General features: G+C 60.5%; 47 protein-coding genes and 5 pseudogenes (1 of these 52 running past the window's edge). 26 read left to right on the top strand and 26 right to left on the bottom strand.

Features of this window, described 5'->3' with window-relative positions; all coding sequences use genetic code 11:
- The 3 genes and pseudogenes from A3AY_RS0111170 to A3AY_RS41655 all read right to left on the bottom strand — a co-directional run.
- On the bottom strand, positions 1-42 hold the beginning of the coding sequence (locus tag A3AY_RS0111170) for an LLM class flavin-dependent oxidoreductase (RefSeq protein ID WP_018325763.1). 1374 nt of this gene lie to the left of the window's left edge; only the first 42 of its 1416 coding nucleotides appear in the window; the start codon lies at positions 40-42; its stop codon lies beyond the left edge, outside the window.
- An 84-nt stretch (positions 43-126) separates the two neighbouring features.
- Positions 127-624, bottom strand: coding sequence for a BrnA antitoxin family protein (locus A3AY_RS37040; RefSeq protein WP_154663278.1), 498 nt, complete (start codon positions 622-624; stop codon positions 127-129).
- Positions 625-679: 55 nt separating this feature from the next.
- Positions 680-820, bottom strand: a pseudogene (locus tag A3AY_RS41655) (BrnT family toxin); the annotation flags it as partial.
- Between the two features lie 318 nt (positions 821-1138).
- Here A3AY_RS41655 and A3AY_RS0111155 point away from each other — a divergent pair.
- Positions 1139-2161 carry a substrate-binding domain-containing protein gene (locus tag A3AY_RS0111155; protein WP_234913153.1) on the top strand — a complete coding sequence of 341 codons (1023 nt, stop codon included), beginning with the start codon at positions 1139-1141 and terminating at the stop codon, positions 2159-2161.
- Between the two features lie 215 nt (positions 2162-2376).
- Complete coding sequence (locus tag A3AY_RS0111150; protein WP_018325759.1) at positions 2377-3603, top strand: acyl-CoA dehydrogenase family protein; 1227 nt, start codon at positions 2377-2379, stop codon at positions 3601-3603.
- Between the two features lie 285 nt (positions 3604-3888).
- Here the strand turns inward: A3AY_RS0111150 and A3AY_RS0111145 are convergent, their stop codons facing one another.
- The 5 genes from A3AY_RS0111145 to A3AY_RS0111125 form a co-directional block, all read right to left on the bottom strand.
- On the bottom strand, positions 3889-5103 hold the full coding sequence (locus A3AY_RS0111145) for an SfnB family sulfur acquisition oxidoreductase (RefSeq protein ID WP_018325758.1): 1215 nt from the start codon (positions 5101-5103) through the stop codon (positions 3889-3891).
- Positions 5104-5134: 31 nt separating this feature from the next.
- The gene (locus A3AY_RS0111140; RefSeq protein WP_018325757.1) at positions 5135-6127 is read right to left on the bottom strand and encodes an ABC transporter permease; all 993 of its coding nucleotides are present in this window, start codon (positions 6125-6127) and stop codon (positions 5135-5137) included.
- Entirely contained in the window at positions 6127-7176 is a 1050-nt protein-coding gene (locus A3AY_RS0111135) for an ABC transporter permease (RefSeq protein ID WP_018325756.1), read from the bottom strand. The genes A3AY_RS0111140 and A3AY_RS0111135 overlap by 1 nt, the downstream gene beginning before the upstream one ends.
- Positions 7166-8707: a sugar ABC transporter ATP-binding protein gene (locus tag A3AY_RS0111130; protein ID WP_018325755.1), complete on the bottom strand. Its 1542-nt coding sequence runs from the start codon at positions 8705-8707 to the stop codon at positions 7166-7168. Before A3AY_RS0111130 ends, A3AY_RS0111135 begins: the two co-directional genes overlap by 11 nt.
- A 74-nt stretch (positions 8708-8781) precedes the next feature.
- Positions 8782-9786: a sugar ABC transporter substrate-binding protein gene (locus A3AY_RS0111125; RefSeq protein WP_018325754.1), complete on the bottom strand. Its 1005-nt coding sequence runs from the start codon at positions 9784-9786 to the stop codon at positions 8782-8784.
- A 312-nt stretch (positions 9787-10098) separates the two neighbouring features.
- On the opposite strand from A3AY_RS0111125, the pseudogene A3AY_RS35050 reads away from it, so the two are divergent.
- The 4 genes and pseudogenes from A3AY_RS35050 (at position 10099) to A3AY_RS0111110 (ending at position 12837) form a co-directional block, all read left to right on the top strand.
- Positions 10099-11081: pseudogene (locus A3AY_RS35050) on the top strand (IS110 family RNA-guided transposase).
- 296 nt (positions 11082-11377) lie between these two features.
- Positions 11378-12066 (top strand): annotated as a pseudogene (locus A3AY_RS41425) (SOS response-associated peptidase family protein).
- A gap of 1 nt (position 12067) precedes the next feature.
- Positions 12068-12394 carry a hypothetical protein gene (locus tag A3AY_RS39100; RefSeq protein ID WP_154663277.1) on the top strand — a complete coding sequence of 109 codons (327 nt, stop codon included), beginning with the start codon at positions 12068-12070 and terminating at the stop codon, positions 12392-12394.
- The gene (locus A3AY_RS0111110) at positions 12391-12837 is read left to right on the top strand and encodes a hypothetical protein (RefSeq protein ID WP_018325752.1); all 447 of its coding nucleotides are present in this window, start codon (positions 12391-12393) and stop codon (positions 12835-12837) included. Before A3AY_RS39100 ends, A3AY_RS0111110 begins: the two co-directional genes overlap by 4 nt.
- A gap of 310 nt (positions 12838-13147) precedes the next feature.
- On the opposite strand, the gene A3AY_RS0111105 is transcribed toward A3AY_RS0111110, so the two are convergent.
- Entirely contained in the window at positions 13148-13852 is a 705-nt protein-coding gene (locus A3AY_RS0111105; protein WP_018325751.1) for a transcriptional regulator NanR, read from the bottom strand.
- Positions 13853-14047: 195 nt separating this feature from the next.
- Here A3AY_RS0111105 and oiaX point away from each other — a divergent pair, with 195 nt between their 5' ends.
- The 12 genes from oiaX (at position 14048) to A3AY_RS39095 (ending at position 26425) form a co-directional block, all read left to right on the top strand.
- Positions 14048-15301 carry a 3-oxo-isoapionate-4-phosphate decarboxylase OiaX gene (oiaX, locus tag A3AY_RS0111100; RefSeq protein ID WP_018325750.1) on the top strand — a complete coding sequence of 418 codons (1254 nt, stop codon included), beginning with the start codon at positions 14048-14050 and terminating at the stop codon, positions 15299-15301.
- A 5-nt stretch (positions 15302-15306) separates the two neighbouring features.
- Positions 15307-16647, top strand: a complete 1341-nt coding sequence (locus tag A3AY_RS0111095; RefSeq protein ID WP_018325749.1) for a four-carbon acid sugar kinase family protein — start codon at positions 15307-15309, stop codon at positions 16645-16647.
- Between the two features lie 18 nt (positions 16648-16665).
- Positions 16666-17427, top strand: coding sequence for a triose-phosphate isomerase (locus tag A3AY_RS0111090; protein ID WP_018325748.1), 762 nt, complete (start codon positions 16666-16668; stop codon positions 17425-17427).
- 30 nt (positions 17428-17457) lie between these two features.
- A complete protein-coding gene (gene derI / locus A3AY_RS0111085) occupies positions 17458-17895 on the top strand; it encodes a D-erythrulose-4-phosphate isomerase (protein WP_018325747.1) in 438 nt (145 codons plus the stop codon).
- Positions 17896-18019: 124 nt separating this feature from the next.
- A complete protein-coding gene (locus tag A3AY_RS0111080; protein WP_018325746.1) occupies positions 18020-18847 on the top strand; it encodes a phosphogluconate dehydrogenase C-terminal domain-containing protein in 828 nt (275 codons plus the stop codon).
- Positions 18848-18925: 78 nt separating this feature from the next.
- Complete coding sequence (locus A3AY_RS0111075) at positions 18926-19867, top strand: D-ribose ABC transporter substrate-binding protein (protein ID WP_018325745.1); 942 nt, start codon at positions 18926-18928, stop codon at positions 19865-19867.
- Between the two features lie 73 nt (positions 19868-19940).
- Positions 19941-20585, top strand: a complete 645-nt coding sequence (locus A3AY_RS0111070; RefSeq protein ID WP_018325744.1) for a DUF2291 family protein — start codon at positions 19941-19943, stop codon at positions 20583-20585.
- A 1-nt stretch (position 20586) separates the two neighbouring features.
- Positions 20587-22143 (top strand): sugar ABC transporter ATP-binding protein, encoded by a 1557-nt coding sequence (locus A3AY_RS0111065; protein ID WP_018325743.1) that lies wholly within the window; start codon positions 20587-20589, stop codon positions 22141-22143.
- Positions 22143-23207, top strand: coding sequence for an ABC transporter permease (locus A3AY_RS0111060; protein WP_018325742.1), 1065 nt, complete (start codon positions 22143-22145; stop codon positions 23205-23207). Before A3AY_RS0111065 ends, A3AY_RS0111060 begins: the two co-directional genes overlap by 1 nt.
- 5 nt (positions 23208-23212) lie before the next feature.
- Positions 23213-24247, top strand: coding sequence for a Gfo/Idh/MocA family protein (locus A3AY_RS0111055; RefSeq protein WP_026203329.1), 1035 nt, complete (start codon positions 23213-23215; stop codon positions 24245-24247).
- A complete protein-coding gene (apnL, locus tag A3AY_RS0111050; protein ID WP_018325740.1) occupies positions 24244-26190 on the top strand; it encodes a D-apionate lactonase in 1947 nt (648 codons plus the stop codon). Before A3AY_RS0111055 ends, apnL begins: the two co-directional genes overlap by 4 nt.
- Before the next feature lie 7 nt (positions 26191-26197).
- Complete coding sequence (locus tag A3AY_RS39095) at positions 26198-26425, top strand: hypothetical protein (RefSeq protein ID WP_154663276.1); 228 nt, start codon at positions 26198-26200, stop codon at positions 26423-26425.
- Positions 26426-26478: 53 nt separating this feature from the next.
- Here the strand turns inward: A3AY_RS39095 and A3AY_RS0111045 are convergent, their stop codons facing one another.
- A complete protein-coding gene (locus tag A3AY_RS0111045) occupies positions 26479-27459 on the bottom strand; it encodes a sugar-binding transcriptional regulator (RefSeq protein ID WP_018325739.1) in 981 nt (326 codons plus the stop codon).
- 385 nt (positions 27460-27844) lie between these two features.
- On the opposite strand from A3AY_RS0111045, the gene tal reads away from it, so the two are divergent.
- Positions 27845-28810 (top strand): transaldolase, encoded by a 966-nt coding sequence (gene tal, locus A3AY_RS0111040; protein ID WP_018325738.1) that lies wholly within the window; start codon positions 27845-27847, stop codon positions 28808-28810.
- A gap of 480 nt (positions 28811-29290) precedes the next feature.
- Here tal and A3AY_RS40460 read toward each other — a convergent pair.
- The 15 genes and pseudogenes from A3AY_RS40460 to A3AY_RS0110965 form a co-directional block, all read right to left on the bottom strand.
- Positions 29291-30073 (bottom strand): annotated as a pseudogene (locus A3AY_RS40460) (nucleotidyltransferase family protein); the annotation flags it as partial.
- Between the two features lie 14 nt (positions 30074-30087).
- Positions 30088-30348 (bottom strand): hypothetical protein, encoded by a 261-nt coding sequence (locus A3AY_RS41420; RefSeq protein WP_026203327.1) that lies wholly within the window; start codon positions 30346-30348, stop codon positions 30088-30090.
- A complete protein-coding gene (locus A3AY_RS0111025; RefSeq protein WP_018325735.1) occupies positions 30345-31052 on the bottom strand; it encodes an XdhC family protein in 708 nt (235 codons plus the stop codon). The genes A3AY_RS41420 and A3AY_RS0111025 overlap by 4 nt, the downstream gene beginning before the upstream one ends.
- Positions 31052-31381: an XdhC family protein gene (locus A3AY_RS0111020; RefSeq protein ID WP_018325734.1), complete on the bottom strand. Its 330-nt coding sequence runs from the start codon at positions 31379-31381 to the stop codon at positions 31052-31054. The genes A3AY_RS0111025 and A3AY_RS0111020 overlap by 1 nt, the downstream gene beginning before the upstream one ends.
- Before the next feature lie 261 nt (positions 31382-31642).
- Positions 31643-33946, bottom strand: a complete 2304-nt coding sequence (locus A3AY_RS0111015) for a beta-glucosidase (protein ID WP_051108341.1) — start codon at positions 33944-33946, stop codon at positions 31643-31645.
- A 96-nt stretch (positions 33947-34042) separates the two neighbouring features.
- Positions 34043-34534 carry a MarR family winged helix-turn-helix transcriptional regulator gene (locus tag A3AY_RS0111010; RefSeq protein ID WP_018325732.1) on the bottom strand — a complete coding sequence of 164 codons (492 nt, stop codon included), beginning with the start codon at positions 34532-34534 and terminating at the stop codon, positions 34043-34045.
- Positions 34535-34603: 69 nt separating this feature from the next.
- Complete coding sequence (locus tag A3AY_RS0111005; RefSeq protein ID WP_018325731.1) at positions 34604-35200, bottom strand: cysteine hydrolase family protein; 597 nt, start codon at positions 35198-35200, stop codon at positions 34604-34606.
- Positions 35201-35204: 4 nt separating this feature from the next.
- The gene (locus tag A3AY_RS0111000; RefSeq protein WP_018325730.1) at positions 35205-36254 is read right to left on the bottom strand and encodes an ABC transporter ATP-binding protein; all 1050 of its coding nucleotides are present in this window, start codon (positions 36252-36254) and stop codon (positions 35205-35207) included.
- Positions 36241-37020, bottom strand: a complete 780-nt coding sequence (locus A3AY_RS0110995; RefSeq protein WP_018325729.1) for an ABC transporter permease — start codon at positions 37018-37020, stop codon at positions 36241-36243. The genes A3AY_RS0111000 and A3AY_RS0110995 overlap by 14 nt, the downstream gene beginning before the upstream one ends.
- Positions 37021-37030: 10 nt before the next feature.
- Positions 37031-37945 (bottom strand): ABC transporter permease, encoded by a 915-nt coding sequence (locus A3AY_RS0110990; RefSeq protein ID WP_018325728.1) that lies wholly within the window; start codon positions 37943-37945, stop codon positions 37031-37033.
- Complete coding sequence (locus tag A3AY_RS0110985; RefSeq protein ID WP_040668531.1) at positions 37935-39011, bottom strand: ABC transporter substrate-binding protein; 1077 nt, start codon at positions 39009-39011, stop codon at positions 37935-37937. Before A3AY_RS0110985 ends, A3AY_RS0110990 begins: the two co-directional genes overlap by 11 nt.
- A 435-nt stretch (positions 39012-39446) precedes the next feature.
- Positions 39447-41684 (bottom strand): MGH1-like glycoside hydrolase domain-containing protein, encoded by a 2238-nt coding sequence (locus A3AY_RS0110980; protein WP_026203326.1) that lies wholly within the window; start codon positions 41682-41684, stop codon positions 39447-39449.
- Positions 41678-44401, bottom strand: coding sequence for a hypothetical protein (locus tag A3AY_RS0110975; protein ID WP_018325725.1), 2724 nt, complete (start codon positions 44399-44401; stop codon positions 41678-41680). Before A3AY_RS0110975 ends, A3AY_RS0110980 begins: the two co-directional genes overlap by 7 nt.
- 1 nt (position 44402) lies before the next feature.
- Positions 44403-47939, bottom strand: a complete 3537-nt coding sequence (locus A3AY_RS0110970) for a molybdopterin cofactor-binding domain-containing protein (RefSeq protein WP_018325724.1) — start codon at positions 47937-47939, stop codon at positions 44403-44405.
- Positions 47936-48478, bottom strand: a complete 543-nt coding sequence (locus tag A3AY_RS0110965) for a (2Fe-2S)-binding protein (protein WP_018325723.1) — start codon at positions 48476-48478, stop codon at positions 47936-47938. The genes A3AY_RS0110970 and A3AY_RS0110965 overlap by 4 nt, the downstream gene beginning before the upstream one ends.
- Positions 48479-48801: 323 nt before the next feature.
- On the opposite strand from A3AY_RS0110965, the gene A3AY_RS0110960 reads away from it, so the two are divergent.
- From A3AY_RS0110960 to A3AY_RS0110935, 6 genes are all read left to right on the top strand, one after another.
- Entirely contained in the window at positions 48802-49938 is a 1137-nt protein-coding gene (locus tag A3AY_RS0110960; RefSeq protein WP_018325722.1) for an FAD-dependent monooxygenase, read from the top strand.
- Complete coding sequence (locus A3AY_RS0110955) at positions 49935-50741, top strand: alpha/beta fold hydrolase (protein ID WP_018325721.1); 807 nt, start codon at positions 49935-49937, stop codon at positions 50739-50741. Before A3AY_RS0110960 ends, A3AY_RS0110955 begins: the two co-directional genes overlap by 4 nt.
- A gap of 88 nt (positions 50742-50829) precedes the next feature.
- Positions 50830-51582: a maleate cis-trans isomerase family protein gene (locus tag A3AY_RS0110950; protein ID WP_018325720.1), complete on the top strand. Its 753-nt coding sequence runs from the start codon at positions 50830-50832 to the stop codon at positions 51580-51582.
- Positions 51583-51592: 10 nt separating this feature from the next.
- Complete coding sequence (locus tag A3AY_RS0110945; protein WP_018325719.1) at positions 51593-52234, top strand: N-carbamoylsarcosine amidohydrolase; 642 nt, start codon at positions 51593-51595, stop codon at positions 52232-52234.
- A 44-nt stretch (positions 52235-52278) separates the two neighbouring features.
- Positions 52279-53310, top strand: coding sequence for a 2,5-dihydroxypyridine 5,6-dioxygenase NicX family protein (locus tag A3AY_RS0110940; RefSeq protein WP_018325718.1), 1032 nt, complete (start codon positions 52279-52281; stop codon positions 53308-53310).
- 139 nt (positions 53311-53449) lie between these two features.
- On the top strand, positions 53450-53911 hold the full coding sequence (locus A3AY_RS0110935; RefSeq protein WP_018325717.1) for a MarR family winged helix-turn-helix transcriptional regulator: 462 nt from the start codon (positions 53450-53452) through the stop codon (positions 53909-53911).
- Between the two features lie 1199 nt (positions 53912-55110).
- Here A3AY_RS0110935 and A3AY_RS0110930 read toward each other — a convergent pair.
- Entirely contained in the window at positions 55111-57042 is a 1932-nt protein-coding gene (locus A3AY_RS0110930; protein ID WP_026203325.1) for a methyl-accepting chemotaxis protein, read from the bottom strand.
- A 306-nt stretch (positions 57043-57348) separates the two neighbouring features.
- Between A3AY_RS0110930 and A3AY_RS35045 the strand changes: the two are divergent.
- Positions 57349-57671, top strand: a pseudogene (locus A3AY_RS35045) (hypothetical protein); the annotation flags it as partial.

Raw genomic sequence — 57671 nt, 5'->3', positions numbered from 1 at the left:
ACAGTTCATGTCGAAGGCATTGAAACGGATTTGGCGGGCCATGGGTTTCTCCGGAATTCCTGATGAGGCGTGGAAAACGCCGCGTGGAATGGAGGATAACCGGTCGAAAATTGAGATACAGAAATTCTATGTTTTTAATAGAGTAAATTGAGGAAGGGTTTTGCGTGCGCAGTGAAACCCTAAGACTTCCGATAAACCATTTTCTTCTCCACGTCCCGGTCTAACCAGCGCGATTGACCCGCGAAGCTGATGGATTTCTCCCTCAAAACTGATGTCACTCCCAAAGTAATCCACCGCAGCTTCATAAAGAGAAGCCGCAGGCACAATCACCAATGGCTCATCAACAAGCGCGCCTGAAACTGTCGATCCGCATCGGATGAATGAACACTTTTCATGAAGATCCTCGTTGATACGGCTCTGCCAGCCCTTGCCGGTCGCCTTGTATTGATCGACCACTTCGGGATCGAGCCTGATGGTGACCGAAGTCTTGGTTACCTCAGCCTTCGGCCTGCCACGAACAGCCTTCGCCATTTCTCGGCAATCTCGGGGAACACCTCCCTGAAAGGACGCGCCGCCTTTCATCTCTTCCTTTGTCAGCGGAGGATTGCCGGAGACAATACCCAATCCTGCTGCGTATAGCCCCGCTCGGACTGAAACTTCCCAGAGGATTTAACACTCATCAGATCAGGTTCCTTTCAGCTTTGCCCGCCGGTCGCATCGAGATAACGGAAATTGCCTCTGTGCCGAGGGTCACGAAAATTACCACTATGGTTCCGTCCGCCAGGCGGCCGATTGCCTTCGACCGAATGCCCTTGGCGGGAAATCTCAATAAATATTTGTATGTACAATAATTACTCATTGCGAAGACCGCTGATCGAGCTTCAAAGCTTGGACACACAGGCTTAAGAAGGACGCGACTGGCGGGGCGCATCCCTCTCCACAACGCATCTTTCGCGCCATCCCGCGATCCGGCAGCAAAATATTCTCTCCACGCCCCCGCAAATTGGAAGTCCATAATTATCAATATAATCTATAGATTTTAATCTCTCTTCTGACCGCATCATCGGGAGCGCGGACCGATCAAAAGAGATCGGCTTTTCAGGGAGCATAGCACATGCGACAGGCGATCAAGACATTCATGGCCGCGACGGCGGCCACTTTCACTCTCTTTGGCGTCGCGCAGGCCGACGGCATTGCCGGGGCTCCTGCCCCGTTCGACAAGGGCGGCGTCAAGGTGGCGCTGATCTCCTATGTTTCGGCGGGCGATTTCTTCCAGGCCTATCAGGCGGGGGCAGAAGCCCAGGCCAAGGCGCTCGGTATCGACCTGCGCGTCTTCCCGGGCCGGCAGCATGCCGCCGAGCAGCGCGACCAGATCCAGCAGGCGATCAATCTTGGCGTGCACGGCATCGTCATCGATCACGGCCAGCCGGAGTCCCTGACGGATGTCGCCCAGCAGGCGCTGGACGCCGGCATCAAGGTCGTGGCCTTCGACGTCAACCTCAACAACCCGGCCATTCCGCAGGTGGAGCAGAGCGACCATGAGCTTTCCCGCCTCGCGCTGGAGCAGGTGGTCAAGGACAGCGGCACATCATTCAACGCCGGTTATGTCTATGTCGCCGGTTTCGCTCCGCTCGATCGCCGCAACGAGGTCTGGGAAAAGTTCAAGGCCGAGAACAAGGGCGTGGTCGAAAAAGCGCGTTTTGGCGCCGTCAACGATACGACCGCGACCAGCACGGCCGATCAGGCCAAGGCGGTGCTGACCGCAAACCCGGATATATCAGTCGTTTTCGCGCCCTATGACGAATTCGCCCGGGGCGTGAAGCTCGCGGCCGCCGATCTCGGCATTTCCGACAAGCTGAAGATCTATTCGGCCGACGTTTCCACCGCCGACATCCAGGAAATCACCGAGGAAGGCAGCCCTTGGGTGGCGACTGTCGCAACCAATCCGGCCGTCGTCGGTGCCGTTTCGATCCGTGCAACGGCGCTGAAGATCGCCGGGCAGGATGTGCCTTCGCAGATCCTCGTCAAGCCTTCGCTTCTCACCCAGACGGCGCTGCGCGAAGCCGGCGTCAAGTCGATCGAGGAACTGGCGGCGAAGGTGCCGGCCTTCAACGACAGCGACGCGGTGCGTGCCGACTGGATACCCGCCAAATTGTTCTGATCTCCGGGGCCTGTTCCGTCAGCTCTTTGATCAAGGCAAAGACTCCTTCCGTCATGCTCGGGCCTGTCCCCAGCCTCTTTTAGCGGATCAATCGGTGACGTGCTGATGGATCCTCGGCACAAGGCCGAGGTGACGCGGAGGATGAGGACGGATTTGTCGGCAACCACACGGGGCAACTCCCCTTTCCTTTTCTGCATTAACATCAGGAGACTTCGATGATCGCTCTGCATCTGCTCAAAGAGCCCGCCCAACAGGGAAAAAGGCAACGGGATCAGCGACAGGAGCTGCTTTCCAGGGCCGAGGCGATTTCCGCCGATCTTGCCCGCCGCGCGGCTGAACTCGATAGCGAAGGTAAGCCGCCGATTGCAGAGATCACCATTCTCAAAGCGGCAGGGCTGCTGAATGCCCTTCACCCCACGGATATTGGCGGCGGCGGGCTCGACTGGGTGGACGGGCTCAGGCTCGTGCGCATTCTGGCGCGGGGCGAAAGCTCGATCGGGCAGTTGCTCGGCTATCATTATGTAAACAGCCAGTATCCCTACTGGGCCGTGCAGGATCCGCAGAAGGCCCATGATCTAGGTGCCGAGACGGTGGAGAAATCGCTGTACTGGGGTGCTGCCGTTAACCCGCGCGATCCGGGTCTGACGCTGACGAAGAGCGGCGATCACTACCTGCTCAATGGCCGCAAGACCTTTTCCACCGGCGCGCATGTTTCCGATCGCATCAACGCCAACGCGGCCTTTGGCGACCAGATCGCCAATCTGGTTCTGCCGACCGATCGCGCCGGCTATGTGGCGAGCGACGACTGGGACAATATCGGCCAGCGGCTTTCCGACAGCGGCAGCGTCGAGTTCAAGGACTACAAGGTCTACAAGAGCGATTTCCTGTTTCCGCTGGTGGACAAGGATGCGGCACCCCCCGTGCCGGCCACCTTCAACACGCCGCTGATTCAGCTCGTTTTCGTCAATTTCTATCTCGGCACGGCGGAAGGTGCGCTTGCGGCGGCAAGCGATTACGTGCGCACGACGACGCGACCCTGGCTCACCTCCGGCGTCAAGGCTGCTCGCGAAGACCCGTATATTCTCGAGCGCATCGGCGAATTCCACGCGACGCTCAAGGCCTCCGCAGCACTTGCCGATGTTGCCGCCGAAGCAGTGCAGTCAGCACTTTCCCGCGGGCGCAATGTAAGCGAGCGGGAGCGCGGTGAAGCCGCGATCGAAGCCTATGCCGCCAAGGTCAACGCCACCCATGTCTCGCTCGACATCACCTCGCGCGTGTTCGAGCTGATGGGAGCCCGCGCTACCGCGTCCCACTACCGGTTCGATCGCTATTGGAGAAATGTGCGGACCCATACATTGCATGACCCGGTTTTCTACAAGGCCCGCGAAGTCGGGGACTTCGAGCTGAATGGACGGGTTCCGGAGCCGAGCCTTTATAGCTGAGGGGGGCTTCTCCCCGCCGCGGGGAGAAGGTGGCCGACAGGCCGGATGAGGGTCATGCGTCCCGGCATTCTGGGGGACGAGTCTTGCCCCTCACCTTAACCCTCTCCCCGCTCACGCGGAGAGGGGACGCTGGAGCACCGGGCCTCCACCTCTTCTCCGGTTCCGATCGAGAGAAAGGAACTCTCGAAACCAACAATCCGCGGCCCAACACCGCGGATTTTCTTTGCCCATAAAAAAGGGCCGCTCCCGGGAGATTGCGGCCAGTTGCACCATTCGGACGAGAAATCAGAGGGCGCCGCTCTTCGGCGGCTTGATGCCGTTCAGGTGGTAATTGCCGACCACGTGGTATTTCCAGCGCACGGGATCGTGCAGCGTGTGGGTGCGGGCGTTGCGCCAGTGGCGCTCCAGGTTGAAGCTGCGCTTGGTGGAGGCGGTGCCGGCCAGTTCGAAGAGGATATTGGTCGCGTCGATGGCGACTTCCGTGGTCAGCACCTTTGCGGCAGCGACCGAAAGCGTTGCCGCGACAGCGTTTTCCTCGCTGAGCGTGATCTGTGCCTGATCGACCTTGCGCCCGGCGCGCTCCAGCGTCGCTTCCGCAGCCTCGATGCGGATCGCCAGGTCGCCGATGCGGGAAATGGTGAGCGGATCGTCGGCGGCGCGCTCTACGCCGCTGTCGGTCCAGGGGCGCGCGCGATCCCGAACGAAGCCGATGGCTTCCTTCAGCGCCGCTCGCGCGATACCGAGATCGACACCGGCGTGGATGATCTGGCCGACCGAACCGATTGTCGTTGGCCGCTCGAAACCCTTGTGATGGCGCACGACGGCATCCTGGGTGACATAGACATCGGTAAGGATCGTTGTGCCGCTGCCAGTGGTGCGCTGGCCAAAACCATCCCAATCGTCCACGATCTCGATTCCCTCGGTCCCCTTGGGAACGAATGACATGGTAAGGAGGTCGTCCTCATCGAGCGCAAAGACGACAACCCAATGGGCGAAAAGCACCCCGGTCGAATAGAACTTGCGGCCATTGATGCGATAGCCGGCGCCATCCGTGACGATGCGGGTGTTGAAGTGGCCGACGGTTTTCGTGCCGACTTCCGACAGGGCATTGCCGAACTGGTCACCGGCCAGCGCCCGGCCGAAATAGAACCGCTTCTGATCCTCGCTGCCATCATATCGTAGCGCCTCGAGGATATAGAAATGGTTCTGGGGGATCTGCCCGATTGAGCTATCCGCTTCCGAGAGAATTGCCGTGACCTCGGCAAGAGCGGCATTCGATACATCAATGCCGCCATATTCGGCCGGAACGGTGATCCCGAGCAGGCCGGAGGCGGAGAGTTTCTCCAGTTCCTCGTACGGTAGCGCCCGCTCAAGGTCACGGCGGCTGGCTCCACTTGAGTATTCGTCGGCCAAGTCCCTTGCGATCGCCAGCGCTTCTTCCTCACTGGCGATACGATGGGCGGAGAGGCGGTGTTCCGAAATTTTGGTGACACTGCTCATGAGAAGTCCTTTCTATGGGGAAGACGCAGGCTCAGGCCCGCGACGCGGCCTTGCGATTGGCGAAACCGATGGCAAGGACGGAGAAGATCAGGAGACCCGTGGCGACCTGCTGCCAGTAGAAATTGAGCCCAGAGAGCAGCAGCCCGTTGGCGACGATGCTGAGAAGCAGGACTCCAAGCACCGTGCCGGGAATATTCGGACGGCCGTGGGGATCAAGCGTCGTGCCGATGAAGGTAGCGCCGATCGCATTGAGCAGGAAGGCGTTGCCGGAAGACGGGATATAGACGGTCACCGTCGATGTGACGATCAAACCTGCGACAGCCGCGATCGCGGATACGAGCACATAGGTCGCTGCGGTGTAGCGCGACAAAGCGATGCCGGAATAGCGCACGACGCTCGCCTGAATGCCCGTTGCCAGCACCACCCGGCCGAAGCGGGTGTGCGACAGGATGAGATAGGCGCCGGCAATCACTCCGAAGGCAACGACAAACGGAACCGGGATGCCGGCGATGCCGCCGTGGCCGAGGAAGCGGAATGCCTCCGGCACGCTGGATGGCGGCAGATAGACGGGGTTGCCGCCATTTGTGAGCAGCTGCTGGGCGCTGCGGCCGACGAAGAGCGTGCCGAGCGTCGCGAGGAAGGGCGAGATGCCGACGCCGGAAATCAGGATGGCGTTGAACAGGCCGACCAGGCTGGCACCGACGAGACCGCCGAGGATCGCAAGCGGGATCGGCTGGCCGGCCAGAACCAGCGACACGAAAGCGAAGCTGGCGAAGTCGATGGCCGTGCCAACGGAAAGATCGATCCCCCCGGCCGCGACCGCAAAGGTCATGGCAATCGCGACGATGGCGAGCAGGGCGAAATTGTTGACGAGCACGCTCAGAAGATTGGCGCCGCTCAGAAATGCTGGCGCGATAGCGGAGAAGATCGCGAAGACGACCACGAACACCGCTACCAGAGCATAGCGCGCAAGGCCGCGGACAGACACGGTGAACGAAGGCGCCTTGAAGGAAGATTGGGCCATCACTGGTTGCCCTTGCGTTGCAGAAGTGTGGTAGCCGACACGACCAGCAGGATCAGCAGACCCTGAACGCCGCTGACCAGTGTGCTCGAGATATTGAGAAGCTGGAATCCGTTGATGAGAAAGGAGACGAACAGCGTGGCCAGCAGCGTTCCGCCGATGGTCGGTACCAGACGGCGGGAAAACACGGTGCCCAGCAGCGCGGTCACCACCACCGGCAGGAGCATGTCGCCCGCTCCGGTCGTGCTGCCGCTCAGATACGAGACCGAAAGGATGCCGGCGAGACCGCCGCAAAGGCCGCTTGCCAGGAACGCGCCGGAAATGAAAAGCTTGACGCGCAACCCCGCGGCGCGGGCCGCCTCCGGAAACTCGCCGACGGCATAGAGGCGCAGGCCAAGCGGCGTATATTGCACGACCGCCGCGACAAGAGCGGTGAAGCCGAGCAGCAGGTAGGCAAGCACCGGAATGCCGAACGGGCCGGTTGCCGACACTGTGGCGAGGAATTCGGTCGAAGCAGGAATGACGGTGTTCAGCGTCAGCACCAGTTCCAGCCCGGCCACCACGTTCATGACGGCGAGCGTCGCCAGCAGCGGCACGATGCCGGCAAGCGTGATTGCCGCGGCATTGACCGCGCCGATCAGAAGCCCGGTGCCGAGCGCACAAATGATCGCAACCGCATCCCCCTGCCCAGCCTGCACCAGCGAGGCATAGACGGCGGCGCTGAGCCCCATATTGGAGGCGAGCGACAGGTCGATGCCGCCGGTCACCACATTCGAGCCGCCGGCGATGATCACCACCGTCAGCCCGATCGCCAGAACGCCGGCAATGGCGGACTGCCCGAGCACATTGCCGATATTGTCGACAGAGAGGAAAAATGGCGCGGCGATAGAGAAATAGACGAGCACGCCGATGAAGACGGCCAGCGAACCCTGCCTCAAGGCAAGGACTGCGAGTCTGCGGCCGAGCGCTCCTCTGGGCGCGGGCGTTGCGTCTGCTTCGTTGCCGATGGAGGCGGGGAGCGACGGGGAAAGATAGGCAGCGTCAACCGACATGTCGAAGGGTCTCGTTGGCGCCCGTCAGTTCGGCAAGAACCTGATCGGGTCGTGTTTTGGTAGAGATGAATTCCCTGATAATCCGGCCTCGGAAGAAGACGAGCACCCGGTCCGTGATGCCAAGCAGCTCGTCGATATCGGAGGACAGCACGATGATGCCGGCGCCGCGCTGGGCAAGCTCGCCGATCAGCGTGTAGATCTCGACTTTGGCGGCGATATCGACGCCGACGGACGGTTCGTCGAGAAGATAGATTTCCGACCGGCGGCTCAGCCATTTCGCGATCGCAACCTTTTGCTGGTTGCCGCCAGACAGGGTGCGCACCAATGCGCCGACACTGTCCGTCTTGATCTGCAGGCGCTCGATCAGCTCGCTCGCTTTGCGCCTCTCGGCCCCCCTGTCGAGCAGGCCGGCACGGGAGAAGTGATCGAGACTGGCGAGCGTCGTGTTCTCGGTAACCGAGAGATCAAGCGCCACGCCATCGCGTCGCCGGTCTTCGGGGACCAGCGCCAGCCGCTTGGCGGCAGCAGCAGCCGGGCTTGCGGGAAACACCGTATCACCCTCAACTACCACGGCGCCGGATGTCGCGGTTTCGAGCCCGAACAGGGTGCGCAGGAGTTCCTTTGCGCCTGAGCCGACCAGCCCCGTCAGCCCCAAGACCTCGCCACGATGCAGCGTCAGCGAGACATCGGCGTAACGATTGGCAAGCCCAAGCCCCTCGAGCTCAAGAAATGGACTACCTTGAGCAATCTTTGGCTTAGGATAAAGCTCGGCGATGTCGCGATTGACCATCAAAGCGCCGATCTCCTTGGCCGAGGTCTCCCTGACCGGAAGCGTCGCCACGTCGCGGCCGTTGCGCAGGACCGTTACGGTGTCGCAGAGATCGACGATCTCGCTCAGGTAATGGGAGATGTAGAGGATGGTGATGCCCTCGTCCCGCAGGCGGCGGATGAGCTTGAAAAGCAGCTCTGCCTCCCGGCGCACGAGGGTTGCCGTCGGCTCGTCGAACACCAGAACCTTAGGGTTGTCGAGAAGCGCGCGGGTGATCTGGACGATCTGCTTTTCGGCAGCTGTCAGTTCGTCGATCAGGGCCGAATTCGGCAGGCGAAGACCGAAATACCGATCGAGGATGTCGGCGGATTTCTGCCGCATCAGCTTGCGATCGAGGAAGGGCGTGCCGGCAATACGCGGCTCCCGCCCGAGGAAAAGAGCCTCGCCCACGGTGAAGGTCGGCACCAGCAGCCTGTCCTGATGGATGAAATGAATGCCGAGATGTTCAACCTTTTGCGGCGAAAGGCCGGTATAGGCGATACCGTCGATTTCGATCTCGCCCTCGTCGGCCTCATGCAGCCCGGCGAGCAGCTTGATCAGCGTCGATTTGCCGGCGCCGTTCTGGCCGACGAGACCGTGGACCGTGCCGCGCTTCACCGACAGCGATGCGCCACAGAGCGCCTGTGCCCCGCCGAAGCGCTTGACGATGGCACTCAGGCTGATGATATCGTCCGTCTCGTACCACTTTACCGACGTTGCCATCGCGATCTATCCCCTTGCGTCGACATGACAAGAAAACCGCGGCCTTTCGGCCGCGACGTGACCATCGGGGCTGATCAGCCGATGCCTAGCTTCCTTGAGATTTCGCCAACATTTTCCTTGTTGGCGAGCAGCGCCGGCACATAGGTTTCGCGCGGCAGAGCGCCGCCGGCGAGGAGCTTGGCAACATTGCGGATCGCGGTGCGGCCAAGTTCGGCCGGCTGCTGGGCAACATCGGCGGCGGCAGGCGAGTTCGGGTCGGCGATGAGCTGCAGGACTTCCGGGCTGCCATCGACACCGTAGGTCTTGATCTCGGTGCGTCCGGCTGCGGTCAGCGCCTGGGTGGCGCCGAGCTGCGGAATATCCCAGGCCGACCAGATCGCCTTGATGGAACCCTTTTCCGGATACTTGTTGAGGATCGCCGTGATCTGCGTGAAGGCGGCCTGTACCGTGTTCGGGATAACGTCGCGCAGCTCCGGCTGGACGATCTGCACCTTCGGGAAATACTTGATGACGTTGACCAGCTGGTCGTAACGGATGGCGCAGGGGGTGACGCCGTAGAAGCCGTTGAACACGACGATATTGCCTTCGCCGCCGATATCCGAGACGAGCTGCAGCGCGAGGTCCTTGCCGATCGCCCAGTTGTCGGAGGTGGAATTGTTGATCGAGTTGGTCGTGCCGACATCGATGGTCAGCACCGGAATACCGGCATCGCGGGCCTTCTTCAGCCAGGGATCAATGACGCTGACGGTGCCGAGCAGTTGAACGATCGCATCCGGCTTCTGGGCAATCAGCGTCTGAAGCTGCGAAACGAGCTTGCCGTCGTTGCGACCGGCATCGACGGCGATCGGCTCACCGCCGAGGCGCTTCACCTCCTCGATCTGGGCGTTGTAAGCCTGCAGGTCGAAGAAATGGTCGGTGCCGGCGGTGCTGATACCGATGCGCTTGCCCTTGAGCGAGAGCGCCTCCTCGGCAAAGGCAGGATGGCTCGCCAGAAGCCCCGCGCCGGCGACAGCGCCAGCCGCAGCCGTCAGCTTCAAGAGATTGCGGCGGTTCAGGCCGCCAAGAAATTTATTGTTCATACCTGCCTCCAAAGTTGTCTATAATATCTATGTACTATTAGATCAAAATTCGGAGACAGGCAGAATTTTCCAATTCGAAACGGGCACGCGAAAAATCTGGCTTGCGTTAGTGGTGTTGATCTGTGTGTTTCGCAGAGGATTGGCCCCCACGATAGGCGCGAAAACCTTGACCCATCAGCATGCCAATATTCTGAATACCTGCCATGTTTTAGGGCAGCCTGAAGAGGTGCCCCCTATGTGTTGGTGTGGACGGCTCTGAGATCGATCCATGGCATGTTGGCCATGAAACTAAGAGCGAGAGGAGCGCATGCCATGAAGCCCGTACTACGGATTGGAATGGACACATCCAAGAACGTCTTCCAGTTGCACGGTGTCGATAAAGGGGAGGAGACCGTCATACGCCGCCAGCTGCGGCGTCGAGAAATGATAAAGTTCTTCGAAAACCTGCCACCGACGTTAGTCGCAATTGAAGCCTGCGGCAGTTCGCACCATTGGGGACGTCTTCTTGGTTCATTCGGCCACGATGTTCGACTTATCCCACCGCAATACGTCAAGCCTTACGTAAAACGCGGAAAGAACGATGCCGCGGATGCCGAGGCTCGATGTGAAGCAGTTAGCAGACCTTCCATGCGCTTTGTCCCGATAAAATCGCGCGACCAACAGGCTGCCTGCATGTTGATGAGCGTGCGCGAAAGACTGTCGGCGTGAAGTCTCAGCTCTCAAATGCCGACCGGAGTTATGCCGCTGAATTCGGCATCATTGGCCCGCCCGGTCGTCAAAACGTTGCGGCTTTGATCAAGCAAGTTTTAGAGGACGATTCACTTCCGCAACTGGCGAAAGAGCAAGGAATATCAGGCAGTCGAAGCGAGGCTTGAAGAAGTTGAGGCCAAGCTTATGAAATGGCACCGAACGACGAAATCAGCAGACGCATCGCGACCATCCCAGGCGTCGGGCCCATCGGTTCGACAATGTTGAGCATCAAGGCACCACCGGCGGAAAACTTTGCATCCGCACGTCACTTTGCAGCCTGGCTAGGCCTGACGCCCAAGGATCATTCAACTGGCGGCCGGATGAGACTGGGTGGCATCACCAAGGCGGGCGATCCGGCGATCCGATCAACGCTCATTGTCGGCGCGACAGCACGGCTGAGACACGTTAGAAAAGGTCGAACGAAGCCTTCCCCCTGGCTCGCAGCAATGCTGGAACGCAAACCGCCCAAACTGGTCGCGGTCGCTCTGGCGAATACGTTTGCCCGCATCGCTTGGCGACTCATGATCTCAGGTGGCGTTCTTTAGCCGAGCGAGTGGCACCGAGTCCTCAGCCGCTGCATAAATGCCACCGGCCAGCGAAGCAAACCAGAGGCTCGGGGACCGAACTTGCAGGAACGAGTAGATGGAACGAACGATTGATCGGTATACGCGATATTTCGAAGATTACACTGGCACATACAATGTCGCTAATGTGTTTGGAGCGCGTGTAGCGAACACCATCTCGGCCAGCAGACCTCATCTGCACAAACAGGCCGGACATCTGATTGCAAGCAATCGTGTTGTTCGTATACTCAAACCCTGACGAGGGAGCAGCCGTCCACATCCGCAATCTTTATCGGGTCTATACCAGCCAGGAAGAAATCCGCGGCGCCACCCGCGCGGAGATCGAGGTATGGCCCGACCGCATGGCGCCGATCGTGCGCAATACGCCAGCCGGTCGCGAGCTGGCGATGGTGCGCTGGGGGCTGCCGAGCTCCAGCCAGGCGCTGTTCGAAGCGGCGACCAACAGAGCGAATAAGCTGCGCGCCAAGGGCAAAGATGTCGATTTCCAGCAGCTGTTGAAGATGGAACCGGACGGCGGCACCACAAATGTCCGCAATACGGAGAGCATGCATTGGAAACGCTGGCTGGGCGTCGGCAAACCGCTGTGTCGTGCCGATCACCAGTTTTGCCGAACCGGACCCAGCCAACAAGGTCGAAGGCGAAAGAACCCCGAACGCGTGGTTCGCCAGGAGCCCGGAGCGGCCGCTGATGTTCTTCGCCGGCATGTGGGTGCCTCAATGGGAAAGCGTCCGCAAGATCAAGGAGGGCCTCATCACCGCCGACCTATTCGCATTCCTGACGACAACGCCGAACGCGATCGTCGAGCCGGTCCATCAGAAGGCCAGCGGTCTTGCTGACCGAGGGCGACGAAATCGAGACCTGGCTTACCGCGCCGTGGGACGTGGCAAAGGTTCTGCAGCGGGTCTTGCCCGAAGATCGGATGGTTCTGCTACCGTCAGGAGGATGACATGTCTGACGAGCGGACCAACCCACCGCCAGCGGCGCCCGTGCACTTCGATCACTACTGCGATTATCCTGGCTGCGTGAAGTGGGGCTCGTTTGGCAAAGAGCGTGGCCATGGCATCATTGAATGGCGTCGCGCGGAGCACCTGGCCCCGACTACTGGAATGGGCGATCCAACCCGGGAAGCTGAGCGGCCTGGCTCAAAGGAACAAATTGGGATTCCTGAGAGCTTGATCGCTGGTCACTTCATTCCTGAAGTTTCGGGCCCCGTTGCAATTTGTGGAGGTAATGACTACCGTCGTTTCTCGCTTCCAATCCGAGATGAACGATGATCGCTTTTCTGCGTATTTTGTGGGCAGTGCTGTGGCGTTCGATTTTAGTTCTGGCACTAAACACCGGCATCATCCATGCGCTATCCCACCCCCTTTCCTCGGAGACTGAACTTTCGATCAAACTCCGCCTATCGCTGACACTGTTACCTGCCGCCATCATTTTCGGGGCACTGGCCGCGCGGACGGGGAACGCTCAAAGTGTACTGCTTGAGCTTCAGTCGCCGATGTCGTTTGCGCAATGGCGACAAACGTATGCTGCCTTGGCAGGATGCGCATTGTTAATCACCGTAGTCACGCGCATTGCAGCGCTGAGCTGGAGTACAGACTCGTGGCTCGCCTTCCGAACATTGCTTCCGCTCCCGATGTTCCTGCTCGTCTGGACTGGAGTTTCGATCTGGCAGGCCTACGCGCCAGAGAGCAGGCGACGTCCCCAAAGCTCCTGACTTGCAGCGCTCTCGGGGGGCGTGAGTCGGCTCCCGTAGCCTTGATGGAAGCCCCTGATAAACGCACCCCGTGTGCCCTTGGCCCGATCGACACGGATACCGGCGGATCTTGAGGCGCCACGCGAAGCGATTCACGAAAGCGCGTGTTCACATTGCGAGGCGCCTTGTGTTCAAAAATGTCTGGAACAGGCGATGCAAAGACGAGGAGACATGATGCACGATCAGCCTATCCGGCGGGACTGGGGAATATGGAGTTGCGATAGACCTTATAAAAAGAGTCGGCCATTGGAGGGAAATACAGCCCCCACGGCTACTTCACATACAGCGCGCTTGATCTCTCAAGGTGCACTAACATTGCGACTTCGGCCCCATCGGCATCCGCTGCTGCCAGTCGATCTACTATCTTCTCGTGTTCAACAAGCGTGAACTTTTCCTTGCCGGTCCAAATGAGCATGTCGGTGTGATATTCCTTGAGCCAGGCTAACATCGCCTCGCTGACTGCAACGAAGATCGGATTGCCCGAGATCCGGGCGATGCGGGTGTGAAATTGCATATCGGCGGAAATGAATTCTTCGGCTTTTCCCAATGATCGCCGCTGCCGTTCGAGGATTTCGCGCAGTTCTTCGATGTCCCGCTCGGTGGCTTTTGCGGCTGCTTCGCGTGCCATCCCTCGCTCGAAAAAGATACGCGCGTTTTTCAGGTGTTCCAGCGAGTCGGATGATCGCGACAACATGATCTTCGCGGTCGCATCGACTTGCCGGAAGATGGACTGCGCGGTCAACTCCAAAACCTTCGCCCGCTCGCCATGCGAAATCGCCACGAGGCCCATGTTGGCCAGCGATTGCATTGCTTCCCGTATCGCGGGGCGGCCGACGCCAAAGCGCTCCATGAGGACACGTTCCGACGGCATGTCGTCGCCCGGCTTCAATTCACCCGATATAATCATTCGCTCAAGACGGTCAAACACTTCATCGGAGAGTTTGCGCCTCACGATCTGCTCTACTGGCTGGCTCATGCTGACTCGCTGGGTCAAGGTCTTCCTCCTTATGCACCTGAGCTCACTGGCAAGGAAAGATCAAGTCGCCGTTTTAAGCCGAAAACTTTCCAGGGATAACCTAAAACATCTTGCGCGAATTGGAATACTCATTATACCAGATAATGAGTTGGCGTCATCAATGAGCATGTTGGCGAGAGGAGCAACGGACAATTCATGATGATCACCCTTACCTACCGTATTGAAACGCCGGGCAGCGTCGACGCCATGGCGGAAAAGATCGCCAGCGACCAGTCGACAGGTACCTTCGTACCGGTTCCAGGTGAGACACAGGAACTGAAGGCCCGCGTCGCCGCCCGTGTGCTCGCCATTCGTCCCCTTCCCGATGCGCCGTCCCCAAGCTGGCCGGAGGCACCGGCGGGGCACGGCATCAGCCACCGCGCCGAGGCAGATATCGCCTTCCCGCTCGATGCCATCGGCACCGATCTCTCCGCTTTGATGACCATTGCTGTCGGCGGCATCTTTTCCATTCGCGGCATGACCGGCCTGAGGGTTGTGGATCTCAAGCTGCCGGAGGCCTATCGCGGCGTCTATCCCGGCCCGCAGTTCGGTCTTGCCGGGAGCCGGAAGCTCACCGGCGTCTACGACCGCCCGATCATCGGCACCATCGTCAAGCCTGCGCTTGGCCTGCGTCCGCAGGAAACCGCGGAACTCGTCGGCGAACTCATCCAATCCGGCGTCGATTTCATAAAGGACGACGAGAAACTCATGAGCCCGGTCTATTCTCCGCTCAAGGAACGCGTTGCCGCCATCATGCCCAAGATCCTCGATCATGAGCAGAAGACCGGCAAGAAGGTGATGTATGCGTTCGGCATCTCGCACACCGATCCGGACGAGATGATGCGAAACCACGACCTCGTTCTAAAGGCGGGTGGGAACTGCGCCGTCGTCAACATCAACTCCATCGGCATGGGCGGCATGGCATTTGTGCGCAAACGCTCTGGCCTCGCGTTGCACGCTCATCGCAACGGCTGGGATGTGCTGACGCGCCATCCCGGCATTGGTTTCGATTTCAAGGTCTGGCAGCAATTCTGGCGGCTGCTCGGCGTCGACCAGTTCCAGATCAACGGCATCGGCGTTAAGTACTGGGAACCGGACGAGAGCTTCGTCGAGTCTTTCAAGGCTGTCACTACGCCGCTGTTCGACACGTCCGACTGCGCGCTCCCTGTTGCAGGCTCGGGTCAATGGGGCGGGCAAGCGCCGGAAACCTATCACCGCACCGGCCGCACGACTGATCTTCTCTATCTGTGCGGCGGCGGCATCGTCAGCCATCCGGGCGGGCCTGCCGCCGGCGTGCATGCCGTGCAGCAGGCCTGGCAAGCAGCGGTTGCGGACATCCCGCTCGAAACCTATGCCGAGGACCATCCCGAGTTGGCAGCGTCGCTCAAAAAATTCGGCAAAGGCGAGTAAGAGCCATGACGACACACGATCTACTCCTTTCCTATTATGGCGACGACCTCACCGGCTCCACCGATGTCATGGAAGCGCTCGCCTCCAACGGCGTGGAGACCGTCCTGTTCATGAACATCCCGGATGAAGGTCTTCTGCATCGCTTCAGCCATTGCCGCGCCATTGGTCTTGCCGGCACGAGCCGCAGTCAAGCCCCGGACTGGATGGATGAACACCTGACGCCCGCCCTGGCATGGTTGAAAAGCCTGAATGCCGCTATCTGCCATTATAAGGTTTGCTCGACCTTCGACTCGAGCCCGCAGATCGGCAGTATCGGTAAGGCGGTCGAGATCGGAAAAAGACTGTTCGATCAGGCCTATGTTCCCCTCATCGTCGGCGCGCCGCAACTGAAACGCTATACAGCCTTCGGCCATCTCTTCGCCGCCTATCAGGGCGAGGTCTATCGCATCGACCGTCATCCCGTGATGAACCGCCACCCTGTGACCCCCATTGCGGAGGCAGACCTGCGCTTGCACCTCAAGGGACAGACGGAGCTTGAGGCCCGGCTTGCCGATCTCTCGATGCTGGCCGCCACAGACGCCGATGACAGAATCGATGCCCTCTGCAAAAGCGCAGACGGCATTATACTGTTCGACGTCGACAGCGCCGAAAGCCAGGTCAATGCCGGTCGCCAGCTCTGGCGGCGGAACCCCGGCAATGGCTGGTTCGTCTGTGGTTCGTCGGGCGTCGAATACGCACTCCTTACCGCCTGGTCGCAAGCCGGGCTGACGCAAGGACGCAGGACTTTTCCGCTCCCCGGAAAGGTCGACCGCATCGCGATCGTTTCCGGTAGCGTCTCGCCCACCACCGAACGCCAGATCCGCCACGCCACCGAAAACGGCTTTGCCGGCATCGACCTCGAGCCGATGGAACTGCTCGGCGAGAATGGTAACGCTGCGGTGGAACGTGCCGTCGCCGCGGGCATCGAATGTCTTCAACAGGGCAGCAGCGTCATCCTCAACACAGCACTCGGTCCGTCCGCCGACCGCGGCAGCGATATCGACAGGACTGCCGGTAGTCGCCATCGCCTCGGCCGATTGCTCGGCAAAATCCTGCGTCGCCTGGTTGAGGAACAGCACCTGAAACGCGTCGTCATCGCGGGCGGTGACACGTCAAGCCATGCGCTGCGCGAGTTGAACGTGGAGGCGTTGACGACCCTGCTACCGCTGCCCCAGACGCCCGGTTCCCCCCTCTGTACAGCCCATGGCACGCACGCCGCGACGAACGGTCTGCAGATCGCCCTGAAGGGCGGCCAGGTGGGTTCGGATGGCTATTTCTCGCAGATCCGGGACGGCGTGCAGGCGTAATCGAGGGGGAATGAAACGATGACGTTCTGGGTAGGGACGAGCTTCAAGATGAACAAGCTGCTCTCGGAGGCTCTCGCCTTTGCGAATGCTCTTGTCGTTACGGATGCCGCGCGCGATGCGCGTATTCAGCGCTTTGTCATCCCGCCGTTCACCGCCGCGCGTGAGGTCAAGGCGGCGCTGAAGGGTACCTCCGTGAAGATTGGAGCCCAGAACATGCACTGGGACGATGCCGGCGCCTGGACCGGCGAGATTTCTGGACCGATGCTGGTCGATTGCGGGCTCGATCTGGTCGAACTTGGCCATAGCGAGCGCCGAGAATTCTTCGGCGAGACGGACGAGACTGTTGGATTGAAGGTCGAGAGCGCCGTGCGTCATGCTTTGATTCCGCTGATTTGCATCGGCGAGACGTTTGTGGAGCGCGAGAGCGGGCTGGCGGACGCGGTGCTGAAGGCGCAGGTCGAAGGTGCGCTCGGGCGGCTTCAGGGCGAGGCTAAGAATGCTGACATCCTGCTCGCCTACGAGCCGGTCTGGGCGATCGGCGTCAAGGGCATTCCGGCATCCTCGGACTATGCCGATGCGCGCCATGCGAAAATCTCCGCAGCCGCGCAAGCCGTGCTCGGGCGCAAAATCCCGGTGCTCTATGGCGGTAGCGTCAATCCAGACAATTGCGTGGAGTTCGCCGCCTGCGCCCATATCGACGGGCTGTTCATCGGCCGCTCGGCCTGGGCGGTTTCCGGCTATCTCGACATTCTTGGCCGCGTCTCCAAGGCGCTCCCCTGAACCAGGATACGACAAACGGAAGGACATCCCATGAATATCGCCATCGGAGCAGACAGCGCGGGCAGGCCGCTGCTCGAGGTCATAGCCGCCCATTTAGCCACCCGGCCGCACCTTAAGGTCAGCGACCTCAGCCAATCCGGCTACTATGCCGACCTGTCGTTGGCGCTGGCGCAGACCATCATCGATGGTCAGAACGAGCGCGGCATTCTGATCTGCGGCACGGGCATCGGCGTAGCGATTTCGGCTAACAAGGTGCCCGGCATCCGCGCCGCTCTGACCCACGACACCTATTCGGCTGAACGCGCGGCGAAGTCTAACAACGCGCAGATCATCACCATGGGTGCCCGCGTCATCGGCCCGGAACTTGCCAAGAGGATCGTCGACAAATGGCTGGAATCCGACTTCGACCCCAACGGCGCGTCCGCCGAAAATGTCGAGGCCATCAACCGACTGGACAGGGTGAAGTAACCGAGCAAGCGGGCTGCGAGCCGGTGAATCTTCTTTAGGAAAAATTCGTCGTTCCGCTGATATACTGATTGACTCATTATACCAGTCGCATATAGTCATCGCAAATAGACATAAGCGAGGAAAAATGACGTCAATTGCTCTGTTCGGCGCCGGCGGCAAAATGGGCTACCGGCTGGCGAAGAACCTAAAAGGCTCGCGCTTTGACGTGCGCCACATCGAAGTCAGCGACGCGGGTCAGGCGCGGCTGAAAAACGATCTCGAGATCTCGTGCGTGCCGGCCAATGCCGGGCTGGATGGCGCCGACGTCGTCATTCTCGCCGTTCCGGATACGGCAATCGGGAAGGTCGCGGCCAGCATCGTCGACACGCTCGCAGCCGGCACCATGGTTGTGGCTCTCGACGCGGCCGCCCCCTTTGCCGGCCACCTGCCGGTGCGGGCCGATCTCACCTATTTCGTCACCCATCCCTGCCATCCGCCGATCTTCAACGACGAAACGGACATGGCCGCGAAGAGGGATCATTTCGGCGGTCTGTTTGCCAAGCAACATATCGTTTCCGCCCTGATGCAGGGACCGGAAGAGGCCTACGGCCTCGGCGAAGAGATCGCCATGGTCATCTGGTCGCCGGTCATGCGCTCGCATCGCGTTACTGTCGAGCAGATGGCGATGCTGGAGCCGGGCCTATCGGAAACCGTCTGCGCCTCGCTGCTGGTCGTCATGAAGCAGGCCATGGACGAGTGTGTGAAACGCGGTGTGCCGGAGGAGGCCGCTCGTGACTTCCTGCTCGGCCACATGAACGTGCTCGGCGCCGTGATCTTCGGCGAAGTGCAGGGCGTTTTCTCCGATGCCTGCAACAAAGCCATTGAATTCGGCATCCCGGCGCTGATGCGCGACGACTGGAAAAAAGTCTTCGAACCACAGGAGATCGCCGAGAGCATTCGGCGCATCACCTGATCGCCGTCAGGCTCTAAGGCCTGACAATCATCGGCTCCGCCGGGAACGGGGCCGATCAAATCACTTGGGAGGAACCACATGAAACTAACACGCAGACTAACCCTTACCGCCTTTGCCTGCGCCCTTTCACTGGGCGTTGCGATGCCGGCCTTTGCCGCCGACCTCATCGCCATCATCACCCCCTCGCACGACAACCCGTTCTTCAAGGCTGAAGCCGTCGGCGCGGAAGCCAAGGCCAAGGAACTCGGCTACGAAACCCTGGTTCTCGTCCATGACGACGATGCCAACAAGCAATCGCAATTGATCGATACCGCTATCGGCCGCGGCGCAAAGGCGATCATTCTCGACAATGCGGGCTCGGAAGCCTCGATTGCTGCCGTTCAGAAGGCCAAGGACGCAGGCGTTCCCTCCTTCCTGATCGACCGTGAAATCAACGCCACCGGCGTTGCCGTCTCGCAGATCGTTTCCAACAACTATCAGGGCGCGCAGCTCGGTGCCGAAGAGTTCGTCAAGCTGATGGGCGAGGCCGGCAACTATGTCGAACTGCTCGGCCGCGAAGCCGATCTTAACGCCGGCATCCGCTCCAAGGGTTACCACGACATCATCGACGAATATCCGGACATGAAGATGGTCGCCCAGCAGTCGGCCAACTGGAGCCAGACGGAGGGCTACTCCAAGATGGAGACCATCCTGCAGGCGAACCCGGATATCAAGGGCGTCATCTCCGGCAACGACACGATGGCCATGGGCGCAATCGCCGCTCTCCAGGCCGCCGGCCGCAAGGACGTGATCGTCGTCGGCTTCGACGGCTCCAACGACGTGCGCGATAGCATCGCCTCAGGCGGCATCAAGGCGACCGTGCTGCAACCGGCTTACGCGCAGGCGCAGATGGCAGTCGAGCAGGCCGACGTCTTTATCAAGACGGGTAAGGGACCGGCCGAGGAAAAGCAGCTCATGGATTGTGTGCTGATCAACGGCGAGAATTCCGTCAAGCTCGAAACCTTCGCGCTTACCAACTGATCCTCCCAAAGAATGCGCGCAGGGCGGACACACTCCGCCCTGCGTTTATTTCCATGTGCCGGAGCAGAATTCCATGCCGAACATCGTGACAGCCGCCGCAATCTCGCTCGCCATCGTGCTGGCCGTGCCCGGTTGCAAGATCATCAAGACGCCGACGCCCGAAGAGGCCGCAGAAGCTGCAAGCGGCGGGTTCAATCCCGATCGCCAGGTCGCGGAAGTATGGGAAGCAAAAGTCATTCCGTTCCTGGAAACGCGCGCCGGAACCTTCCAGGAGGTTTCCGCTCTGTCGAAATCCGATCTCGATGCCGCCGCGGCAAAATACGGCCACAAGGAAAAGGACGGCACGGCGCCCTGGACATTTGCCGCGAAAGTCTCCGGCACGATCGTCAAGGCCGAAACGAAATCCCGTGCTGCCTACCTCGACACTGATGTAGATGGCGACGGCAAGGCGGATGTGCGCGTCCAGATCGGCCCGGTCATCAAGGGCACCGCGATCCGCGACAGCCTCGACTTCGTCAATTTCAACGAATTCAAGAACCAGATCCAGTGGGCTGAATTCGGCAAGGCCTTCAACAGCCATGTCAACGCCTTGACGCTCGAAAAGCTGCCGCGCGAAAGCCTCGAAGGCAAACATGTGGAAGCGCTCGGCGCCTATCCCCTGCCGTCCGCTGGCCAGTCGGCGTTGCTGACGCCCGCCACCATTACGATAGGCGGCTGACATGGCAGCCGAGACACACGAGACCATCCTAAAGCTCGACGACGTGACGAAAGTCTATTCTGGCATCGTCGCAGTCAAGCATGCGAGCCTCGAACTGAAGCGCGGCGCGGTCAACGTGCTCGTCGGCGAAAACGGCGCCGGCAAGTCGACGCTGATGCGCATGATCGCCGGCGTCGAGAAACCCTCTCTCGGCCGCATCCTGCTCGATGGCAAGGAAGTCGAGTTCAACTCCCCGGCCGATGCGCAGAGGCATGGCATCGGCATGGTGTTCCAGGAACTCAATCTGTTCGGCAACCTCTCGGTAGCCGAAAACATCTTCGCGACCCGGGAGATCACCCGCGGCATTCGCGGCATCGATCACAAAGCGCAGGTCGAAAAGGCCAATCATTTCCTCGACAAGCTGGATGCCGGCATCAGCGCCGAGACCATGGTCGAGGACCTGCCGATCGGCCAGCAGCAGCTCGTCGAAATCGCCAAGGCGATCTCGCTCGACACCCGCATCCTCATTCTCGACGAGCCGACCTCGGCCCTGTCTGCCGCCGAAGTCGATATCCTGTTCAAAGTGATCGGCGAACTGAAGGCACAAGGCGTCGCCATCGTCTATATCTCGCATCGGCTCGAGGAGCTGATGCGCATCGGCGACTACATCACCGTGCTGCGCGACGGCCAGATCACCGGCCAGGCGATGGTGCGCGACATCGACACCAAGTGGATCGTCCGCTCGATGATCGGCTCGGATGCCAAGGATTTCGCCAAATCCGTCGATCACAAGCTCGGCAAGGAAGCCTTTCGCGTCGAAGACATCTGCCTGCCGCGCCGGACCGGCGGCCTCGCCGTCGATCATCTGTCGATCTCGGTCAAGACAGGCGAAGTGCTGGGGATCTATGGCCTGATGGGCGCCGGCCGTAGCGAGTTCTTCGAATGCGTCATTGGCCAGCATGCGCACTCCACCGGCAAGATCTTCGTCGCCGGCGAAGAGATCGTCGCCAAGGATACCTCCACCCGTATCCGCAAGGGACTTGCCCTCATCCCGGAAGACCGGCAACGCGAAGGCCTTGTGCAGGTCCTGTCGATCGCCTCCAATCTAACGCTTGCGAGCCTCGAAAAATTCGTGAAATTCGGCGTCCACATTTCCGGCGAGCGCGAGCAGGCGGCTGTCAAGGAGCAGGTCCGCAACCTCTCGATCAAGGCGCCGAATCCAGATTTCGACGTCACCTCAATGTCCGGCGGCAACCAGCAGAAGGTCGTGATTGGCAAGGCGCTGATGACCAATCCGAAGGTGCTGCTGATGGACGAGCCGAGCCGCGGCATCGATGTCGGCGCCAAGGCGGATGTCTTCCGCACCATGCGCAGGCTCGCCGGTGAAGGCCTCGCCATCCTGTTTTCCACCTCCGACCTCGAGGAGGTCATGGCGCTGTCCGACCGCATCGTCGTGATGAGCAACGGCAAGGTAACGACGATCCTTGACAGGGCGGATGCCACCGAAGAGCTCATCGTCAAGGCTGCGTCCGAGGGACACAAATCGGCCGAACACAAAACCATTGGGGAAATTGCGTGATGACCACGGCAACCGTGACCGAAAATGCACCGGCAACCGATAGCGGCTCCATCCTTTTGACGCTGATGAAGCTCAGGACGTTCATTGCGCTCTTTGCCGTCATCGCCTTCTTCTCGATCTTCGCGCCGAACTTTCTGTCGACAGCCAATATCATCCTGATGTCGAAGCATGTGGCGCTGAATGCTTTCCTCGCCATGGGCATGACTTTCGTCATCATCACCGGCGGCATCGACCTTTCGGTCGGCTCGATCGTCGGCCTTTGCGGCATGGTCGCCGGCGGTCTGATCCTCAACGGCATCGATCTGCAGTTCGGCTATACGATGTATTTCAACGTCGTCGAGGTCTGCCTGATCACCCTCGCCGTCGGCGTCGTCATTGGTGCGGTCAACGGACTGCTCATTACCAAACTCAACGTCGCCCCCTTCATCGCCACGCTCGGCACGCTCTACGTCGCCCGCGGCTTCGCGCTGCTCTCGTCCGACGGCCAGACCTTCCCGAACCTCGTCGGCAAGACCGAGCTTTCCACCACCGGCTTCGGTTTCCTCGGCTCCGGCCGCATCATCGGCCTGCCGGTGTCGATCTGGATCCTGATCGTCGTTGCGCTCGCCGCCGCCTATGTCGCCAAATATGTGCCGATCGGCCGCCAGATCTTCGCTGTCGGCGGCAACGAGCGCGCCGCTCGCATGTCCGGCATCCGCGTCGATCGCGTCAAGATGTTCGTCTACATGTTCTCCGGCTTCTGCGCCGCCATCGTCGGCATCGTCATCTCCTCCGAACTGATGGCCTCGCACCCGGCAACCGGCAACTCGTTCGAGCTTAACGCAATCGCCGCAGCCGTTCTCGGTGGCACCTCGATGTCCGGGGGTCGCGGGACGATCGGTGGCACCATCATCGGCGCCTTCGTCATTGGCATCCTGTCCGATGGCCTGGTGATGATGGGTGTTTCCTCCTTCTGGCAGATGGTGATCAAGGGTATCGTCATCATCGTTGCGGTGGTGGTCGACCAAGCCCAGCGCCGCTTGCAGCAGCAGGTGACGTTGATGCAATTGGCAAAGAAGGGTTGAAAAGAATGATGGAATTGCGTGGCGCCCTGATCGGTTGCGGCTTTTTCGCCGTCAACCAGATGCATGGATGGAGGGATGTCAACGGCGCGTCCATCGTCGCTATTTGCGACCGCGACCCCGAGCGGCTGAAGCTCGTCGGCGACCAGTTCGGCGTCGACCGCCGCTATACTGATGCGAGGCAGATGTTTACAAATGGCGGCTTCGATTTCGTCGATATCGCAACCACGGTCAACAGTCATCGCACACTGGTGGAAATGGCCGTCGCCCACAAGGTTCCTGCCATCTGCCAGAAGCCGTTTGCCCCGACGCTTGCGGATGCCAAGGCCATGGTCGCCGCCTGCGAGGCTGCCGGCATTCCCCTCATGATCCACGAGAATTTCCGCTGGCAAACACCGATCCAGGCCGTCCGCAAGGCGCTGGACTCGGGCGCGATCGGCGCGCCGTTCTGGGGCCGCTTCTCCTTCCGCTCCGGCTACGACGTCTTTTCCGGCCAGCCTTACCTCGCGGAAGGCAAGCGCTTCATCATCGAGGATCTCGGCATCCACACACTGGATATCGCCCGCTATATCCTTGGCGACGTGACGAGCCTGTCCGCGCGAACCAAGCGCGTTAATCCGAAAATCCGCGGCGAGGACGTGGCGACTATCCTGCTCGACCACAACAGCGGCGCGACCTCCATTGTCGATGTCAGCTATGCAACCAGACAATCCGTCGAACCCTTCCCGGAAACGCTGATCGAGCTCGACGGTACGCAGGGCTCGCTGCGCCTGTCGCAAGGCTACGAGCTGCAGGTCACCAATGCCGAGGGAGCGACGAACACCGACGTCGCGCCAATCTTGCTGCCCTGGGCTTCTCGGCCGTGGCACAATATCCAGGAAAGCGTCTTTGCCATCCAGCAACACTGGGCCGATTGCCTCGGCCGCCAAGAGGAAACGTGCACCTCCGGCGCCGACAATCTGAAGACCTTCGCCCTCGTCGAAGCCGCCTATGAAAGCGCCGCCTCCAAGGCGACCGTCGAAATCCGGACCTTGCTGAAATGAGCGACACGGCAACTGCCTTTCAGCTTTACGGAACCATCAAGGCCGAACCCTTCCCCCGTCTCCTGCGGGCCGGAAAACTGACGGCACAATTCGCTGGCGGCAATCTTCGTGCCATCACTTACGACGGCGTTGAAGTCCTGCGCGCCATTTCCTATGTGGTCCGCGACCGCGACTGGGGCACCTACAACCCCACGCTGTCTAACCTTGCTGTCACCGAAACCGAGAGCGGCTTCACCATCTCCTACGACGCCCGTTGCCACGGCCCGAACGGCACGGTTCTCGACATTGTTGCACTGATCGAAGCAGGTGCCGGTGGCAAACTGACGTTCAGGAGCAGCGCCTGTTCCGCCACAGGCTTCGAGACCAATCGCTGCGGCTTCTGCATGCTGCATCCCATCATCGGCGTCGCAGGAACGGCAGTCTCCGTCGAGCATGTCGATGGCGAGGTTGAGAACACCAAACTGCCCGTTCTCATAGATCCCTGGCAGCCCGTCAAAAACCTGCGCGCCATCACCCATACAGCACTTCCCGGCGTCAGCGTCGAATGCCGCATGGAAGGCGACACGTTCGAGATGGAAGACCAACGCAACTGGTCGGACGCCTCCTACAAGACCTATGTTCGCCCATTGTCCCTGCCCTGGCCCTATAAGATTCTGGAAAACGAGCCCATCCTCCAGCAAATCACCCTGACAATTACCGACCGCCGCGCCGCTTCGGACGATCGCCCCGCCTCGGCCGAAAACTCCAGCGTCATCCGGCTAACGCCCGGGACTGCGTCCGGCACGATGCCCGCCATCAGCCTGGTGATTACCCCGGAGGAAGTCGAAGCCAGTCTCGCTGCCCTCGCGAGCCAGGATGGGCCAAAGGTTCAGGACCTGCTCTTCCACTTCGACCCCGCAGCCGGTCACGACGCCGCCGCCTTCAAGGGTTTTGCCGAGATTGCCGCTATCCACGGCGGCACGACAACGCTCGAATTCGCAGTCCCTTGCCAACGGCCGCTGGATGAGGAAATGCTGGGGATTGCCGCGAGGATGCGCGCAACTGATTTCGCACCTAATGCCATCATGGTTTGCCCCTCTGTCGATCGCCAATCGACCCCGCCCGGTAGCAAATGGCCGGATTGTCCACCGCTCGAGGATGTCTACGCAGCCGCAGCGAACGCATTTCCCGGCATTCGACTCGGCGGCGGCATGCTCTCCTATTTCACCGAACTCAACCGCAAGCGCGTTCCAGCCGGAAACCTTGGTTTCGTCAGCCACTGCACCAGTCCCATTGTGCATTCGGCGGAAGATCTCAGCATCATGCAGACACTTGAGGCACTACCCTTCATCACGAAGTCGGTCCGTGCCATCTATGGCGACAAGCCGTACCGGCTCGGCCCCTCCACCATCGCCATGCGACAAAACCCCTATGGCAGCCGCACGATGGACAACCCCGATTGCTGCCGCGTCCCGATGGCCAACCGTGATCCCCGCCACACCGGTCTGTTCGCCGCCGCCTTCGCCACCGGCTACGCCGCCTCAGTGCTGGATGCAGGTATCGAGACACTGACACTATCAGCCCTCACCGGACCGTTCGGCCTCTTTGCTGGAAAAGACGAGCCGATCACCGAAGGCGGAAGACGACCGCTCTTTCACATTGTGGCCGGCCTGGCGGAACTGGCGGGGCAGCAGTGCCGTACCGTCGTTGCCTCCCATCCGCAAAAAGTCATGTCTTTCAGAACCGAAATCGAAAAGGAGTCCACTCTGTGGATCGTCAATCTCGGCGCTCACGCACTAACGGTGGACATGAGCGAGTTGGTTAATCCAACGCGCGCTCAACTGATTGTGCTTGACGGGGATACAATGAGGAAAGCGACGAAATCCGGAGTAAAGTCAGTTGGAATCGTAAGGGCTCAGCTAAGACTTTCGCCTTTTGCCGTTGCCCGTGTCCACACCGCATGACATTTCCTTGAGCCACCTTCGTAATTTCATCACCGGCAACTTGACCGCGCCAGTGATGCGAGCGCTCGGCACCTCATCTGGAGGATTAACCAGCCTGTCGATCCGCCTTTCGGAGATGGCGGCGAGCTGTGCCGCCGCGACCGAGAGAAAGAAATGGCGCGCCACTACAAAAATGAACTCACGCCCGACGATCTCGGCCTACAGAGTCTCCATTGAAGGAGGTCCTGATGGGTGATTGATTTCTACTAAGCGAACTCAAAATGGCATCTCAAACGATAGGTCCTCACCCTAGCTCTCGACCAATTCCAGAAGCGCCTTAGCGGCGCTTTCCTCGGTGATCAGCGTGTTGCAGCCTATGCGCTTTATCGTGGCGCGGATCGCCACGGCGCGATGTGCGCCCCCCGAGGAAAGCACGATGTGCCTTGCCTTCTTAAGGGTATCCAGATCAACCGACATCACGCGACTGTTGATCGAGTGATCGACGCTGTTGCCGTACTTGTCGAGGAAGTTGAACATCGTGTCGCAAACGCAGCCGGCATCGATCAGCTGCTGCAATTCCACCTTTGAGATCCAACCTTCGGAGAGCGAAGTCGAATGTGGGCCGATGTCGCCGCAGCTGACGATCGCAAGATCGAGGTCTTCCGCCAAGCGGTAGATCGTATCCAATCCGCAATTGTCGATCAGATTGCGCTTGGTCTCGACCGAGTCCACGAGCAGCGGCGACAGGAACATGTAGCACTCGGCGCCAAGCTGATTTGCCAGTCGCCACGTGTAGTCGATCGGGTTCGTCTGATGGACCGCGACGATACCGCCGAGCAGGGAGACGACCTTGCAGTTGGTGCGCCGCGGCGGGCGGAAGCTCGACAGCGACGCCGTCATCGTGCGGCCCCACCCGACCCCGATTGTATAGTCGTCGGGAATTGCTTCGGACAGAAACTGGCCGAGGGCAAGGCCAATGCTCTTTGCCAGACTATCGACGTCGCACTTAACCGGCGCAGGGACAACAATCGCCTCGTCAAGCCCGTAGGCGCGTTCCAATTTCACTGAGAGCTCGACACAGTCTCCGATCGAATCGTTAATCCAGATCTGTACTTCGCTACGCTTCATCGCCTCGTCGAGCAGGCGAATGACGGTGGTGCGGCTGATGCCAAGCTGCTCGGCGACATCCTTCTGCGTCAGGCCCTGATTGTAATAGAGCCAGGCCGCGCGCAGCCTCAGCGAGGAGGTTTCGGAGTAAGCCGTGTGCGTGCCGCGTCTCAGCTTGGCCATGTCTTCTCCCTTGTGAATTTTACCCTGCTTGCACCAGACGTCCAAAGTCGGCAACTGCCTTGTTTAGGACTGATGGTGACGGACATGTAACTTTTGTCAATCTAGATAAACAAATGTCCTTGACTTTCGCTCTTTGAAGCGGTGATATTCGTCCCAACACAGCCGTTCTTGTGGTTTGGAGAGCACAACTTTGTCACAGGAGTTGCAGCCCCCTTTTGAGCCGCAGGCAGCATCGACCGAGCAGTGTGCATGTTTGTCTTCGTTGCGTGGCAGAAGTGTGCCTTTTCGCCAAAAGCACGCAAGTCACCTGTTTGCAGATTGCCCCATTGCCGGGCCGACGCGCACCGATCAACAGATAAGCTCGAGTTTACAAGGGATTTTGACCATGACATCCAAGCTTGACCAACTCCGCGACATGACCACGGTCGTCGCTGATACCGGCGACATGGAGGCCGTCGCACGCCTGAAGCCGGTGGATTGCACGACGAACCCGAGCATCGTGCTCAAGGCTCTCGGCACGCCGATGTTCGCCGACGCCATCAAGGAAGCCGTCGCCTGGGGCAAGAAGCAGGGCGGCAATCCCGAAGCCCTTTCATCAGCCGTCGCCGATCGTCTCGCCATCTCCGTCGGCGCAGCCCTGGTGAAGCTCGTCCCGGGCCGCGTCTCGACCGAAGTCGACGCCGATCTTTCCTTCGATACAGAGGCTTCGCTTGCCAAGGCGCGCGCAATCATCGCCGCCTACAAGGATCGCGGCATCGACCAGGACCGCATCCTCATCAAGCTCGCCTCCACCTGGGAAGGCATCCGTGCCGCGGAAGTCCTGCAGAAGGAAGGCATCGACTGCAATCTGACGCTTCTTTTCAGCAAGGCCCAGGCGATCGCCTGTGCCGACGCCAAAGTGTTTCTGATCTCGCCCTTCGTTGGCCGCATCCTCGACTGGTACAAGAAGTCGACCGGCAAGGACTACACTGCCGAGGAAGATCCGGGCGTCATCTCCGTTCGCGAAATCTACAACTACTACAAGGTGAACGACATCAAGACGATCGTCATGGGCGCCTCCTTTCGCAGTGCCGGCGAAATCGAAGCCCTTGCCGGCTGCGATCGCCTGACAATCAGCCCGAACCTGCTCGACGAGCTGGCCAAGGATGAAGGCGAGCTGGAGCGCGAGCTCTCGCCGGAGATCCGCAAGCCGGATCCGAAGGTCTCGGTCGACGAGAAGACCTTCCGCTGGATGATGAACGAGGACGCGATGGCGACGGAAAAACTCGCCGAAGGCATCCGCGCCTTCGCCAAGGATCTCGGGACCTTGCGCACCATGGTGCAGAAGCAACTGCAGCTCGCCGCCGCCTGATCCCCTGCTCCGGCGAGCCTAGTGATCTCAGTGGGAATGGAAACGCTTGGCTGCTGATGAAGTCCACCGTAGAAGCCGGTCACGTCACCGATGCTTCCTGTCGCATCGAAGGTGAAAGCGATGACGCCAACCTCGATGATCTCATTGAGTCCCGTGGTCTCGGTGTCGAGAATGATGCCCTTGAGGGGTACTCCGGGCGTGGGAATGGTGCGATTGCGCGCGGCACGAGTTTCTGCAGGATCCGATATCGACCTGTTCTCCGACAGATGTCGGACCATGTCCTCTTCACTCATGAGGTCAAGGTCGCCGCGTTATTGTCACCCCAGGAGCCATTTCGGCGGCATTGGTCAGGCCGGTCTTCCCCGACGGGGCCGGCGATTGAAAACGGCGCACCGCTCACCAGAGGTGTTCGTCTCCGCACTATCCCTCCAAGCCCGATCGCGTGAAGGCACTCGGCGCCCATCCGCCGTTTGGGCCACTCTATCCCCTCAAAAGACCACCGGCCGCCAGGACGGCCTCTGGCGTATCAACGTCCAGATGGGCCGCATCACCGATATCGACATCGATGACGGGGAGCCCCGATGTCTCGATGATGTGCCTCGCCCCGACATCTCCTTCAAGCCGCATGACAGCATCGCCGAGTGATCGGGGGAGAATGACCGGGTTACCATGCTTGCCGCGCGACCCCGCGCGGACAATCGCCCGCCCAGAGGCCGCACGGAAGGCAGAGATCAAGGCGTTGAGATCGGCAGCTGTGACGCCAGGCATATCGGCGAGCATGACGAGAACACCGTCTGCATCGCGCACCGACGCGGCCGAAAACCCGGAAATGAGTGAGCTTGCCATGCCGGACGCATAATCAGGATTTTCTACCGTCGTAACGCCTAGTCCAGAGAGCGCAGCCTCGATTTCGCCCCGCCGGTGACCGGTGACGACGGCGACGTATACAGCATCGGCGGCGAGCGCAGTTTCAGCGGCGCGGCGCACCAGCGGCTTACCATCGAATTCAGCCAACAGCTTGTGGGCGCAAGCCTCGCCCATACGACTGGCTTTCCCGGCAGCCAGGATGACTGCCGCAACGGTCACTGGCCGGTCCTGCTGTTCTCTGCTGTCTCGCGGCCGCGGCCGTGTCTCGATTTCCATAAGCAGCCCTCCGACACCCATGCCTGTCAGATCATGCGCAATCGGCTTCTCACCGGCCAGGATTCGATCCAGAACCCAATCGAAACCATTCTCGGGGTCCGCGGCGAAGAGCCCGTCTGCCGCCGCATAGATGTTCAGCCGCCCAGTGGCAGCCTCGGAGAAGCGCAGATGATCGGGTGCATTGCTGCAGCAGGCTGCCTGGCCGCCTCGTCTCCGCTGATATCTCCGCCCTCAATCCGCGCTCCGATGACGCTGACAATACCGGCACTTTGAAGCGCTTCGATATCCGCGGGCGAAACGGGATGCTTATTATGCAGTTTCCGGTCAGGCAATATTACGGTATGTGCAAGCAGCAACCCTTCGGCGGCGGCCACCGGAAATTCGCCAAACTTCATCTGATATCGCCTTTCGCCGACGCGACGTCGCGCAATCGCATCGCTTCGATGATCTGGGCCAAGATGGCGACGGCGATCTCTGCCGGACTGACAGCGCCAATATTAAGCCCGACCGGGCCGTTGATACGGGCGAGCGTCTCGTCCGGGAAGCCCTCAGCCTTCAGACGCTCAAGACGGGACGCATGGGTTTTCCGGCTACCGAGTGCCCCGACATAGAAGCAGCCCCGGCGTAGGGCCTCTGCAATCGGAAAGTCGTCTATCATCGGATCGTGGGTGAGCGCGACCAGTGCCGTGTAGGCGTCGAGCGGTTTTGCCTTCAAAACGTCAACAGGCCAGTCGCTCCTGAGATCAATGCCGGCAAAACGCTCCGGCGTCGCGAACGCCATGCGCGGATCGATGATCCTGGTGTCGAAGCCGACAAGCGCCGCCATCCGCGCCAGGACCTGGCTGATATGAACGGCGCCGATGATGACGATACCCCGCGGCGGCCGATGGACGTTTAGGAAGTAGCTCCCGCCATCGGCCTCGACAACACTGGCGTGTCCGGAGCGAAATGCCGCAGCCACCGCCTCGCCGAGCGCACCATGGAGCTGGTCACCTTCTGCAATGACGCTCGCATGGCCACCACCGAGATCGGTGACCAATACGGCGGGAATCCGGGCCTGCCGACAGGCATTCAGCCGCTCCAGCGTCGCAAGCTCCATCAGGCGAGCCTTTCCACATAGACGCGAATGCGCCCGCCGCAGGAAAGCCCGACACTCCATGCCGTCTCGTCGGCAACGGCGAATTCCAGCATCCTGGGATCGCCGCTACCGATGACATCGAGCGCCTCCGTGATGACGGCGCCTTCGACGCAGCCGCCGGAAACGGAGCCTTCGAAATTACCCTCAGCGTCGATTACCAGGTGGCTGCCCGCCGGTCGCGGCGCCGAACCCCATGTTTCTATGACGGTGGCGATCGCCACCTCGCGGCCGCTCTTCCTCCAGGCTTCCGCCGTGAGCAATGGATCGATGCTGATAGACGCTCCGCTCATGCAGTACCTCTTTTAATCTCCAAACGGCGTCCACCGCTTTGGGCACTTCCTGATCCGAACGCAGCCGCAGGATCGAGTTCTGGCCGCCGTGCTAACTCATGGTCAGCCTTCTCTTTCCCTGCATGAAAAAGTCCACGTTGCGCGTGGTCCTATTGATGCCAAGGCTGGACTGGCGAATTGATCTGCGATTCTCTCAACCAGACCGAAAAGATCAAACGAAATAAACGCATATTTTTCCCGCACACGTTTCACCTGACCTGCTCACGGCTCTTCTTCGTCTAATGCATCAAACAGCGCCGCGAGCTCAGGCTCCGGAATGCTTTCGCCGATTGACCAGCTAAGCGTGTCGTAGAAGCCAAGAAAGGATTTGCGCGTACCATCGAGAAGCCCCTGGGCTTCATCCCCGTCTAGGTTCAGCCGCTTAACGAAAAAGGACTTCAGCGCCGCCTCAGCCTTGGGATGGCTGAAGACCGCAGCGGGTGAAGATGTCGTCGCGATCCGCGGAACGGGAATCGGCTCCGACTCGCAGGGCAGGATTCGCGACAGTCGGATATCGCGCGATGAGGCTGCAACTTCGACAGCGAACGCCTTGGCGCGCAGGGTCCAGCGGCCCGTTGCGGTGTCGAAATACTGGAAGTCCCGCGGCAGAAGCTCGATATCCACGGTTGCTGCCTCTCCCGGGGCAAGAGCATGCTTGGAAAACGCCTTGAGTTCGCGGACCGGCCGTTTCAGCCCCGGTTCGATTGGACGAACATAGACTTGCACGACCTCCTGCCCGAAAACCTTCCCCATGTTGCAAAGACTGAATTGCAGCTTGACAGAAACGCCGGGCGCAACGGTGTCGGTGTCGACGTAAAGATCAGTGTAGGCGAAGTCCGTGTAGCTCAATCCATGACCGAAAGGAAAAAGGGGCTCCATGGCGCGAAGATCATAATAGCGGTATCCGGCGAAGATGCTTTCGCTGTAGGTATGATGGCCGTTTTCGCCGGGATAGGTATGGAAGCCCGGAATATCCTGGATCCTAAGCGGCAGCGTCGTAGAGAGCTTTCCGCTAGGGTTTACCCTGCCGAAAAGCACCTGCGCCAGCGCCGCGCCGCCGCCCTGCCCCGGATAGAAGCAGGCAAGAACGGCATCTACCTTTTCGATCCACGGCATGGTGACGGCGTCGGGCATGGTGAGGGCGACAATGCTCCGGGCATTTGTGGAGGCCACAGCCTCGATCAAGGCATCCTGGCCGTCGGCGAGACGGATGTCGGATCGGTCGGTGCCCTCGCCCTCTGCGCCGGTACGATGATTGGCGAAGAGGACGACTGCATCGGCGCCCCTTGCTGCGACCACAACGTCTGCGGTCTGCTTTTCCAGGTCGCCGACGCCATCCTTGGCAAAGGGCATGAAATCGATGATCGCGCCCGCCGCAAGGGCGCGGATTTCGTCCAGAGGCACATCAACACGAAAGGGATTCGTCGTGGCCGAGCCGGAGCCCTGGATGGTTGGGCGGATCGCCCCGTCGCCGACGACGAGAATGCGCTTGCCCGCAAGGCTTTTGAGCGGCAGCGCCGCATCGTCATTTTTCAGGAGGACGATCGATTCGGCGGCCATGCGGCGGGCAAGGGCATGGTGACGCACGAGATCCACCGGAGCCGCCGGAACCCGAAGTCCTGACAGCCGCCGTACGAGTGAAAGTACGTTTCGGCAAGATCGATCCAGTGCCTCGCGGTCCAGTTCGCCGGCCTCAAGGGCAGCGCTGAGACGCGCCTTGCGCGGCCCGCTTTCCGGCATGTCGAGATCGGTGCCGGCATGCACCGCCGCCGGCCGGTCCTTGATCGCATGCCAATCCGAGATCACCACGCCGCTATAGCCCCACTCCCCGCGGAGAACCTCCGTCAGCAACCAGTGGTTCTCGGCGGATTGCACGCCGTTGAGCGGATTGTAGGCGCTCATCACCGTCCAGGGATCGCTCTTTGCGATCACCCTTTCAAAACCGGCAAGGTAGATTTCACGAAGCGCGCGTTCGTCGACGTCCGAACTCATATTGGTTCTGTCGATCTCAGAGTTGTTGCAGGCAAAGTGCTTGAGCGATGCGCCGACACCAGCACCTTGCAGGCCACGGATCAGCCCGGCGGCGAGATCGCCGCTAACGACGGGATCTTCGGAGTAATATTCATAGGCACGGCCGGCAAGCGGGGTCCGGCGAATATTGATGCCCGGACCGAGAAGCAGGTCCACACCGAGCGCGCGGCACTCGGCAGCCAGCGCCTGCCCCAGTTTCTCTGCAAGGGCAACATCCCACGAACAACCCAGAAGATTGCCGTTCGGAAAGCATGTCGCAGGATGGGTGTCGCCAAACATCCCCGGGCCACCATCGTCGGCGCGACGGTTGACAACGGCCTGGAACGCCGCAAGAGCCGCCTCCGGATCCGAACCGGAATCAATCTGCGTCATCGAATAGCGCACGCCGTAGGTTCCGTCGGTCATGACGATCGAGGGAATACCGAGACGCGGGATGGCCGCTGTTCTCCAGAGCCCATGCCCGCTGACGAAATCGATCTTTTCTTCGTCGGTCATCAAGGCAATGACAGCCTGCACCTCGTCATGATGATTGCTCACTGGTCGCCTCGATTATCTTTTGGATTGGGTGGGCGCACCGGCTGCAGCCGGCGCTCAACAGATTTTCTGCAGAAGTTCTATCAGCATCATGCGTTCGGCAGGAGAGAGCGGCCCTAGCGTCCTGTGCGAAACATCCAGCGCCTGCGAAAGGTTGCGCGCGATCGTATCCTCGCCCTCGCGGGTCAAGGTCAGGACCAGTCGGCGCGCGTCGGCGGAATCGGGCGCCGTGTTGACCAGGCCGCGCTTGACCAGCCGATCGACGACGCCCTTGATCGTCGCCATGTCCATCGCGGTCTCGCGTCCGAGATTGCCCTGCGAACAGGGTTGCAGATCCTTGAGCTTGACCAGTGCCGCCCACTGGGTCGTCGTCAGCTTTTCCGCGATCAGTTCGCCGAAGATCGCCACATGCCGCTGGTTCGCCTGCCGCAAAAAGAACCCGATCTGTTCGCCGAGCACATAGGCGTTGTTGCGCCCCGCCCCCCCATCAACCGCATCGCCGGCATGATCGACGCAGCGGAAAGGATGCTCTTCAAAAGGGCCGTTCATGATCTCTCTCGTTTCCCGGAGCGGTTTTTTACCGCCTGCGCTTCGATGTTGGGTCGATCGGGACATCTGCTAAGATTCCCACGCTTCCAGAATGGCCTGAGTGGAGGCAATTTCCAACTGTTCCGCAAAGCGCGGTAGGAGATGGGCGAGGATCATGCCATGCGCTGTCTCGTTGCCGCTTGCCACGGCATCGGCAGCGACGATGACGCGAAATCCGAGATCGATCGCATCCAGCACGCTGGCATGTACGCAGACATCGGTTTCGACGCCGCTGAACACCAGCGTATCGATGCCCAAGGATTCAAGCCTCTCGGCAAAACCCGGTGTACCGAAGACGGAAAACGTCTCTTTCTCAACCTGCGCGTCAGCCCCCGCGAGCAGCGCCAGCGGCTCGACGAGGTCGAGCATTCCGGGCGCCAGCGCCTCGCCTGTCACCATCGACCAGCGGCGGTAATAATTCTTCCACCGGCCTTTTGCATCTTCCGCCCGCTGTGGGACGATGAACTTGACGAACAGCGTCTCCGCCAGCCGCTCGCGGCTCAGCCGGACGACGTTCGGAAGGATCGTCCGGATCGCCGGCGTATGCCAGGCGGTCTCATCGGCGAACAGACGCTGCATGTCGATGACGAGATGCAGCGTGCTTTTCGGGATCGGATCGAGCGGCATGGGTTCAGTCCGCAACCGCAACGGTATGATCTGCCGACCAACCGAGGACCACCGTCTCGCCCTGCTTGAGGACGTTGCCGTCGCGGTTCTGGGCAAAGAGCTTGACCTGCATGCCGTCGGCGGTTTCCAGAATGTAGGACAACGCCTGTCCCGCATAGATCACGGTCGTGATGCGCGCGGTCAGACGATTGCCGGGCGACGGGTCCTTGGCGACAAACATCTTTTCTGGACGCACGGCGAGCGTAGCTTGCGCGCCATCGGCCGGCAAGGTGCCCGCTGCGTGCACGACCGTGCCGTCGGCAAGACGGACGGCGCCACTCTCGACTTTACCCTTGAGGAAGTTCGAATCGCCGAGGAATTCGGCGGCGAACCGCGTCAGGGGCTTTTCATAAACCGTTTCCGGGTCCCCGATCTGGACGATCCGGCCCTTGTCAAGGATCGCCACCTTGTCGGAAAGGGTCAACGCCTCTTCCTGGTCATGCGTGACGAAGATCGTAGTCAAACCGCTTTCGCGCTGGATGCGCAGGAGTTCGACCTGCATTTCCTGGCGCAGGCGGCGATCGAGCGCCGAAAGCGGTTCATCGAGAAGCAGGACGCTTGGCTTGATGACCATAGCGCGGGCCAACGCGACCCGCTGCTGCTGGCCCCCGGAAAGCTGCTTCGGCATGCGATCGGCGAAACCGGGAAGGTGCACCATTTCCAGCGCCGCATCGACCTGCTTGCGCGCCTCCGCGCCATGAATGCCGCGACGTCCGAGGCCGAAGGCGACGTTCTGTGCGATCGTCATATGCGGGAATAGCGCATAGGACTGGAACATCATGCCGATGTTGCGTCCCCAGACGGGGACATGGGTCACATCCCTGCCGCCAATGCTGACGATGCCCTCGTCCGGACGGATGAAGCCGGCGATGATGCGCAGCAATGTCGTCTTCCCCGATCCGGAGGGTCCGAGAAGGCTGGTGAAGGAACCTTCCGGGAAATCCGTGGAGATGTCGGTCAGAACCGGCGTCGTTCCATAGGTCTTGGCGACCGAATTTACGTTAACGTTTGTCACGGACATCTCCGGGTTTGGCGAAGCGCGCAAAGATCAGGATCGCAGCCATCGAGCCGAGCAGCAGCAGCGTCGAGATCGCGTTGATTTCGGGCGTGAAACCCTTGCGGATCGCGGAGTAGATCTGGACCGGCAGCGTCGAATAGCCGGGCGTGGCAAGAAAATAAGATATCACGAACTGATCGAGCGAAACGGCGAAGGCAAACAGCGCGGCGCCGAGAATGCTTGGGAACAAGAGCGGCAGGGTCACCGCGAAGAAAGCGTGGATCGGCGTCGAACCGAGGCTCATCGCCGCCTCTTCCAGGTCAGCCCGGATCGTGCTGAAACCGGTTCCCACCACCAGCACCACATAGGGAATGGCAAGCGCGACATGGCCGATGAGCAAAGCGTGCATGCCGCGACCGATGCCGGACCAGTAGAAAAATACGAGCATGGCCGTGCCGGTGATCAGCCACGGAATGGCGATCGGAGGCAGGAGAAGCAGTTGCAGCAGGCTTTTGCCGCGAAACGTACGCCGCGACAGGGCGATGGAGGCCATGGTGCCGAGACAGGTGGAGATCACCGCCGTGATCACCGCGATGATGATGCTGTTCATGCCGGCCTTCAGGAGCTGCTGGTTGTCCATCAGAGCAACGTACCAACGGGTGGAAAAGCTGAAGGGCAGTTCGTAGAGCTGGGATTCGTTGAAACCCATCGCCATCATCACCAGGATCGGCGTGTAGAGAAAAATGAGGATCGCCAGAAGGTAGATACGACCAAGCTGTGTCATCGTCGCCCCCTTACGCCGTCGTGCCGCGGCGCAGGACGCCGGAGAAGGTTGCAAAAATTGCGAGAACCACGGCGAGCAGCGTAAACGAGAGGGCGGCCCCGAGCGGCCAGTTGAAGGCCTGGGTGAACTGGTCCTCGATCACCGTCCCCATGGTCACGCCTACCTTGCCGCCGAGAATGCGCGGCTCCATGAAGGACCCGATCACCGGCACGAAGGTGAGCACTGCGCCCGAAATCAGGCCGGGGGCAGCCAGTGGCAGGAGAATGCGCAGAAGAATGGTCCACCAGCGCGCGCCAAGGCTCGCAGCCGCCTCGATGATGGCGTCATCGATCGTCGACAGGGCGATATAGCAGGTAAGGATCATGTAGGGCAGGTAGCCGTGGACCAGACCGAGAACGACGGCATAACGCGTATAAAGAAACGAAATCGAGCCGATATCCGGCAGGACCATGTCCACCACGCCGTCGAGAAAGCCGTTTTCCCGCAACACCATCGTCCAGGAGAAAACGCGAACCAGCCCGTTTGTCCAGAATGGCAGCAGGAGAAGCACCAGCAATGTCTCGCGCATGCGTCCGACTGTTGCCCTTGCCAGCGCGACCGCGGCAAGAAAGCCGAAAACCGCGCAGAGCAGCGTCGTCCAGAAGCCGATGACCAGCGAGGTCCAGGCGATGTTGATCAGATACGGCTGGTCGATGAAGGCGCGGTAGTGCTTCAGCGTGAAGACAATGGGCGTCTTGCCCATCGGCGTCGCCGACATGAAGCTGAAAACGAACATCGTCAAGAGCGGCAGCAGAACCGCCAGCGTCAGCCAGCCATAGGTCGGCAGCAGCAGGGCCGTCGTGGCGACCCAGGCCGGGATCGGGCGGCGCTGGCGCGGATCCGAAGATCCGCGCGCCGCATCGTTGAGGATGGCGTCACTCCGCATAGAAAGCTTTCACTTCCTGCCAGAGGTTGTTGAAGGCCTCGCGGCGATCGTCCGGAAGCGCCGACATGATGCTCATGCTGGAAATGTATTCCGGCTTGTGGATCTGGCGGCTGAGATCGTCGGCCGGCAAGCTTTCCATGGCAGCGGTATTCGCCGATGCCGGAGCGCCGGCCTTGGTAGCCCATTCCACGTAGAACTTCGGATCGATCATCCAGTTCGCGAAGGCATGCGCTCCCTCTGCATTCGGGGCACCGACAGGAATGCCGAGACCGTCGACCCAGCCGATTCCCCCTTCCTTCGGAACGACGAAATCGACAGGCAGCTTGCTGACGCGGCGTGAACGAACCGCGCCGCCCGACCAGTACATCGCCACGTCGAATTCCTTGGCGGCGAAGGACTTGTTCCACTGGTCCTCAGTCGACCAGAGCAGCTTGACGTTCGACTTGAAGCCCTTGAGGGTTTCCTTTACGAGGTCGAGATCCTTGGGATTGTTCATGTCCTGCCCCGTCAGCAGGGCCGCGGCCGCGATGGCGCCGACGGCATCGTCCTGGAGACCGACGCGACCCTTGTATGCGGGGTCGCCGAACACGGCATAGCTATCCGCCTTCGGCAGGCCTTCACGCATGGCAATGGCGGTGAGGCCCCAGACCCACGGGACAGCATAACCGACGCCGTCCTTGTTGAAATTTTCGTTGGAGCGCAGATTTTCCGCGACCGAGGAGATGTTCGGCACCTTGGCATAGTCGATCGGCGAGATCAGGTCTTCCGCCATCGCCTGGGCGCAGCGCGCCGCATTGAGGACGACCAGGTCATAGGTGCCGGGATTGGTGCGCAGCTTGGTCAGCATTTCGGCTTCCGAGCTGTAGTAATCGTGCACGACCTCGATGCCGGTTGCCTCCTGGAAGGCCTTGATCGACCAGGCCTCGTCCGTGCCATAGCCCTGCCAGTTGAGCACCGTGATTGTGCCGGCCGCAAAGGCCATTCCCGGCAGCATGGAAACGCCGGCACCTGCGATAAGCGTCGCGGACATCAGCTTGAGTGCGTTGCGTCTTGTGATTTCAGTCATGATGTTACCCCTCTTTGAACTGGTTGATCGGTGACAAATCCGCAGCGCAGCGACTGTTTTACGCTGCGCGCGGAGCATTCAAAGGCATCGAAACTTGTACACAAACAAAAGACAAATTCATTTGTATACAAATTAACAGCCAGAAAGGCGCAACCCGAAACAAGGACAGCAGGACAGTACTTCAAACCAGCCGAAAACACCCTGCCGGGAGCCGCGCTCCGCAACAGAACGATGCGAAAAGTCTTTCGCCCCAAGCTTGTCGGCCTTTAAAGCATATTCGAACCAAAGCCCCGAGGAGCTTTCTCAGTCCGATTTCTTCCTCAACGCAACATCATTCCTTCGTTCCGTATCCTCTGGCTTCAGTTTTCTTTTTGTTATTTTTATTTGTGTACAAATTATTAAGTCAAGAGTTGATTTATGTCAAGCAACTCTCGGTCAAACCGTGCCTGCGACCGCACGAAAATAGACATCGAGCCTCCGGCTGGCCTTTGACCCGGAAAATTCGATTTGCAAGCCCTCGCTGCCGCTGCAGGCCTGGTCCTTGCCATCAATCAGCACGGAAACCACCATATTGGCCGCAATGCCCGGAAAGCTCAGCGAGCCGGGCGCATCGAGCGGCCCGATCACGCAGGAAAAATAGGCGTCAGCAATGGCAATCCCCGACAGCGTCGTCCGCAAAGTCGTGGTCAGGAACGGCCGGCCGTTCCGTCGAAGGGACATGACGCCGGCCGCGATGGAGACATCGATTTTCCCTGCCGGCGACAGCATCGGGCCGAGCGTCACATCCCTGCCGGAGTTCGACAGCGTCCATCCGGACCAAGGATTGAAATCGACGACTTCGCCGACTGCCATCAGAGGCAGCAGTGCCGCCCAGATGTAGAACGGATCGGTATCGCCCTGATCCAAGGGCTCGCCCGTGGTGGCGTTGTAGTTTTCAGCGGCGATCCTCCGGCCTTCCCAGGATTGCATGAACAGCCCGTGGCTTTGATCTGCCAGGGTCTTCGCCTCGGCAAGGAACCCGTAGCGCCGCAATCCAAGCCAGACCATGTAGTTGACATTCGGCCAAATGCGGCCACGCCAGTAGACATTATCGGCAAAGGCAGGATCATCGCGCGTCGCATTGGGCAACGGATAGGGGCCGGCAAAGGTCTTCTCGTCCTTTAGATGCTCCAGAAGACGACTGGCCTGCTCTTGCGTCGCTGCGCCGCACAGCAACGGATAAAAACTCGTGGGCGAGAGCGAACGCACGAAGCCGCCTTTGCGCTGTCGGTTGGCGAAGATTTTGCGCTCTGAATCCCAAAGCTGTTCGGAAATCAGAGCCCGGCTGCGTGCGGCTGCCTCGGTAAATTCGCGCGCATCGTCATGATGCCCGAGCACGGACGCCATGTGCGACAGCATTTCCGCATCGAGCGCCAGTGCACAATTGACGCCGAGGTCGAAGGTCGACAGCGTTCGCGTCTCGGGCTGGTAGACCGCCTCGTCATGGGTTGCGGAATTGTCCATGCCGGTTTCGTTGCGGGCGCCGAAGGCAGTGCCCTTGTAGAGGCCCTCCCCGACATCGGACGTGCCGCAGGAAACAAGGCCAGTTGCATCAGGATCGCGATGGCTTCGCCACCAGCGCTGGTTTCGCGCAAGCGCGGTGTAGCTTGCCTCCAGGATCGACCGTTCGCCGGTGCGCTGATAGAGCAACCATGCGACCAGTGCGCCATGCGGCGCCTGAGTCCGGTCGACCCAGGCGTCGTTCGAGGTGACGATGCAGGCGATATTACCCTGCGGCGTTGCGCCGGCGAGCGCCACGGCCATGTTTTCGCGGGCGAGGTCTGCATCGAACATACCAGCGAGAAGGGCCGCGAATGTCTGGTCGTTGTACCAGACGGCAAATTTTCCGAGATTCCAGATGCGGGTGACGGCGGTATAGGGCCGCGCATTCGTTTCATCCCAGACCGTATTCCAGGCAACGACATCGCGGATGGCGTCGAGCGCACCGGCATAGTCGCCCGTATGCGCAGGCGCAACGGCGGGTTGCACATCTGCAGCCAGGCAAGCCCGCGCATTGGCGATCGCAAGATCGGCACTGTCGGCGGCAGCGGCGGCATGGGCCCCCCGCCGCATCATTTCGAGATTGAAGCGTAGCGCCAGCACCGGGGCCTCGGTGCTTCGGCTCGCCAGATGAAAATAACCGTTCGCTTCGAAATCGGCCCGCAGATCATCGATCGTCGCATGGCCCGTTACCTGCACCGGCGCCTCGCCCGTGACCACAGCAACGAAGCGCGTTCCGACCTTGACGAGGGCAACGCCTTGCTTTTCGTCGAACCGAACTGGCTCCCCGCCCTCGGCGGAAATCGCAATCGTCACCCAGAATCGCAGACCCCACTCGCCGGACTGTGCACCGTTCCAGCTGCCGCGAAAGGCAAAAGCTGTTGTCTTCGTGGATGACAGCGCGATCGTCGTGCCGGAATGTTCGGTCTCCAGTTCGATCACCGAGCCGTCGATTCGGTGGCGACCGAGCCGGACGCTGTCCCTGCGCGGCTCGATCAGCGACACGGTGCGGCTGCGGGTGGAATAAAGCACCGGCGTGATGCGGACGCCGAGCGGCAGGAAGACCATCTCGGCCGGTCGGGTAGACCAAGTGTTCCAGGCGCGATCAAGGGGGATGGTCGAGTGCTTCAGCATGATGTCGTTCCGGTCAGGTCAGCTTCGTGGGCAATCAGGCGTGGGGCGGCAAGCAGCCCGCTCGCGTCAAGTTTTTCGCCCTGGTAGGGCGTTCCCGCATAATAGCGGTTTGCAGCCGTATTTGAGACGGCGATTGCAAGATCATAGCTCCCGGCTCCAAGGCAACCCAAATCAAACCGGTAGGGGCTCCAGGCATGACGACCGATCTCGATGCCGTTCAGGCAGACGGCGGCGGCAGTTTCCACCCGTGGCAGTTCCAGTAGCCAACGACCGGCAGTCTCGACGCTGATCCTGTTGCGGTAAACACCGGTGCCGGAGAATGTCGCAAAGCCCTGCCTCTCCCAACCACGCTCGACCGAGATGGGCACGACTATGCCACCCCCTCCGGCCTCGAAGGTCCATCCCTCTGCAAGCACCGCGACCGGGCCGCGCGGCCAGGCAATTTCCGAAATCGTCAGATCACGCCAGCCTGTACCATCGATCGGCAGCAGTCGCATGCACCACACCATTTGCGGCTCGATCAAAAGGTGGAGCGATGAAAGCCCAGCCTCACTCGTGATCTCCCCCGTTGCCGGCCGCCAGATTTCACAGTCGAAACCTGTCAAAAGATTCAGATCGCAGGATGTTGGCTCGAGACCATCATTGAACAGAACGACACGCCAGCTTCCGTCCGCCTCACGGCCAATCCATTGCCAAGGCTTTTCACCCGTTGGCGTCGAAAGCAGCGGGCCGCGCTTCGGCAAGGTTTCGAGAAGGGCAGTGACCGAAACAGCATCCGGCCGATCGGCAAGATGAGTACTCGCCCAGCTGCCGAGTGCCGGCATCGGCCCTTCGCGCAGCACCGCCGGCATCGCACCCGAGCACCAGACGGCGCCGCCGGCGGTCTGCAGGTCGATCAGCCTGTCGAGGGCTGCGCGCGACTTCATCACCGTGACCGACGGCAGGACGACAGCATCGAAAGCAAGCCCGGAAAGAGCCGACAGACGATCATCCTTGACGACCGCACGCTCAACGTCATCCTCGCTCACCAGCATGAAATCACACCCGAGCGCCAGAAGATGCTCGCACCACGCACCAATGTGGTCCGCATGCGCATGGCGCGGACCTTCCGACCAAGCGGTGTTCAGCGGATAAAGTATAGCGACGGGCGCGTGCGGCGTGGCCGGCTCGATGAAGGCGGAGATCCGCGCCGTCTCCTCGGCGAAGAGATGGTGATACGGCCACCACGGCTCGAAGTTGATGCCCGGTCCGAAATCAAACCGCGGATTGACGAAGGGCGTGGTGTCGGCATCGCTGCCATCCGTCTGGTACAGACCGTGCCAGAGGAATTGCCGCGCGCCGAGGCAGTACAGCCTGATCGCCTGCGCCCGCATCGTCTCAAGCGTCAGCTCCCATTGGCCGGCGGCACGTACGCGGGTGCGCAGCGCGCTGGCATAGGTTTCGACGGCGCAGCGGCTGCGCCCATTCGAACGGGCGACGGAATCGCCGAGCTTCGGCGCCAGCTGCGCGATGAAATTATTGGCGTCCACTGCCGTTTCGTGACGGAACGCGTCGATGCCGAAGAAGTCGGTGGCGGGCGCGACACGCGGATCAATGGACGTAAAGCCGCCGTTCAGCGACCAGGAGCCGACATGCGGCAGGATTTCGTGGCCGGAAAGCAAGAGGCCCTTTCCTTCCGCCCATGCCCGTAACGTCCCGAAGAAGGCCTCGTTCATCAGGCCGGAATAAGCCTCATAGAATTTCGCACGAAGGCGCAGCGTCGTTTCGCTTTCGCCATAAAGCAGAGAATGCAGAGTAAGCGGAAACGAAACTCCCGTTGCGCCGTCGATGTGGCTGCGCAATTCGTCTGAAAAGAGAATGCTGTTGCCGAGATTGCCGCTGATCTGGTCCCAGCGATAGAAGCCGGCCGCAGGCTGATCGTAGAAGACAAAACCCAGCGGATCAGGAACCAGATCCCCCAGCGCCGCAACGATTGGATCGAGCCCGACTGCGATGAACCGCTGTGCCGCAGCGGGCATCAGGTAGTTGATTAGCCGCGAACTGGTCGACCTGGCGCTAACGAAGACCGTTAGCTTCCGCCCTGCCGGCACCTCACCATCAAAGGCGTAGCGACACGAAACCCCATCGGAATGGCTCAAGGCAACGCGATCGGTGACATCTTCGGCAGTCCTGGACGAATCTAGATCGTCGGCAGAGTGCAGCAAGGCGGCTTCGATGGCCCAGTCGCCCCACAGAACCGCGCCATTTTCATATTGCCAGCCCATGATGTCCGGCCCCATGGACTGGACGAAAGGCGTGCGGATATTGCTGATTTCCCCTCCGCCTTTCTCCGTCGTCGCCCAGAACAGGTGCCGTTCGCGCAGGTCGTCCCTGCCCTCGACCGTTCGCCCGCCGGCATGGCCGCTGATCCAGTTGTAATCGTCATAGATGCCGGCCTTGAGACCGAGTTCGCCGGCAATGCCGATGGCCTTGCGGTAGGCAGCTCTAAAAGCTTCCGACATGTAGCGATCGCGCGGAAAGGCTATGCGCGCCTGGATGAGGATCGTGCCGAAGCCTTGCGCCTTGAAATCGGCGAGTTGGCGCCTTGAGGTTTCCGCGTCCGGTATCGCGTGCCAGAACCAGTAGGCGGACGGACGGAAGACAACCGTCGGATTGCGAAAGAGCGCCCTGCTTGCGTCGGTTATCGTTGCAATAGCCTGTGCGGGGCGGTTATCCATCTTAGTGCACCACCGAGCCGACGCGCCGCAGGACGTCGCCGATCCCGTCCCAGGAAGCCTTGCCCGGAGCGAACCGCGCCCGCAGATAGGCGGCAAGATCCGCGATCTGCTGTTCGTCGAGCGTATCGCGGAAGCCCGGCATCGACATGATCTCCGGCGTCTCGCGTCCCGTAGTCTGCGCCAGGATGGCCGGCGCTTCGACACCGTTGAGGATGGCCTGAAGAAGATTGTCCGGGCTGTCGCTGTGCAGGTTGCTGTTGAGCGCCAGCGACGAAAGCGCATTCGTTCCCGTATGGCAGGAGGCGCAGGCACCCTCGAAGATCCGCGCGCCCTTCGGCGCCAGACGGGCCGCATCGGCCTGCGCCGCAACGCTTGCTGCAACCACCATCTCGGCCGTAGCACTTTTCTCGGCAACCGTTGCGCTCCCCTTGGCCAGATAGGCCGCCATGGCGCGGATATCCGCATCGGGCAAGGGCGCCAGCGCCGAAATGACGTCTGCCATAGGACCGGCGGCGCTGCCATGATCGCGCGCGTGACCGCTGCGCAGATAGTCGTAGAAAGCCTGCTCCGTCCAGGAAACGGGACTTTTCGCAGAAGCATTCAGCGCAGGCGCCTCCCAGCCGTCGGCAAATCCGCCCGACAGGAAAGCCTTGCCGCCTTTTTCCGCCCCGAGCACGTTGCGCTGCGTGTGGCAGGCCGAACAGTGACCGAGCGTTTCCACCAGATAGGCGCCCCGGTTCCACTCGGCATCCTCAGCCTTGTTATACTGGAAGGGCGCGGTTTTCAGGAACATAGCGTTCCAGCCGGCCATCAGGGCGCGGATGCCGAAGGGGAATTTCAGCTTCGTTTCGGTCGGCTTTTCCGACACCGGTGCCTGTGTCGTCATATAGGCGTAGAGCGCCTGCAGATCGGCATCCTCGGCACCGGCAAAGGACGTATAGGGGTGCGCCGGATAAAGATGGTGGCCGTCACGGCTGACCCCCTGTCGCATGGCACGCTCGAAGGCCGGATAGGACCAGCCGCCGATGCCGTTTTCCACATCCGGGGTGATATTCGTCGCGTACACGGCGCCGAACGGCGTATCGAAACGGCGACCGCCGGCAAAGGCGAGACCATCCGTGCCAATGTGGCAGACATTGCAGGCGCCGGCCGCAGCCACCAGCCGGCCCCGCTCGATCGTGACGCTGCTGTAAACATTCGCATCCGGTCGTTCGATCGGGCTGATCGCCGGCCGCCATGGGGAGCCCATGGTGAGCAGGCCGGTAACGGCCGCAAGACCACCCGCAATCGGCAGGCCGAACTTCCACCAGGCGGAACGTTTCCGCTGCACGGGCTTCTCCGCCTGCCCGCCGCCGTTCAGCCCGGCCAACACGCGCTCCGGCGTCAGCGGCAGTTCGCGGAAGCGGATGCCGGTTGCGTCGAAGACGGCATTAGCGATCGCGGCTGCGCTCGGAACGGAGGCGGATTCACCGACACCCAGCGGCGGCTCGTTCGGGCGCGGGATCATCAGGACGTCGATCTCGGGTACGTCCGGGAAGGTGATCAGCGAATAGCCGCCCCATTCCTTCGAGGTGACAGCCGTCGAGGAGAAATCAACCTTTTCCTTCAGCACCCGGCTGGTGGACTGGATGATGTTGCCGTGGATCTGGTGGCGCACGCCATCCGGATTGATCATCAGGCCGGAATCCTGGGCGCAGATCACCTTGGTGACGGCGATCTCCCCGGTCCTGCGGTTGACGGCGACATCGGTGACCCAGGCGGCCCAGGCTGCAGCGGTTCCGGGAAACTTGCCGTGCACGTAGACGGCATAGGCAAAGCCGCGCCCGTAGAGCAGGTCACCCTCGCCACCCAGAGTGCCGGGTTTGGTGTGCGGCACCCAGTTTGCGCGCTCGGCGACGGCATGTACGAGATCGATGGCGCGCGGGTCCTGCAGGTAGCGCAGCCGGTATTCGATCGGATCGACGCCGGCCGCCGTCGCCAGTTCATCGACATAGGATTCATGCGCAAACGTATTCGGCATGGCAGAGACGCCGCGAAACCAGGAGGCTCGGGCGATCGGCGGCATGTCATGCACGGTGACGCGCAGGTTGCCATAGGCATAGGGCGGGATCGCAGTGCGGTCGCCCATCTGCAGCGTATCGGGCGCAGCCGGTATCTTGCCAGTCAGGATGAGCGGAAGCGTCGGCGCGAGATTGGAGGGATACCGCGTTTCGAAATCATAGGCCGACGGACCGCCGTCGATATCGAGACCGCCGCGCACATCGATCACCTGGGCGGCACCCTTCGGCTCCCAGGCATGCTCCTGCTCCCGGGTAAGCTGAACGCGGACAGGCGCATTGACTGCCCGTGACAGGAGCGCTGCATCCGCCGTCACGTCGTCGGCGCAGTTGCGCCCGTAGCAGCCGGCCGCCTCGAGCCGCTCCACCACGATCCGGTCCTCGGGCATATCGAGGAGGATAGACAGGTCGCGGCGCATCGGGAAAGGGTTTTGCGTGCCGGACCAGACCGTCAGACCTTCTTCACGAAAATCCGCGACGGCGCAGGAGGGGCCGATCGAGGCGTGCATCTGGTAGGGCCAGACATAGGTCCGATCCATCGCAGTGGCGGCGCCGGCCAGCGCCAGATCGACATTGCCGCGATCAGCGAGCTTTCGCGGCGTTGAAGGGTTTGCGCGCAGTGCCTCTTCCGGCGCGTTGAGATCCGGGCGTTCCGGCGCGGCGCGCCACAGCACTTTGAGCTTCTTTGCAGCCAGAGCCGCGTTTTCCTCGCGCGTCGCCACCACTCCGACGAAATCGCCAATGGCGACGACCGCAACCAGCCCGGCAACATCGGCAACCGATGCTTCGTCGATCGATATCAAGCTCGTCCCGACGTGTTCGCCGTGATCGAAGCCGGCATAGGGCGGGCGTACCACGCGGCCATGCAGCATGCCTGGGACGCGCACATCATGCACATAGGTCCAGCGCCCGGTGGCCTTTTGCGGAATGTCTACCCGCGGATGCGATGTGCCGACGATACGATAGTCGGAAACCGGCTTCAGCGAGGCATCGGGGTCGATAGCCAGGCGGACATGATCGCCACTGACGAGATCGGCGAAGGTCAGGCTCCAGTTTTCGAGCGTCGCGGTCCGGATGATCCCGTCTTCGACAACGAGACTTTCGACCGGCAAACCATGCAGACGCGCAGCCTTCTCCAGCAGGAAGGCTCGCGCCGTCGCCGCAGCCAGGCGCAAGGGCATGGCCGTGACCTGGATCGTCTCGCTTGCGATCGTCGCCCCCTGGTTCGGCGCGACCGACGTGGCTCCGAGCACCATCTGCACCTGCTCGAACGGCACGCACAATTCCTCGGCGACAATCTGGGCAAGCGACGTGCGTATACCGGTGCCGAGATCGACATGGCCATTAAAGGCGGTGACAAGCCCGTCAGAGCCGATCGTCAGATAGAGCTCTTCCTCCCCGTTCACGACGGGCGACAAGACCGCGAGCAGTTCTTCCCCTGAAAGTTGGGCATCCCTCGACGTTTCGCGATCCACCGTCATTGTTGCCGCTCCAATGTCCCGGCCGCTCCTTCGACGATGGCGGCCCTGCGACCCGTCTTGCGCTGTTCAGCCGCCTGTGACAGCCCGGCCGCGCGCCGGACGGCCGCGAGAATTTCGATATGCGTTCCGCAGCGACATAGATTGTGGCGAAGCTCCTCGCGGATATCCGCCTCGCCCGGCGTGGGATTGCGCTTGAGCAACGCGACGGTCGCAATGATCATGCCGTTCAGGCAATAGCCGCATTGCGCGGCTGCGGCGTCTATGAAAGCTTGCTGGACGGGGTGAAGATTGCCCTCATCACCAAGCCCCTCCAGCGTGGTCACGCGGCGTGACCCGACGGCTAAAAGCGGAATGGTGCACGCGCGGACGGCCCGTTCATCGATCAGGACGGAGCAGGCGCCGCACTCGCCCAGGCCGCACCCGAATTTCGGTCCGTTCAGCGCGAGATCATTTCTCAAGATATAAAGAAGCGGCGTCTTCGGATCTGCCTCGACGGTATGCGTTGAACCATTGACATCGATCCGGAAGACCTCGCTCATACAGAGATACTCCGGCAACGAGACAAGAGCAAAGCGAACACAGTGGAAGGAGTATCAGCAGCCATCTCCACCCCTTTCCGCACCGGCAACACCCATATCGGCACCCGCTTCCTGCATCCACGATAAAAAGTGTATACGCTTAAAAATGTCACCTTTCAAGTAGAATTACGCAAGGCGAGACCTCGGGTATTGCCCGCTTTTGCAGCGTATTGGCTAGTTATTTGGCACAAATTCGGCTGACTACCGGAATTTTTTGCTTGCTTTTTATAGCGTATACACTTATTAACTCGACCACACCGTTCATTTGCCGCGAAGGACAGCCCATGGCACAGGAGAAGCAGGCGATCGCAATCATCGGCGCAGGTCTCGGCGGGGCGGCGGCGGGCGCGCTTCTCCAGTCCGCCGGCTTCGACGTGAAAATCTACGAGCAGGCACCGAGCTTCACCCGCCTTGGCGCCGGAATTCATATGGGGCCGAACGTCCTCAAGATCTTCCAGCGCATCGGCATGGACCAAAAACTGATCGATATCAGCAGCACGCCGAGCCATTGGTTCAGCCGCAATGGCCTGACCGGCGAATACCTGTCCCGCATTCCGCTCGAAGGGTACGGGGCAACCTACTGCACGGTGCATCGTGGGGACCTGTCCGCCCTGCAAATGGACACAATGGCGCCCGGCACGGTCCAGTTCAACAAGCGTTTGACGCGGCTTGAGGACAACGGCTCCGACGTTTATCTGGAATTCCAGGACGGCACGTCAGCCCGCGCGGCCATCGTCATCGGCGCCGACGGGATCAATTCGCGCGTCCGCGAAACATTGCTGGGTGCCGAAAAGCCGAATTACAGCGGCTGGGTCGGGCATCGCGCCATGATTACGGCGGAAAAGCTGACGAAGTTCGATCTCACTTTCGAAGACTGCGTAAAGTGGTGGGGGCCGGACCGGCATATGATGGTCTATTACACCACCGGCCGTCGTGACGAATATTACTACGTCACGGGCGTGCCTCATGCCGCATGGGAATTCGATGGGGCTTTCGTGCAGAGCAGCCGGGAAGAGATGTTCGAGGCTTTTGCGGGCTATCATCCGGTGGTCCAGGCGCTGATCGAGGCGACGGACGACGTCACCAAGTGGCCTCTGTTCAACCGCAACCCGCTGCCGCTCTGGAGCCAGGGCCGCATGGTCCTGCTTGGCGACGCCTGCCATCCGATGAAGCCGCACATGGCGCAGGGTGCCGCCATGGCGATCGAGGACGCGGCGATGCTGACGCGTTGCCTTGAGGAAACCGGTGCCAACGCCTATGCCGAGGCCTTCGCGCTCTACGAGGCGAACCGTCGTGAGCGCGCTACGCGCGTGCAAACCGTCTCTAACGCCAACACGTTCCTGCTCACGCAGGAAGACCCCTCATGGGTTTACGGCTATGACGTCTACGCCCAGCCGCTCCGGGACAAGAGCGTCGCATGAGCGCGGCCCTCCCCAACGGCGGCAATGTCTTCGCCAACGGCATTCGCCAGCATTACCTGCATTATCGCAGCACAGGATCCGCCTTTGCCGTGATCCTCATTCCGGGCATTACGAGCCCGGCGATCACCTGGGGCTTCGTCGCCGAGCGGCTGGCGGAACGCCATGATGTCTACGTGCTCGACGTCCGCGGCCGCGGCCTGTCCTCTACCGGCCCTGATCTCGACTATGGCCTCGATGCCATGGCCGCCGACGTCGTCGGTTTTGCCGATGCACTCGGTCTTTCCGCTCCCTCCCTTCTGGGACATTCCATGGGCGCGCGCATCGCGATGCGGGCAGCAGTATCCGGCAAGAACGGCTTTTCACGTCTCGCTTTGATCGATCCGCCGGTTTCTGGTCCTGGCCGCCGACCTTATCCGAGCAAACTGCCCTGGTATGTCGATTCCATCCGCCTTGCGATGAAAGGCATCGATGCGGAGGGCATGAGGGCCTTTTGCCCGACCTGGAGCGAGGACCAGTTGCGGCTTCGCGCCGAATGGCTGCACACCTGCTACGAGCCCGCCATCGTCACCGCATTCGAGGATTTTCATTCGGACGATATCTTTCCCGATTTCAAGGCGCTGAAGCAGCCTGCAATGCTGATGATCGCGGGACGCGGCGGCGTGATCGCGCCGGAAGACGAGGCGGAAATCCGCGCGCTTAATCCCGCAATCGAAATGACCCATGTGGCAAATGCCGGCCACATGATTCCATGGGACGATTTCGACGGCTTTTTCAATGCGCTTGGAGATTTCCTGGCCCGATAGTGACCGATGGTGGGCCTTTTGGTCCGCCATTTTTATTGATGCAGAGAGCGCCTATGCGCGTCCGCCCATCCATCAAAGGAGCCCACCCGTGCAGAAACCCTATCGGATCGGCCAGATCGTGCCGAGCTCCAACACGACAATGGAAACGGAAATTCCGGCCATGCTGATGGCACGACAGTCGATTCGTCCCGAACGTTTCACCTTCCACTCCAGCCGCATGCGCATGAAGAGAGTCGTGAAGGAAGAACTGGCGGCGATGGACGCTGAATCCGACCGTTGCGCGATCGAGCTGTCGGATGCCCGCGTCGATGTCCTCGGTTATGCCTGCCTAGTCGCCATCATGGCCATGGGGCTCGGCTATCATCGTCAATCGGAAAAACGCCTGACCGGCCGCACGATCGACGAAGGCACGAACATTCCGGTCGTGACCAGCGCCGGCGCGCTGATCGAGGGGCTGAAGGTGATGAAGGCGAAGAAGATCGCCGTCGTCGCGCCCTACATGAAGCCGTTGACCGAACTCGTCGTCAATTATATCCGCGAGGAAGGTTTCGAAGTCATGGACTGGCGGGCGCTGGAAATTCCCGACAATCTGGATGTTGCCCGCCACGATCCGGAAAACCTGCCGGCCATTGTGCAAATGCTGGATTTGACGGACGTCGATGTGATCGTGCTTTCGGCCTGCGTGCAGATGCCATCCCTGCCTGTGATCGCCAAGGTCGAGGCGATGACCGGAAAGCCGGTGATCACGGCTGCCGCAGCAACCACCTATTGCATGTTGAAATCGCTCGGACTGGAAGCAGTTTCGCCGGGGGCCGGCGCGCTACTGTCCGGCGCATACTGAAGAGAACATCATGCAGAGCGCCGAAGCCAATTATCAGGGTGTCTGGGGCAACCGCATCGGCTTTGGCCAGCGCCCCGCCCTTCTCGTCATCGATTTCCTCAAGGCCTACACGATCGAGGGTGCGCCGCTCTATGCGCCCGGCGTGGTCGAAGCGGTTGCCAGGACGCCGGAACTGATCGACGCCGCCCGCGCCGCCGGCGTGCCGGTCATCCACACGCGCATCCTCTACCTGGCGGAAAATTGCGCCGATGGCGGCATGTGGGTGAAGAAGTCGCCGGTCATGAAGGCCATGGTCGAGGGCAACGTACTGGCGGAATTCTGCGACGAGGTCCAGCCGGGGGCTGGCGAACTCGTCATCGTCAAGCAGTATGCCAGCGCCTTCTTCGGCACCAGCCTCGCCTCGCATCTCCATGCACAGGGCATCGACACCGTCGTGCTCGCAGGGTGCTCGACGAGCGGCTGCATCCGCGCCAGCGCGGTGGATGCCGTCCAGCACGGTTTCCGCACAATCGTCGTTCGCGACTGCGTCGGAGATCGCCATCCCGATCCGCACAATGCCAATCTCTTCGACATCGACAGCAAGTACGGGGACGTCGTCGCGCGCGAGGAAGCGATTGCCGAAATCGCTAAAGTCAAATTCGGCTGCCCGTAACGGGGCAAAACACCCACGCCTTTAATCACTATAAGGGAACGAGCATGGATCATTTCAGCTTTACGGAAATCTGCCTGCATCAATTGAAGATGTCGGGCGTCCACGAGGGCGAAAAACTCATCGTCCTGACCCAGGGCAACGAGCGCCTCGATTACGCCGACGCATTCATGGCGGCAGGCATGCGGCTTGGCGCCAAGATGTACCATATGCGTTTGCCGCCGGTGCCGCCGGCAGGTGCATGGGCGGTCGGCCAGACGGGCCTCGCAGCCATGCCGGAAGCCGTCGAGGCCCTGAAGGCGGCCGACATGCTGATCGATTGTATATTCCTGCTCTTCAGCCCGGAACAGATGGCGATCCAGGCGTCCGGCACGCGCATTCTCACCGCTGTGGAACCGCCGGAGCTTCTTGCCCGTATGTTGCCGACGAAGGAACTGCGCGAGCGCGTCGAATTCGCCGGTGAACTGCTGTCCAAGGCGAAGGTGATGCGGATCACCTCCCAGCACGGCACGGATGTCACCTACAAGCTCAACACTTATCCTGCCATCACGGAATATGCGTGCACGGACGAGCCGGGCCGCTGGGACCATTGGCCGTCCGGCTTTGTGTTCACCGGTGGTGACGACGATGGCGTCGACGGCACGATTGTTGTTGCCCCCGGCGACATCCTGTTGCCGCAGAACATCTACGTTCGCGACCCGATTATCTATACGATCGAAAACGGCTGGATCACCGACATTCGCGGCGGCCTCGACGCCGAGCTGGTGAAATCCTACATGGCAGGTTTCAACGACCCGCGCGGCATGGGCATGAGCCATGTCGGCTGGGGCCTCAACCAGAACGCCAAGTGGCATCGCATGGTGCCCGGAGAATTCCCGGGCGGCATGGGCATGGAGGCCCGCTCCTTCTACGGCAACGTGATGTTCTCCACCGGCCCGAACAACGAATTGGGCGGACCGAACGATACCGCCTGCCATCTCGATATCCCGATGCGCAATTGCTCGCTATTCCTCGACGACGAGCCGATGGTTCTCGACGGCGACATCGCTCTCAAGGAAATGCAGTACCACTGGAAATGAAGGTTCGGCAGCATTTGGGCTGACGCCGGAGATTGCGCTTCCGGAAAGGGCAATCTAATCAACAGCACGGGGAGCATCGTCGCAAATGTGGCGACGCCTCCCGTCGATCCGGGACCGAATAATTGAAAGGGCGGGCCAGATGTCGGATGAGCAGGAGAAGCCGGATCGGCAAATCGGCTACCGGTTCACCGATCAGGTCGGTCACCTGATGCGCAAGGCCTACCAAAAACACCTCGCTATCTTCCAGGAAAACGCCAGCGACCCGCACCTCACCTCCGTGCAGTTCGTGACGCTTTGTGCGCTACGCGACAACGGCCCGAGCTCTCAGGCCGAACTCGTCAAGGCCACGGCCGTCGATCAGGCGACGATCAGGGGTATCATTGACCGCTTGAAGGCACGAGGCCTGATCGAGGTCTCAAAGGACGCGCAAGACGGACGCAAAGTCATCATGTCGCTGCTGCCGGACGGCAGGGATGTTCTTGACGCCATGTATCCGCGGGCGAGCCTGATCACCGATCTTACCATGGAAAAGCTCAATCCCGCGGAACGCGTGGCGCTGCTCTACCTGCTGCGGAAGATTTCCGAGGATGAGGAAACCTGAGTGACCTCTTCCACACCAACCGGGGGGATCTATCAGTCATAGTTGCTAGCTAACTGCACTCGGATATCAAAAACCAGTAGGGGCAGCCATAAGGAGACGTCGCCACCACATTCTGTATCACGGCATATGCAGTCCGAAAGGAGTGTCTGGACTGGCAACCTGAAGAGACGGTATCAACTCGCTCGGGCTTGAAAGCTCACCTGTGCATCGACGCACTCTGACTGCGATGCGCAATCGAAGGGGGTATTATGAAGACCGCCTGACCACCATACAATGACCGAACACACAAATCTTCCAGGACTGATCAATCCTGGCGGATCCAGGTGAGCGAACCGCCTCAGAAGTCGGGCTTCAAATGCCGCGCTTTAGATTGGTCGCATTCTCCTGAGCCTTGCCGCTACGCAAGCGGAATGGTGGCGCTGCCGGACAAAATGGCGACCGTAGGTGAGTTTAACCGGCGGCGGAAACGAGGCGCGTCATGCAAAATGGGTCAGATCATGGATTCGTAACTCGCCGATGCGGAAATCAATCTTGAAACGTTTCTCCGCGGCCAAGCTCCCTATCGCGCGATGCCTGGAAGGCGGGTCCAAACCCCGTCAATAGGGAAACCTTGGTTGCCTGCGCAACCGCTGTTCAAATGCTGCGCCCGAATGCCGCGTTTGACGAGCAACTCGTCGGGTATCTTTTGAAATGCGGCAGCACTTACACCCGAAGCAAATAGAGCCGCTCGCGCGATGTTGAAATGGTCCGTCAGAGACTTGGCCCAAAATGCCGGAATCGCGTTTTCGACCGTACATCGTTTTGGGTCGACGGGAACCGCAACAGAAGCGACCAAGGAGAAGATCAAAGCCGCGTATGCTGCTCATGGAGTCGAAATCACAAATGGTGACCACACCGGCGCGCGTCTGCTTATGCGCCGGTCGACTCGGGCTCAATTCCGCGCGACGGCGGGAAGTCAGATTGACACAAATGTCGGTAGTCCCAAAAGACTTGGTTCCGTATCGACCCAAGGGCCCGTCGCGATATCGCGCAAATTCCACAGGATCTGCGAGCACAGAACGGGGACTCAGGGTTCGCTTCCGCTCTGATACACGGGATGCGGCAGTGCTGGTACCCGAACGTGCTGTCAAAGCGTCACAAAACTCCCGAGACTTCAAGCATCTGGTCGCTTGTCGTCGGAGAGGCAAACGCAGCTTGCATCATAAGCTATCGTTGGCACTTGCCGCCAGCCCACCGCCAAACGCCTTGGCAACCGAGTTGGCCATTCGCCGCACGGGCGAGCCGACAGGCTTATGCTGATTGCTTGCAAATGTCAGGCCTGTCAGTTTTCTGGCGGTGATCGTCTGCGGTGAGCGTTGTCCCCCGAGCTGGAATTGGCTGATCAGTTCGCGCAGCCGCCCAGCCTCATTGGCGAGTGTTGCGCTGGCTGCATTGGTTTCTTCAACCATCGCCGCGTTCTGCTGTGTCACCTGATCCATCTGGTTGACGGCGGTGTTCACCTCGGCAAGGCCAATGGATTGCTCACGAGCGGAGGTGGCGATCGAATCCATATGCCGGTTTACCGTGATGATGTAACCCTCGATCGTCTTGAGTGCTTGACCGGTTTCACTGACAAGCTTAACGCCGCTCTGAACCTCTGCGCTGGAGTTGCGAATGAGATCCTTGATCTCTTTTGCCGCTTTCGCCGAGCGCTGCGCCAGTTCACGCACTTCCTGTGCCACAACTGCAAAGCCCTTGCCGGCATCTCCCGCACGAGCTGCTTCAACCCCTGCGTTCAAGGCAAGCAGATTAGTCTGAAACGCGATCTCGTCGATCACGCCGATAATGCTGGCGATCTGGTTTGAAGACTGCTCGATCTTCTGCATGGCGTTGACCGCGTCGGCAACCACCTTGCCGGAGTCCGCAGCGCTCTTGTTGGCTTCGACCGCCACCGTCCGTGCCTCATCGGCGCGTTTGGAGGAATTGGTGACATTTGCGGTGATCTGATCCAGTGCAGCGGCGGTTTCTTCAAGGGAGGCGGCCTGCTGCTCGGTGCGCTTTGACAGATCTTCCGCACTCTGGCTGATTTCTCGTGTGCCATTGTCGATGGTACCCGTCGATTGAGCGACCGAGCCCAACGTTTCGGCAAGCTGTCCAACCGCCGCGTTGAAGTCGGAGCGAAGGCTCTCAAAGTCGGCGGCAAAGGGCTCAGAGAGCTGGAAAGTGAGGTCGCCGCTGGCGAGATGCTTCAAACCGTTGGCCAGACCGGATGTCGCGTGAACCATGGCATCAGCCTTTATCCGCTCGGCCTCGGCGACCTTGCGCCGTTCCTGTTCAGTCTGGTTCCGCTGCGCATGGGCTTCCTGTTCAAGGCGCTGATTAGCGACAGCGTTCACGCGAAACACTTCGACAGCAGCGGCCATGTCACCAATCTCGTCGGCGCGCCCATCATAGGGAATCGCAGAATTTGAATTACCTTGTGCCAGATTCTTCATGGAAGCGGTAATTGTCTGGATCGGCCTGGCAATGCCCGACACAGCAAACCAGATCGAACCGCCGATCGCTACGGCGCACAAGCCGATGGCGATCAACGTTACGACCAGAGCCGTGTCATGGACGACTTGGCTGCTCGAATAGGTTCCCTTGGCGCCGGCTTCGACGGTTTCCACAAGGGCGCTCACCTGCTTGACGATCTTATCGGCCTGAGGCGCCAATTCCGACCAAAGTATTTTCTTGGCTTCGTCGGTCTTGCCCATACGGGAGGCGGTTACGACGCGAGCGCCGACGGCGTCGTAGCGCTGCACCTCCGCCCGGATCTGGTTGGTTTGGCTCTTGCTCGTGGCGTTCTTTTCGAATGCTACCAAATGCACAAGGAAAGCCTCGCCGGTCTGTTTTATTCTCGCCTCCGCACGCTCCCTGCCCGCGTCATCAACGGACAGGAGGTGGTCACGGTACACAACGCGCAGAGTGCTCAAGTCGGCGCTCATATTCTTCGCCAAGGCAAGGCTCGGCATCCAGTTGGTTGCCAGCTCGCTGACGTATTTATTGACGACTTCGAGGCGATTTACCGAGTAAAACGCAAAGCCCCCAAATATGATGCTGATAGCAACAAGCATTCCCACGAGTGCTGTTTTGATTTTCGGACGAGACATAGATCCTCCCATCGCTGGACTGTGGTCCGGCGGAACAAACAAGAACCCGTGATGCAAAATCATTCTGCTTGGGCGCGCTGGTAGTGGTGGCGCGGAATACATCTCGGCACCAACTTTTTACAATTCCAAAAGCCATTTCTAATATTAAGTGAAAATCTTTCTTTTCTTTTAAGTTTTCATTCAATTAGCGACATCGATGGCAACCGAGCGACATTTTCCTGTGAACGGCGGAAAAGAGGATGGGCATTTAACAGCCTGTGCGTGTACGTTCAATCTCGACAACCTCCACCCCCAAAAGGATTGCTCATGCTGAAACCGAAGTCCCGCCACCGTAGCGCTTTCGCCGCGGGCGCCATTGTCACTTTCCTGCAGGCCACTTCCGCCATGGCAGCAACATCCGACCCGAGGTTTTTTGATGCCGCCCTCTGCAATCCACCATACTCCATAACATCGGCGACCGAGATCTACGACGCTGCTGAAAAGCTCGCAAAGCCCGACACGTCGTCGCTGGGTGCGGCGATCTACAAGGTTCCCCAACAGATCGGCCGCGACGGGTTTAAGAGTGACGAAGTGTTTTTCGCCGGCTCGGCTGTTGGCATATTGATCCAAGGCCTGCATGCCGATGAGTT

The sequence above is a fragment of the Rhizobium giardinii bv. giardinii H152 genome (assembly GCF_000379605.1).
Classification (GTDB): domain Bacteria; phylum Pseudomonadota; class Alphaproteobacteria; order Rhizobiales; family Rhizobiaceae; genus Pararhizobium; species Pararhizobium giardinii.
The sequence above is the reverse complement of the archived record's forward strand: the minus strand, read 5'-3'. Positions and strand labels throughout refer to the sequence as shown.

Bases quoted from the DNA above. Each gene is read 5' to 3' on its own strand.
- A3AY_RS0111155 (WP_234913153.1), top strand. From the start codon at position 1,139: ATGGCCGCGACGGCGGCCACTTTCACTCTCTTTGGCGTCGCGCAGGCC.
- A3AY_RS0111150 (WP_018325759.1), top strand. From the start codon at position 2,377: ATGATCGCTCTGCATCTGCTCAAAGAGCCCGCCCAACAGGGAAAAAGG.
- A3AY_RS0111145 (WP_018325758.1), bottom strand. From the start codon at position 5,103: ATGAGCAGTGTCACCAAAATTTCGGAACACCGCCTCTCCGCCCATCGT.
- A3AY_RS0111140 (WP_018325757.1), bottom strand. From the start codon at position 6,127: ATGGCCCAATCTTCCTTCAAGGCGCCTTCGTTCACCGTGTCTGTCCGC.
- A3AY_RS0111135 (WP_018325756.1), bottom strand. From the start codon at position 7,176: ATGTCGGTTGACGCTGCCTATCTTTCCCCGTCGCTCCCCGCCTCCATC.
- A3AY_RS0111130 (WP_018325755.1), bottom strand. From the start codon at position 8,707: ATGGCAACGTCGGTAAAGTGGTACGAGACGGACGATATCATCAGCCTG.
- A3AY_RS0111125 (WP_018325754.1), bottom strand. From the start codon at position 9,786: ATGAACAATAAATTTCTTGGCGGCCTGAACCGCCGCAATCTCTTGAAG.
- A3AY_RS39100 (WP_154663277.1), top strand. From the start codon at position 12,068: ATGTCTGACGAGCGGACCAACCCACCGCCAGCGGCGCCCGTGCACTTC.
- A3AY_RS0111110 (WP_018325752.1), top strand. From the start codon at position 12,391: ATGATCGCTTTTCTGCGTATTTTGTGGGCAGTGCTGTGGCGTTCGATT.
- A3AY_RS0111105 (WP_018325751.1), bottom strand. From the start codon at position 13,852: ATGAGCCAGCCAGTAGAGCAGATCGTGAGGCGCAAACTCTCCGATGAA.
- oiaX (WP_018325750.1), top strand. From the start codon at position 14,048: ATGATGATCACCCTTACCTACCGTATTGAAACGCCGGGCAGCGTCGAC.
- A3AY_RS0111095 (WP_018325749.1), top strand. From the start codon at position 15,307: ATGACGACACACGATCTACTCCTTTCCTATTATGGCGACGACCTCACC.
- A3AY_RS0111090 (WP_018325748.1), top strand. From the start codon at position 16,666: ATGACGTTCTGGGTAGGGACGAGCTTCAAGATGAACAAGCTGCTCTCG.
- derI (WP_018325747.1), top strand. From the start codon at position 17,458: ATGAATATCGCCATCGGAGCAGACAGCGCGGGCAGGCCGCTGCTCGAG.
- A3AY_RS0111080 (WP_018325746.1), top strand. From the start codon at position 18,020: ATGACGTCAATTGCTCTGTTCGGCGCCGGCGGCAAAATGGGCTACCGG.
- A3AY_RS0111075 (WP_018325745.1), top strand. From the start codon at position 18,926: ATGAAACTAACACGCAGACTAACCCTTACCGCCTTTGCCTGCGCCCTT.
- A3AY_RS0111070 (WP_018325744.1), top strand. From the start codon at position 19,941: ATGCCGAACATCGTGACAGCCGCCGCAATCTCGCTCGCCATCGTGCTG.
- A3AY_RS0111065 (WP_018325743.1), top strand. From the start codon at position 20,587: ATGGCAGCCGAGACACACGAGACCATCCTAAAGCTCGACGACGTGACG.
- A3AY_RS0111060 (WP_018325742.1), top strand. From the start codon at position 22,143: ATGACCACGGCAACCGTGACCGAAAATGCACCGGCAACCGATAGCGGC.
- A3AY_RS0111055 (WP_026203329.1), top strand. From the start codon at position 23,213: ATGATGGAATTGCGTGGCGCCCTGATCGGTTGCGGCTTTTTCGCCGTC.
- apnL (WP_018325740.1), top strand. From the start codon at position 24,244: ATGAGCGACACGGCAACTGCCTTTCAGCTTTACGGAACCATCAAGGCC.
- A3AY_RS0111045 (WP_018325739.1), bottom strand. From the start codon at position 27,459: ATGGCCAAGCTGAGACGCGGCACGCACACGGCTTACTCCGAAACCTCC.
- tal (WP_018325738.1), top strand. From the start codon at position 27,845: ATGACATCCAAGCTTGACCAACTCCGCGACATGACCACGGTCGTCGCT.
- A3AY_RS41420 (WP_026203327.1), bottom strand. From the start codon at position 30,348: ATGAAGTTTGGCGAATTTCCGGTGGCCGCCGCCGAAGGGTTGCTGCTT.
- A3AY_RS0111025 (WP_018325735.1), bottom strand. From the start codon at position 31,052: ATGGAGCTTGCGACGCTGGAGCGGCTGAATGCCTGTCGGCAGGCCCGG.
- A3AY_RS0111020 (WP_018325734.1), bottom strand. From the start codon at position 31,381: ATGAGCGGAGCGTCTATCAGCATCGATCCATTGCTCACGGCGGAAGCC.
- A3AY_RS0111015 (WP_051108341.1), bottom strand. From the start codon at position 33,946: ATGACCGACGAAGAAAAGATCGATTTCGTCAGCGGGCATGGGCTCTGG.
- A3AY_RS0111010 (WP_018325732.1), bottom strand. From the start codon at position 34,534: ATGAACGGCCCTTTTGAAGAGCATCCTTTCCGCTGCGTCGATCATGCC.
- A3AY_RS0111005 (WP_018325731.1), bottom strand. From the start codon at position 35,200: ATGCCGCTCGATCCGATCCCGAAAAGCACGCTGCATCTCGTCATCGAC.
- A3AY_RS0110995 (WP_018325729.1), bottom strand. From the start codon at position 37,020: ATGACACAGCTTGGTCGTATCTACCTTCTGGCGATCCTCATTTTTCTC.
- A3AY_RS0110990 (WP_018325728.1), bottom strand. From the start codon at position 37,945: ATGCGGAGTGACGCCATCCTCAACGATGCGGCGCGCGGATCTTCGGAT.
- A3AY_RS0110985 (WP_040668531.1), bottom strand. From the start codon at position 39,011: ATGACTGAAATCACAAGACGCAACGCACTCAAGCTGATGTCCGCGACG.
- A3AY_RS0110980 (WP_026203326.1), bottom strand. From the start codon at position 41,684: ATGCTGAAGCACTCGACCATCCCCCTTGATCGCGCCTGGAACACTTGG.
- A3AY_RS0110975 (WP_018325725.1), bottom strand. From the start codon at position 44,401: ATGGATAACCGCCCCGCACAGGCTATTGCAACGATAACCGACGCAAGC.
- A3AY_RS0110970 (WP_018325724.1), bottom strand. From the start codon at position 47,939: ATGACGGTGGATCGCGAAACGTCGAGGGATGCCCAACTTTCAGGGGAA.
- A3AY_RS0110965 (WP_018325723.1), bottom strand. From the start codon at position 48,478: ATGAGCGAGGTCTTCCGGATCGATGTCAATGGTTCAACGCATACCGTC.
- A3AY_RS0110960 (WP_018325722.1), top strand. From the start codon at position 48,802: ATGGCACAGGAGAAGCAGGCGATCGCAATCATCGGCGCAGGTCTCGGC.
- A3AY_RS0110955 (WP_018325721.1), top strand. From the start codon at position 49,935: ATGAGCGCGGCCCTCCCCAACGGCGGCAATGTCTTCGCCAACGGCATT.
- A3AY_RS0110945 (WP_018325719.1), top strand. From the start codon at position 51,593: ATGCAGAGCGCCGAAGCCAATTATCAGGGTGTCTGGGGCAACCGCATC.
- A3AY_RS0110940 (WP_018325718.1), top strand. From the start codon at position 52,279: ATGGATCATTTCAGCTTTACGGAAATCTGCCTGCATCAATTGAAGATG.
- A3AY_RS0110935 (WP_018325717.1), top strand. From the start codon at position 53,450: ATGTCGGATGAGCAGGAGAAGCCGGATCGGCAAATCGGCTACCGGTTC.
- A3AY_RS0110930 (WP_026203325.1), bottom strand. From the start codon at position 57,042: ATGTCTCGTCCGAAAATCAAAACAGCACTCGTGGGAATGCTTGTTGCT.